The sequence below is a fragment of the Paenibacillus kribbensis genome (assembly GCF_001705305.1).
GTDB lineage: Bacteria > Bacillota > Bacilli > Paenibacillales > Paenibacillaceae > Paenibacillus > Paenibacillus kribbensis_B.
Map to the genome: position 1 here is coordinate 459,720 of NZ_MCBP01000004.1, position 42,009 is coordinate 501,728.

At 46.0% G+C, this 42,009-nt stretch carries 38 protein-coding genes and 2 riboswitches (1 of these 40 cut by a window edge); of the genes, 35 read left to right on the plus strand and 3 right to left on the minus strand.

Annotated elements, in window-relative coordinates:
* The 24 genes from BAZ21_RS10765 to BAZ21_RS10880 form a co-directional block, all read left to right on the plus strand.
* A protein-coding gene (locus tag BAZ21_RS10765; protein WP_084011576.1) for a TIGR01457 family HAD-type hydrolase crosses the window boundary here: on the plus strand, positions 1-752 show its 3' portion. It extends 55 nt beyond the left edge of the window; only the last 752 of its 807 coding nucleotides appear in the window; its start codon lies beyond the left edge, outside the window; its stop codon occupies positions 750-752.
* Between the two features lie 68 nt (positions 753-820).
* Positions 821-1,639 (plus strand): Fpg/Nei family DNA glycosylase, encoded by an 819-nt coding sequence (locus tag BAZ21_RS10770; protein WP_068499822.1) that lies wholly within the window; start codon positions 821-823, stop codon positions 1,637-1,639.
* Positions 1,629-2,477: a deoxyribonuclease IV gene (locus BAZ21_RS10775; protein WP_176718141.1), complete on the plus strand. Its 849-nt coding sequence runs from the start codon at positions 1,629-1,631 to the stop codon at positions 2,475-2,477. Before BAZ21_RS10770 ends, BAZ21_RS10775 begins: the two co-directional genes overlap by 11 nt.
* A 69-nt stretch (positions 2,478-2,546) precedes the next feature.
* The gene (locus BAZ21_RS10780; protein ID WP_068499825.1) at positions 2,547-2,885 is read left to right on the plus strand and encodes a cyclic-phosphate processing receiver domain-containing protein; all 339 of its coding nucleotides are present in this window, start codon (positions 2,547-2,549) and stop codon (positions 2,883-2,885) included.
* Positions 2,882-3,196, plus strand: coding sequence for a thioredoxin family protein (locus BAZ21_RS10785; RefSeq protein WP_068499828.1), 315 nt, complete (start codon positions 2,882-2,884; stop codon positions 3,194-3,196). The genes BAZ21_RS10780 and BAZ21_RS10785 overlap by 4 nt, the downstream gene beginning before the upstream one ends.
* Complete coding sequence (locus tag BAZ21_RS10790) at positions 3,193-3,966, plus strand: ABC transporter ATP-binding protein (RefSeq protein WP_068499830.1); 774 nt, start codon at positions 3,193-3,195, stop codon at positions 3,964-3,966. The genes BAZ21_RS10785 and BAZ21_RS10790 overlap by 4 nt, the downstream gene beginning before the upstream one ends.
* 22 nt (positions 3,967-3,988) lie before the next feature.
* The gene (locus tag BAZ21_RS10795; RefSeq protein ID WP_068499833.1) at positions 3,989-5,047 is read left to right on the plus strand and encodes an SAM-dependent methyltransferase; all 1,059 of its coding nucleotides are present in this window, start codon (positions 3,989-3,991) and stop codon (positions 5,045-5,047) included.
* Between the two features lie 180 nt (positions 5,048-5,227).
* Complete coding sequence (locus BAZ21_RS10800) at positions 5,228-6,730, plus strand: serine/threonine protein kinase (RefSeq protein ID WP_068499835.1); 1,503 nt, start codon at positions 5,228-5,230, stop codon at positions 6,728-6,730.
* A gap of 39 nt (positions 6,731-6,769) precedes the next feature.
* A complete protein-coding gene (locus tag BAZ21_RS10805) occupies positions 6,770-7,756 on the plus strand; it encodes an SAF domain-containing protein (RefSeq protein WP_068499839.1) in 987 nt (328 codons plus the stop codon).
* A gap of 22 nt (positions 7,757-7,778) precedes the next feature.
* Positions 7,779-8,492 carry a hypothetical protein gene (locus BAZ21_RS10810; protein WP_068499842.1) on the plus strand — a complete coding sequence of 238 codons (714 nt, stop codon included), beginning with the start codon at positions 7,779-7,781 and terminating at the stop codon, positions 8,490-8,492.
* Positions 8,489-9,346, plus strand: coding sequence for a hypothetical protein (locus tag BAZ21_RS10815; RefSeq protein ID WP_068499846.1), 858 nt, complete (start codon positions 8,489-8,491; stop codon positions 9,344-9,346). The genes BAZ21_RS10810 and BAZ21_RS10815 overlap by 4 nt, the downstream gene beginning before the upstream one ends.
* Positions 9,346-11,181, plus strand: coding sequence for an ATPase, T2SS/T4P/T4SS family (locus BAZ21_RS10820; protein WP_068499850.1), 1,836 nt, complete (start codon positions 9,346-9,348; stop codon positions 11,179-11,181). The genes BAZ21_RS10815 and BAZ21_RS10820 overlap by 1 nt, the downstream gene beginning before the upstream one ends.
* Entirely contained in the window at positions 11,171-13,255 is a 2,085-nt protein-coding gene (locus BAZ21_RS10825) for a hypothetical protein (protein WP_068499854.1), read from the plus strand. Before BAZ21_RS10820 ends, BAZ21_RS10825 begins: the two co-directional genes overlap by 11 nt.
* A 51-nt stretch (positions 13,256-13,306) precedes the next feature.
* A complete protein-coding gene (locus BAZ21_RS10830) occupies positions 13,307-13,786 on the plus strand; it encodes a hypothetical protein (RefSeq protein WP_010345943.1) in 480 nt (159 codons plus the stop codon).
* 39 nt (positions 13,787-13,825) lie between these two features.
* A complete protein-coding gene (locus BAZ21_RS10835; protein ID WP_068499857.1) occupies positions 13,826-14,221 on the plus strand; it encodes a hypothetical protein in 396 nt (131 codons plus the stop codon).
* 1 nt (position 14,222) lies between these two features.
* Positions 14,223-14,777, plus strand: coding sequence for a hypothetical protein (locus tag BAZ21_RS10840; protein ID WP_068499860.1), 555 nt, complete (start codon positions 14,223-14,225; stop codon positions 14,775-14,777).
* Positions 14,764-15,753 carry a hypothetical protein gene (locus BAZ21_RS10845; protein ID WP_068499862.1) on the plus strand — a complete coding sequence of 330 codons (990 nt, stop codon included), beginning with the start codon at positions 14,764-14,766 and terminating at the stop codon, positions 15,751-15,753. The genes BAZ21_RS10840 and BAZ21_RS10845 overlap by 14 nt, the downstream gene beginning before the upstream one ends.
* 186 nt (positions 15,754-15,939) lie before the next feature.
* Positions 15,940-17,493 carry an ABC-F family ATP-binding cassette domain-containing protein gene (locus BAZ21_RS10850; protein WP_068499865.1) on the plus strand — a complete coding sequence of 518 codons (1,554 nt, stop codon included), beginning with the start codon at positions 15,940-15,942 and terminating at the stop codon, positions 17,491-17,493.
* 93 nt (positions 17,494-17,586) lie between these two features.
* A riboswitch (TPP riboswitch) is annotated at positions 17,587-17,695 on the plus strand.
* Positions 17,696-18,027: 332 nt separating this feature from the next.
* Positions 18,028-18,621: a thiamine phosphate synthase gene (locus BAZ21_RS10855; protein ID WP_068499869.1), complete on the plus strand. Its 594-nt coding sequence runs from the start codon at positions 18,028-18,030 to the stop codon at positions 18,619-18,621.
* A gap of 61 nt (positions 18,622-18,682) precedes the next feature.
* Positions 18,683-19,831, plus strand: a complete 1,149-nt coding sequence (gene thiO, locus BAZ21_RS10860; RefSeq protein WP_068499872.1) for a glycine oxidase ThiO — start codon at positions 18,683-18,685, stop codon at positions 19,829-19,831.
* Complete coding sequence (gene thiS, locus BAZ21_RS10865) at positions 19,828-20,031, plus strand: sulfur carrier protein ThiS (RefSeq protein WP_068499874.1); 204 nt, start codon at positions 19,828-19,830, stop codon at positions 20,029-20,031. Before thiO ends, thiS begins: the two co-directional genes overlap by 4 nt.
* Before the next feature lie 2 nt (positions 20,032-20,033).
* Entirely contained in the window at positions 20,034-20,801 is a 768-nt protein-coding gene (locus tag BAZ21_RS10870; protein WP_068499877.1) for a thiazole synthase, read from the plus strand.
* Positions 20,798-21,856 carry a thiazole biosynthesis adenylyltransferase ThiF gene (locus BAZ21_RS10875; RefSeq protein ID WP_068499879.1) on the plus strand — a complete coding sequence of 353 codons (1,059 nt, stop codon included), beginning with the start codon at positions 20,798-20,800 and terminating at the stop codon, positions 21,854-21,856. Before BAZ21_RS10870 ends, BAZ21_RS10875 begins: the two co-directional genes overlap by 4 nt.
* A 141-nt stretch (positions 21,857-21,997) precedes the next feature.
* Complete coding sequence (locus BAZ21_RS10880) at positions 21,998-22,690, plus strand: response regulator transcription factor (RefSeq protein ID WP_068499882.1); 693 nt, start codon at positions 21,998-22,000, stop codon at positions 22,688-22,690.
* Positions 22,691-22,756: 66 nt separating this feature from the next.
* Here BAZ21_RS10880 and BAZ21_RS10885 read toward each other — a convergent pair whose 3' ends face one another.
* Positions 22,757-23,257, minus strand: coding sequence for a C40 family peptidase (locus tag BAZ21_RS10885; RefSeq protein ID WP_068499884.1), 501 nt, complete (start codon positions 23,255-23,257; stop codon positions 22,757-22,759).
* Positions 23,258-23,538: 281 nt separating this feature from the next.
* Positions 23,539-24,180: a thiamine diphosphokinase gene (locus tag BAZ21_RS10890; protein ID WP_068499886.1), complete on the minus strand. Its 642-nt coding sequence runs from the start codon at positions 24,178-24,180 to the stop codon at positions 23,539-23,541.
* 148 nt (positions 24,181-24,328) lie between these two features.
* Between BAZ21_RS10890 and BAZ21_RS10895 the strand changes: the two genes are divergently transcribed.
* Positions 24,329-24,793, plus strand: a complete 465-nt coding sequence (locus BAZ21_RS10895) for a low molecular weight protein-tyrosine-phosphatase (RefSeq protein ID WP_068499890.1) — start codon at positions 24,329-24,331, stop codon at positions 24,791-24,793.
* Between the two features lie 153 nt (positions 24,794-24,946).
* On the opposite strand, the gene BAZ21_RS10900 is transcribed toward BAZ21_RS10895, so the two are convergent.
* A complete protein-coding gene (locus BAZ21_RS10900; RefSeq protein ID WP_068499894.1) occupies positions 24,947-25,681 on the minus strand; it encodes an alpha/beta hydrolase in 735 nt (244 codons plus the stop codon).
* A gap of 278 nt (positions 25,682-25,959) precedes the next feature.
* Between BAZ21_RS10900 and pdhA the strand changes: the two genes are divergently transcribed.
* The 10 genes from pdhA to BAZ21_RS10950 form a co-directional block, all read left to right on the plus strand.
* Positions 25,960-27,027, plus strand: coding sequence for a pyruvate dehydrogenase (acetyl-transferring) E1 component subunit alpha (pdhA, locus tag BAZ21_RS10905; protein ID WP_068499896.1), 1,068 nt, complete (start codon positions 25,960-25,962; stop codon positions 27,025-27,027).
* Positions 27,028-27,128: 101 nt separating this feature from the next.
* Entirely contained in the window at positions 27,129-28,109 is a 981-nt protein-coding gene (locus BAZ21_RS10910; protein WP_068499900.1) for an alpha-ketoacid dehydrogenase subunit beta, read from the plus strand.
* A gap of 34 nt (positions 28,110-28,143) precedes the next feature.
* Positions 28,144-29,760, plus strand: a complete 1,617-nt coding sequence (locus BAZ21_RS10915) for a 2-oxo acid dehydrogenase subunit E2 (RefSeq protein WP_068499902.1) — start codon at positions 28,144-28,146, stop codon at positions 29,758-29,760.
* A gap of 3 nt (positions 29,761-29,763) precedes the next feature.
* The gene (gene lpdA, locus BAZ21_RS10920) at positions 29,764-31,185 is read left to right on the plus strand and encodes a dihydrolipoyl dehydrogenase (protein ID WP_068499905.1); all 1,422 of its coding nucleotides are present in this window, start codon (positions 29,764-29,766) and stop codon (positions 31,183-31,185) included.
* A 251-nt stretch (positions 31,186-31,436) separates the two neighbouring features.
* A complete protein-coding gene (gene thyA, locus BAZ21_RS10925; RefSeq protein WP_068499908.1) occupies positions 31,437-32,231 on the plus strand; it encodes a thymidylate synthase in 795 nt (264 codons plus the stop codon).
* 34 nt (positions 32,232-32,265) lie between these two features.
* Positions 32,266-32,754 (plus strand): dihydrofolate reductase, encoded by a 489-nt coding sequence (locus BAZ21_RS10930; protein ID WP_068499980.1) that lies wholly within the window; start codon positions 32,266-32,268, stop codon positions 32,752-32,754.
* A 238-nt stretch (positions 32,755-32,992) separates the two neighbouring features.
* On the plus strand, positions 32,993-34,480 hold the full coding sequence (locus BAZ21_RS10935) for a glutamate synthase subunit beta (protein ID WP_068499911.1): 1,488 nt from the start codon (positions 32,993-32,995) through the stop codon (positions 34,478-34,480).
* Between the two features lie 653 nt (positions 34,481-35,133).
* Positions 35,134-37,476: a type IA DNA topoisomerase gene (locus BAZ21_RS10940; protein ID WP_068499915.1), complete on the plus strand. Its 2,343-nt coding sequence runs from the start codon at positions 35,134-35,136 to the stop codon at positions 37,474-37,476.
* Positions 37,477-37,870: 394 nt separating this feature from the next.
* Positions 37,871-38,881 carry an aldo/keto reductase gene (locus BAZ21_RS10945; RefSeq protein WP_084011578.1) on the plus strand — a complete coding sequence of 337 codons (1,011 nt, stop codon included), beginning with the start codon at positions 37,871-37,873 and terminating at the stop codon, positions 38,879-38,881.
* Positions 38,882-39,640: 759 nt separating this feature from the next.
* Positions 39,641-39,730, plus strand: a riboswitch (cyclic di-GMP riboswitch).
* 131 nt (positions 39,731-39,861) lie between these two features.
* Positions 39,862-42,009, plus strand: a 2,148-nt coding sequence (locus BAZ21_RS10950; RefSeq protein ID WP_176718138.1) for a non-ribosomal peptide synthetase, incomplete at its 3' end; no start/stop codon positions are given.

The window sequence follows — 42,009 nt, forward strand, 5'->3', positions numbered from 1 at the left end:
ATCATGGAAACCGGATGATCAAGGGTGCGGACCTGTTCATATCCCAATTACGTACAGATCAGATACCTTATGCGTATGTCACAAACAATGCTTCACGCACACCCGAATTGGTGGCAGAGCATTTGGTTGGTATGGGAATTGAAGCAGTCAGCCATGAAGTATATACTTCGGCGTTGGCAGCTGCACAATATGTTGCACAGCAGAGTCCAGGAGCACGTGTATATTGTATTGGCGAAACCGGATTACGCCAGGCGCTCACAGAGGCCGGGCTGCAGCTTGTTCAGGAGCAGCCCGATTATGTGGTGCAGGGGATAGATCGTCAATTTACATATGAAACACTGGCCGCTGCCATGCGCTGGATTCGGGAGGGAGCCACGTTTATTTTGACAAACCCGGATCTGCAATTACCCTCTCATGACGGGCTAACGCCAGGAGCAGGAACGATTGGCGCTGCGATTGAAGCGGCTTCACAGGTAAAGCCAGTGGTTATCGGCAAGCCTTCGAGCGTGTTGATGAACTATGCGCTGGATCGCTTGAATATTAGAGCGGATGAAGCTCTGGTTGTGGGCGATAATATGCTTACTGATATTGCAGCAGGCGCAGCGGCAGGTTGTAAAACAGCTCTGATTCTGTCGGGTGTGACGACACACGCGAATATGGAAGAACATATGCGCGCCGTTGGCGTAAAGCCTGACCTGATATTTGAAAATCTGGATGAACTGCAGTACTGGATCAAGGAAGAGTTGAAATGATAACCAACATATATTTAATAAATGGTGAGAATTAAAAGCTATGTAGCTACGAAAGGAAAGATGTTGATATGCCGGAACTTCCTGAAATGGAAAATTACAGAACGCTATTATCAAAACAAATTTTGGACATTCCGATTACTGGAGTGACGGTTAACCGTGAAAAATCCATTAACACTGACGTGAACACGTTTGAAAAGCATTTGCTGGGAGCGACCGTTGTATATTTAGAGCGTCGAGGCAAGCATTTGATCTTTCATTTAAACACGGGCGGGCGGCTTGTGCTGCACTTGATGCTGGGAGGACTGCTCTATCTGGGAACAGAGGAGCAGCGCCCGAACCGTACGGTTCAGATCGAATTGGATTTTAGCGGTGTGAAGCTTTATTTTATTGGGCTGCGCTTAGGCTACCTGCACTTGCTGACAGCTAAAGAAACAGAGGAGGCATTGTCAGACCTCGGACCCGATCCGTTGGACCATCGCATGACGTTGGAAAAGTTCACAGCGCGTCTCAAGGGACGGCGGGGGATTTTGAAAACAACGCTGGTGAATCAGCAGATTTTTTCGGGTATTGGCAACTGTTATTCGGATGAAATTGCTTATATCGCCGGGTTTACACCGGGTTCCAAAGTACAAAACATCGTACAGTCACCGGAAAAAGTGGAAAAGCTGTATCATGCTACTCAATCCGTGCTGCGAGAAGCTACTGTGGAAGGCGGTTATATGGAAATGCCGCTGATGGAGGGAGATACGTTAACGGGTGGCTTCGATCATCAGTGCCGAGTATATGACCGTGAAGGTGAGGAATCCCCAAGTGGCGGGAAAATTGTAAGGGTTGAGCTGGCGGGGAAAAAAGCATTTTATTGCCCGGTACAGCAGCATGATGCCTAAATTGCTCATCGGAGCCCACGTGAGTACGCGTGGTGGCTTTTCCAAAGCCGCTATGCGTACACAAGAGCAGGGGGGACGTTCTTTTCAATATTTCCCGAAGAATCCTCGTAGTCTTAGATTGAAGGAATGGAGTACTACGGATGCTGCTGCTTGTAAAGCTTATTGTTCAAAGCATCAGCTTCAATCCATTGCGCATTCGCCGTATCCTGTGAATCCGGCTCTTGGGCGCGAGCGCGGTCAGGAGCTGTATGAGCTGACGGTTGTCTCTTTGCGGAACGATCTGGATATTGCAGAAGCTTGCGGCTCGAAAGGGATTGTCGTCCACTTCGGGCATATGCATTCGGCTGATCCACTGAAAGGCTACCGAAATATCATTGGCTGTCTGGACGATGTGCTGGAAGGCTGGCAGGGAAATGCCAAAATACTGATTGAAAATCAGGCAGGGGATCATGGACCGATGGGAACCACGCTGGAGGAAATGGTGCAAATCCGCCAGTTGTGCCAAAATTCCAACAGTATTGGCTTTTGCCTGGACACCTGTCATGCCTATGCAGCAGGTTTGTGGAATGGTGAAAAGGACGAGGCTTTGATTGAAAAAGGGGAGCGTCTCGGTTATTGGTCAGCCCTGTGCGGAGTTCATTTGAACGATTCCAAATATCCGTATGGATCTAAAAAAGACAGACATGCGCGTGTCGGGCAAGGCTATATCGGTTTGGAGGGCATACGGTGGATGACAGAACAGGAGCTTGTAAGAGGTATTCCTGTCGTCCTGGAAAGTGAAACGGGAGCTGATGGGACACATCGGGAAGATATTCAATTGATTCAAAGTTGGCAGTAAATCAGTCTAACGGATATTGTTTATCTTAGAGGCTTATGAGCTTACTTTAAGGGAAAAGGAGGAGAGTTGATGTATTTGTTTATGGACGATTATCGGCCTTGTCCTCCGGGCTTTAAGCTGGCAAGGGACGCGGAAGAGTGTCTGTTGCTGCTTCAAGAGTATCCGATTTCAGTGCTATCGCTGGATTATGATTTGGGTCCGGGTCAGCTCACGGGAAAAGATGTGGCTGCTTACATTGCAGGCAAACAGTTATATCCGCCCGAAATTTACCTGCATTCCTCCAGTCCGGAGGGTCGGCGTGCCATGTATGAGCTGCTCTATGCCAACAAGCCAGAAGGAGTCATCGTGCATAATGGTCCGATACCCGAGGAACGTATGCGTGAGATCAGAAAAGAGTCGGAACGATGAGGGAAATAGGACAAAAAGAGGCACGTCGTGCCATATGGGAGGGATGCAAGCTGGCTTTGTTTGTGTACACTCCCATGTGCGGAACCTGCGCGGCTGCCCGCCGAATGCTGGAGGTGGCGGAGCATTTGCTTCCCGGAGGAGCAGTGTTGCAAAGCAACATAAACTATATTCCTGAACTGGTGCAGGAGAATCGAATTTCCAGTGTACCCGCGCTTCTTATATACAACGGCGAAAATGAAATTCCTGAAATCATCTACAAAATGGGATCTGTGGAACACTTGCTGAACAGGATAAGGAGTGTGATGGAATGATATCCATAAAGAATATCACATTGCAGCGGGAAGAAAATAAGATTTTGGACGATGTAAGTCTTGATATACGGGAAGGCGAGCATTGGGCGATTCTGGGGCGCAACGGTTCTGGTAAAACAACATTGCTGGAAATGATGACAGGATATATGTTTCCCAGTCGTGGCACGGTCGAGGTGCTTGGACAAACCTATGGTCAATGTGACGTGCGGGAAGTTCGCAAGCAGATCGGCTATATTAGCCAGACATTGCTGGAAAAGCTAGCGTTAAAAGATCCGGTATGGGAAGTAGTCGCTACTGGTGCATATGCTTTTTTGCGTTTTTATCAAGAGATTCCGACAGAGGCAAAGGAAAAAGCCGTATCTTTGTTGGAGGGGATGAATTTAGGCGGTCTGATGCATCATCCGCTGGGGACATTATCTCAAGGAGAGCGCAAAAAGGTCATGCTGGCACGCTCACTGATGGCGGAGCCTCGTTTGTTGATTATGGACGAGCCTTGTGCCGGGCTGGATTTATTTGAACGGGAAAAAATGCTGGTTGAGATTGATCGGCTCCGTCAACGGGATTTGTCAGTGGTCTACGTAACGCATCACATTGAGGAGATTGTTCCTCTCTTTACGCATGTGGCGTTGATCCGTGATGGCAAGGTTGCAGCAGCGGGACCCAAAAAAGAAGTTTTAACGAAAGAATTGATTATGCACACGTATGAAGTTCCAGTTGAGCTGGATTGGGATGGAGAACGTCCCTGGATTCGGGTGTGCACTGGAGGGTAATGTTACTTTGGAGGAACAATACATGCGTACAGATGAACAGGGTGGGGCCGCTTTGTCATCGTCAAGATTTGTGTGCACAGCCAATCATGGCTTTGCACCCTACGCTCAAGAGGAGCTTAGAAGATTATTTGGCTCAGTGAAAAGCACAGTACTTGTACCCGGTGAAATTTTTCTGGCTACATTACCTGCGGGAGCCAGTGAGGCTGTAGGGACGATTACAGGTCAGCCGCCAATGTTTTTGCGTCACTTGTTTCCTGTGCATTTTCAGGAGGAAGGAACGAACTTGGACCAGGTGCTGGAGCATCTGGTTGCATTTATCCGTAACCGCCGGGAGCTGTTGGATCAACGTGTTTCTTTGCAAGTGCGCAAAGGAGCTAACAGCAGCTGGACCGAAAGCGCAGGGGCGCTCAAGCAGGCTTTAAGTGAACAATTAAGTGATCTACCTATGGAGCAAACGGTACAAGGGGCCGACGTTATTGTATCCGTTTTTGCGGATACGGATACGTGGTATGCAGGCGTATCGCACCCTCAGGACAATCTTTCAGATTGGAGCGGAGGGGCGGTTCGTTTTCAGAAGGAGGAGGGACAAATCTCTCGTGCCAAATTCAAGCTTTTAGAAGCAGAGGCGACATTTGGCATTGATTTTGGTGCATTCCATCAAGGACTGGATATCGGGGCAGCACCGGGTGGGTGGACTTCCTTCTTACTGGAGCGAGGGCTTAAGGTAACAGCGGTTGATCCGGCTAAGATGGAGCCGTCGCTGATGAAGTATGCCAATCTGACTTTTTTGCGCAAAAATGCGAGTGAAGTCAAATTTAAAGAGAATACATTCGATCTGCTGGTTTGTGATATGAGTTGGAGTCCGAAGCAGATGGCAAGGCTCGTTACTGATTTGCTGTATAGTTTGCGGAGTGGGGGTACTGCTATCGTAACGGTCAAGCTAATGCATAAAAAGCCTTTGGCGCTCATTCATGATGTGATGGCTTCATTCGAGCAGTCTGGCATGCAGATTCAGCGGGCTAAGCAGCTATTCCATAACCGAGATGAGATTACCCTGTACATGATCAAGTATGGAAAATAATACTTTACAATGAGTACAGGTCTGCTATATAATAAACCCAAATTGTTCCTTAAAAAATAATAATCACGTTTTAATAAAGGGAAAGCATCCCGCAGATCATTTTCATGGTGACATGGAGATTTTGTTTTGCGGCGGCTTTCCCTTTTTTGCGTTGTTTGCTTATAGAAGGGAGGTGGAAGGATGATGCAGAAGCCATCACGATTGGAATACGGGTCTATTGTCGGTGAACGTTACCGAATTGTTCGCACGTTGGGTACAGGAGGAATGAGCCATGTGTTCATGGCAGAAGATTTGAAGCTCCCAGGCAAGCAATGGGCGGTGAAGGAGTCGGTTGCCGAGCCGCAAATGATGAAGCTTATACGGACGGAAGCGGAAATGCTGATTTCATTAAGCCATCCACGCTTGCCGAGAATTGTTGATTTCTTCGAGCATCCGCCATCCGGCGCGGTATATCTGGTTATGGATTACATTGAAGGTATGACGCTGGAAGCCTATATGAAGGGCTACCAAGGTCATATTCCACAGGAGCAAATCGTTCCATTCGCTTTGCAGGTGCTGGATGTGCTGGATTATTTGCATACCCGTCAGACACCAGTCATTTACCGTGATCTGAAACCGACGAATATTATGCTGACTCCGGAAATGGAATTTAAGCTGATTGATTTTGGGATTGCACGGAGCTATAAGGCAGAACTGAATCAGGATACGGTAAAGCTGGGAACCGTGGGTTTTGCAGCCCCGGAGCAATATGGAGCAGGCCAGACGGATGCTCGCTCAGACTTATACAGTTTGGGAGCGTTGCTGTTGTATCTCTGTACGGGTGGCAAATATAGCGAGTGGACTGCGGGAGTAGAAAGGTATATTCGCGGGGAATTACCCCGCCATTTGATTCCAGTGATTCGAAAGCTGCTGCGGCAGCACCCTGAGGAACGATTTCAATCTGCCGGAGAGGTCGTTGAAGAACTGCGACGAAGTGCAGAGTTTCAGCCTGCTCAACATGGAGTATCTGTTGGTGAACCTTCAAATACTTCATTGGAATACGCAGGTACAAGGGTAGTAGCTGTGCTCGGTGTGTCTTCCGGTTCCGGTGCTACACACACGGCAATTGCGGTGAGCCATTACCTGGCCCGAAGATGTCGCTCCGTAGCTTTGGTTGAACTGCATAGCACAGCCAAAGCGTTTGCCCGGCTTCAAGCAGTGCTGGAGGGCGCACCTGCTGGACGAACGAGTTCGAGTCGGCGTTTTGAGGTGGACGGAGTACATTATTGGCGGCAGACATCTCGTGCGGACGTCATTTCTTTGCTGGGCGGTTCCTATAGATTTATCGTTCTGGATTTGGGGAGTGGGCAGGATAATGAGCGGCTGGAGGAATTTCTGAGAGCCGATTACCCGCTTGTCGTTGGTTCAGGAGCGGAATGGAGAGCTCAAGAGATCGTCGGGCTGGCCCGATCGCTTCAGCGTTATCCGCAGCATAAATGGAATTACTGCTTGCCGTTGGCACCCTCGGAGGTGGTTCGCAGGCTGCGTAAGGAACTGGATCATGATAAAGTATTTGCGCTACCGCTCCATTCTGATCCATTCGAGATAGATGGTGAGATGGATCAGGTGCTGGACGAGCTGTTTCGCGGAGCTATTCCGGATACCCGGAAAAAACGCTTCGGATTTCTTAAACGCCAGCGCTAAATCAAAGATATATATCCAAAAAGGCAGGGGAGAAGCTGTGTGTCCAAGCTAAGAAAGAGCAGTAAGCAAAAACTATACGCCGGTTGTATTGGCGCGGGTATAGTTAGCATTATTTTTGTGGGTTACTTTATCGTTAACACCCATCAAATGAATGAGGTCAGGAAACAGGCCGAAGTAGACGCAGAACTAAAATGGAAAGTGTACGAACAAGAGCAACGTACCGCGAAAAAAGGCTGGGCTGTTATTCGTGACATATCTCCGGGTGAACAGATTACATCTAATGATTTGAAGGGAGTTGCGGTCCCTGGATCTCAGGCTCCGGCAAATTTGGTGGTAGATAAAAATGAAGCTTCCGGCACTATATCCAAGATTGAATTGAAAAAAGGGTCTGTGCTTACGTCTGCAATGGTAACTGTTGATGAGCCCGCACCTAAAGATTTACGCAACCGTGAGCTAAAGGTGGTAGTACTGCCCAGCAGCCTGAAGCAGGGGGACGAAGTGGATATCCGCATTCAATTTCCAACGGGCCAGGATTATATTCTATTGTCCAAAAAGAAAATTTCCAGGTTGGAAGGCCCCGTCGTCTGGGTCACCATGAATGAGCAGGAAATATTATCGTTTTCAAGCGCAATGGTTGATGCCTATCTGCATAAAGCATCCATCTATGCGCTGACATATGTCGATCCCCAATTTCAGTCGAAAGCGATCCCAACTTATCCGCCTAATGCCCAGGTGTTAGCACTCATGAATAGTGATCCGAATTTGATACGCGTGGCTGAACAAAAGCTGTCCAAGCAGCTGCGGGATTCTCTTGAAAATGCAATTAATTCATCAAACAATGACATTTCAACACCAATAGAAAGAAGCCTGAGTGAGGAAATTACAGCTCAGCATACGGATACGACTGTAGGAGATGCATCTGCCGGGAGTAAGGGTATGGGGAATGAATATGGAATCGGTCAGGATCACAAAGAACAGACGGAAATTTTGACGCAGGGTGGAAGCTCTGATCCGTATGCCAAATAAATAAAAGAAAAGGAACGGAAGTATGAAAATTTGGATATTTGCCGGACTTTGCGACAAAAGTGATACCTTGCTATACATCAGCAACATATTAGCTGCTTCCGGCCAACAGGTGCTGCTTGTGGATGCTACGCTGCGGAAACAGTATCGATATAGCATTGGGATGCTCGATAAACCACTTCCCATTACACAGTTTAATGGTTTTGATGTGGCGACTGGTTTTACAGAATGGGAAGATCTTAACATCGGTATGATGGACGATCTAGAGGCAGAGCAGGCTTATGACATTGTAATTTTGGACGTGGAGTCAGCGGATTTTTGCCCAATATCGGTTTGGAAAAGGGCGGAACAGCGAATTTGGGTCAGTGATTATAGCCGAATGCAGATGGACAACGGACGGATGTGGCTAGAGCGTCTGTTCGGTCAACCTGGATTTCCCAAAGATCTTGCATTTGACAAATTATTTTTACAAGCCGTGGATTGTGGTGTAGAGGAGCCCTACTTGTGGGAATACATGAACGGTTTTCCTGCCTTCTGGCAGCAAGAGCCGTATGTACTGCCATGGGATGAGGGGCATCTTGCCCTGAAGCTGGAAAATGAGCATAAACAGCAGCTTCAACTAAAACCGCTATCCAGAATGTATAAGAAAGAATTGTGCCGTTGCATTGGAGAATGGATGGGCTGGGAATTTAAAGAGAGCCGACGTGCGCTAAAGCGTGCGGAAAGGAGGAGAGCATGAGCACTGTTTTATTTTGGAGTCCCATTAAGGGAGCGAGTGGAAGTAGCTCATTGGCGGCAGCAATAGCAGTTACCATAGGCAATCTATATAGAGGAAGATTACTATTGACCCATCTGGGACGTAGGCATACGGGAATTGAATCAGGGTTCCCTATACAGGAGCATCGTATGGATGATCCAAGTTTGCGGCTTCAGGAAGGTGGTTGGGATGCTGTCGCACGGTTAGTACTGCGCGGAACATTGTCTAGAGAAAATATTTGCAATTATACGGCACCTGTACTGGAACAGACTCTGGATGTGCTTGAGGGAACCTCCAGCTTTGGAGCTGTTCCACCACTGTTATCCCCTGGACTTGTACGGGCAGTCATGGACACGGCGGATCAATATTATGATTTGACGCTGGTTGATGCAGGAAGTGGAGCAGGGTGGGGATCTGTACAACATGAAGCATGTGCGGGAGCCAAGCTGGCTGTTCTGTCGCTGACTCAGAATATGCGAGAGCTGGATGCTTTTTTTGAATCTGTATCTCCGCTATCCACTTACTCGGCATTGCCGTTATTAATGGTGCTCGGGAAATATGATGTGCATTCTCAAGCAAATGTAGCGAATATCCGCAGGAGATATGACTACAAGGGAGCTTTACATACGGTTCCTTACAGTACTGAATTTATGGACGCGTGGAACCGCAGGGATGTGGTAGGCCATGTACAGCGTGGTGTACGCAGTGGGAAAGAGCCGCATCGCCGGCTTTTTACACCTATCGGATGGGGGCAGAGCATACGGCAGATCAGTAAAGCTATTCTGGAGGCGGTAGAATCCGATCTTCGGCTCAAGGCTTTGGAAAGGGGCGCTTGATGCTGTCCGCTCAATTGATCAATGGATTGATACTTGCTTGCATTGTTCTGCTGGGCATCGTATTGATTATTGTTAAATATCGAGGAAATATTCACTCGCGTCATTCAACCTCACGGGTCGGCAAAGAGAATGAAGAGGCTACATTGGAGACTCTGATGGAGTATATCAAAAATGCGCTTCATGAACTAAGTCATAGCCAAATGGCGGATGTCGGGTTGCATGAAGAGGAATATAGAAGGCGTATCCATCAAAGAGCGGAGCTGCGCAGAGCACTAAAGGACTGTGCCAATGGCAGTAGTGGTGATAAACGTTTTGTTAAAAATCTGATGGTTGAGCTGCTGATTAACGGCTATGGCTTGAACGAGAAGATCGTAGATTCCGTTTTGCCATTTTCCAGACCTGAGTCATTAAGCATACAGGATCAATTCGAAATTGTATTTTACCAATACCAGCAAAAGTATGGCGCTGATGCCCTGTCACGTTTACTGGATACTTATGACTTGGCCGAAATGAGATATTCACAGCCACATGAAGAGGATGGAAGCTATCTCGTCACGGGAGAGGATATCCGTTATATCTATGACTGTGAGCACCGCCCCCTTTCCTTTTTGGAGAAGGTGGACATTATTGTGCAGCGGATTTACCAGCATTATAAAGGCTTTTCCGTCATTGATGATATACGTGATCAGCGGATTGACGGTGTAAGTGGGGGCGTTAGTGGCATGCCGAAATGTGGGGCTCCTCCATCGGCGGACTGGCCTTCGGATCGGTATACATTAGAACAAGCATCTGAACCAGCTGCAAATGGTCATGAGAGCGTGTGGATTTTTTATAAAGGAAAAACGATTCATCTTTCGTTTCTTTCCTTTGGTTCAGAGCGTGAGCTTAAACGGGTGTGCCAAAATATTTATAAATATAATTATCCGGGACAGCTTTCCGAAGCCAATGGTTATAAGGTAAACGAAATGAAGGATGGGTCACGGGTTGTGGTAGTCAGACCTCCGTTCTCCGAATCGTGGGCTTTCTTTGTCCGTAAATTTGATATTCAAAGCGCATCGCTGGAGCAGTTAATTAAGGGTGAAAATGCTGATTTTCCGATCCAGCTTCTTTCTTACTTAATGAAAGGCAGCCGGATTACTGCTATTACAGGCGCACAGGGTTCAGGTAAGACGACGCTATTGATGGCGATGGTTAAGCATATCTATGCTTCGTATACGCTTCGTGTACAGGAAATGGCCTTTGAGTTGCATTTGCGTAGCATCTACAGTCGCCGTAACATTCTTACCTTTCGGGAAACGGACCATATTTCAGGGCAACAAGGGCTTGATTTACAGAAAAAGACGGATGGAACCGTCAATATCCTTGGCGAAGTAGCGAGTGATGAAGTGGCCGCTTGGATGATCCAGATGTCTCAGGTTGCAAGTCTGTTCACCATTTTTACTCATCATGCCAAAACATTTCGTGATCTTGTATTCTCGCTTCGTAATTCATTGCTCAAAACTGGAGTATTTCAACATGAAGGCATCGCTGAGGAGCAGGTAGTTCATGTCATTAACTTTGATGTGCATCTCAAGCGTGATGCGGAAGGGCGCCGTTATATTGAACGAATTACAGAATGTGTACCGCATGACCCGGATCATATAGATACCGGCTCCAATGCTTCGGCGAATTATAGCTACCGGCATGTTATGGAATACCGGAATGGCCGCTATATACCGATGGAACCGCTAACCGCCAAAAGCGCAAAGGAAATGTGTGAGCAGATGAATGCTAGGGATGCCAGTGGTTTCCGCCGTTTTTTGACCCGTTATTGGGAGGAAGAATATGAGTCTTAAAGAGATGTTATTGTGGATTTTACTCATTTCAGGTGGGGGCTTTGTGCTTCTATATACAGCTTTGTGGTGGCTGCACAAACGTAATAATCATGCAGTCCGTATTGGAAGAATTCATTCTGTGCGGGAAGGGCGTAAGGGAAAAGCGGTACTGCAACGGGAGATACAAGCCTTATTGCACAAGCTATACACGCTGGGCATGGGAGTGCCTATCCTATCCGAGTACATCAAGAGCGTACGCAAGCGGCTTTCCGGTTTGCATGCCTACGATGAGTACAAGCTACGCCTACAGACTATGAAGATGACACTGTTCATCTGGGGAGCATTTATTTGCAGCGGCATCGTGCTGTTAATGATGAAACCCGGATTAGAGTTTGCTGTATTGGCCCTTTTATGCGGCGTGGTAATCAACAGCCTCATTTTGGATGTGGCCATTAGCCGGATGGAAAAAAGACTGCTTGCACAGATGATCGAACTGTTTGCCAATGTGCGCCATCATTATCACCAGCATGGCATGGTAGAGGAAGCCATTTCAGAAGCGGCCGATTTGGCCGGGGCCGAGGCTGGAAGACACGCACGACTCATTCATGAAGCGCTGACAGATGTTGATCCGCATGAAGCATTGGAAAGATACTACGAATCTGCTCCAAACCGATTTTTAAAAGCCTTTGCTGGTATCTCATATATGGTGATGGAGTTTGGTGACCGGAATGAGGAGGGCGGCTCTATCTATTTGAAGGGACTTGGCAGTCTTGCGCGCGAAATCCAGCTGGAGATGCTGCGGAGAAATAAACTCGACTATCTGCTCAAAAGTTTGAACGTGATTGCACTGGCCCCCGTTTTTTTTACGATACCGATTGAAAAATGGGCGAGATCCAGTTTTCCGTCCATGGATGATTTTTATCAGGGGAAATTAGGATATATTACAAAATTGACCGTCTATATTGTAATTATCTTATCTTACTTTCTGTTACAAAAGCTGCAACAGACCAACGAAACAGGTTATCGTGCGGGTCGGGGCCGTTATGTCTGGGAGCAAAGGCTATACCGTTTTCCCATCATTCATAATGTAGTAGATGCTTTAATTCCGCGGCAGCAGGCATCCTCTTATTTCCAGATAACCCGCCTGCTAAAGGAGAGCGGCGCGGAGATTAAACTGGAATGGCTGTACATACGGAGGATTACTCTTTTCATTACAGGATTGGTGCTGAGCATCAGTGCGGTATTTGTTTTACATGAAGCTGAGAAAACACATATTCTTTACGCTCCTGTCCAATCAGGTCAAATGTTTGGACGTTTAAATCCAACAGAGGAAAAAGAAGCTTTGAAGCAGAGTGAGGTTGACCGCAAAATCATGTACCTGCTTAACATGAGAGCGGAAAGCACATATGAGCAGACGTATGCAGCTCTGGAGCGTAATGCAGGTGGCACAGCAAATACGGATCAGCTATCTAAAAATACACGCCGCATCCTCCAAAAGCTGGCAGCGTGGAACGAGGAATACATCAAGTGGTGGGAAGTGCTGATCGGTTTGGTTGTTGGATATGCAGCCTACCAAATGCCTATGCTTCTGTTATATTTGCAGCGAAAAATGCGACGGTTGGATATGAGGCATGAGGTATACCAGTTTCAAACGGTCATTTCTATTTTGCGGGCCATGGAACGAATGTCTGTCGAGGAAATATTGGAGTGGTTGAATCGTTTTTCGGTTATTTTCAAGAGACCATTGCAAAAATGCTTGCTTCATTATGAACACGGACCCGAGGCAGCTCTCGATTTGTTAAAAGAAGAAGCGCCTTTGCCGGAATTTCAACGTCTGGTGGACAAGCTCCATTTGTCTTTGGGTAAAATTACCATTCGTGAGGCCTTTGATGATTTGGATTCTCATATGTCCTACTATTTTGAACAAAGAAAACAGGAGTATGAAAAAATGATAGACAGCAAGGCCATCTGGGGTAGGATGATTGGTTTTGCTCCAATGTACGGTCTTATCTTTTTATATTTGGTGATTCCATTGATCGGCATGAGCTTTGTTCAAATGGATAGCTATTATGAGCAGATACAAAAAATTCAGTGAGTAAGCTCTATGATGACTAATACGATATAACAGACTAAGGAGAGAAAAATAATGAATAACGCATCAACTGCCTTAAAGGTAGCCGCCGGTATATTTTTGACCATCGCCCTCATTACAATTGTAGTCATTCTGTTTATTTCAGCTCAGGAGGCGACCAAAACGGCACAAAATAATTTTGCTGATATTCAGACCGAATTGTCTCAAGCCTCTTTTACAGTATATGACGGTACAACTATTAGCGGATCTCAGGTAACCAATGCGCTACGCAAGTTTCAGGGCAAGGACCAATTCGGTATTCAGATTAAAACCGGCAAAAATATGGCAGGGCAGTGGTACGGTAATGCTTTGAACATTAGCACGGACAGTGAACAGTATGGTGCAGTGAACGGTGGAAGTGATAAGACGGGAAAAATAGCGAATACGCTGAATGAGAAAGAAAACGAATACGTCAATCCAAGTGGTAAATTCAAGGCTGAAATCGTCAAAGATAAATCGAATGTTGTACGCGGCTTGCTATTTACCCAATCCTAAACACTACAGTGGAGATCATAATGAATAGGGAGATGGCGCATGTCTGATCACGCTTCGAGCATGCTGCGGCTTGGATTGTCACTTATTTTGTTCATAACCGCATGTACGGCAGCAGCAGACTTGTCCAGTCAGATGAGTATGGCACTGGAATTAAGATCGCAGCAGGAGGAGCACTCCGAGGGGCGGATGTCCCGTATTGCAGAGGTAGGAATACCGGAACGGATTAAAGGGACTCAGGTTATTCAGGCAATCCGCATGAATCTACAGGATGGAATTCCGGTTCAAGTTGACGGAACGGAGTACAATGAGTATTCCGTTCCGTTTGAGCCTGATGTATCGGCCTTGAGTGCTTCCTCTTTGTATTCCATGTATCCACAACGTAATCAGCATGGAGAGATCATATCTGTACGCTTTGAGAAATTGGAGGAGGACTGAAGTGGTTCAATCAATATCCAAGCTGTTGGGGGCCCTGCTCGCTGTATTGCTTTTGTATATCGTACCCGCAGCTCAAGCTGCTGAACGGCAGGATGATATATCGGGGTTGCATGTGTATCATTCAACGGTACGTTTTGTAGATATGGTGAGAACCAAGGGCTACATTACACCGACGATGTATAACGATTTTATGCGTGAACTGGAGCTTACAGGCAATACGTATGAAGTTGATCTAAAGCATATGCACAAAAAATATGTACCGGAATATGCAGATGCCTCGAAGCCGGACAGTTTTCTGGGCAATTATGAAACGGTATATGATGGGTACTACAGCGCACAAATCTTGCCTGTCCTTTTTCCTGACAATCAGCAGCCAAACTCAGACCAGACACGTCGATATACCTTGATGGCAGGGGATTATTTTACAGTGCGGTTACGTAACACAAATCGGACTCCTGCGGATTTATACGAATCATGGCTTCTCGGCGGGACCAATAGTGGTAGGTCTGCAGTTACAGCTTCATACGGAGGCATGGTTCTGAATGAAGATTACTGATTTTGCAGTTATATTTATCCTGCTGTTTTTGCCCTTTGGTGTAATTAATGATTTGCGGGTACAAAATCAGCGTGAAGTGCAGCAGTTGGAAATGAAATATACCTCGGCTCTCCATACCGCAGTTCAGGATGCAGGTTTCGTACTCTCCCAGAATGAGCGTCAGGAACGGGAGGCCGGATACGGATCGGACAAGTTTTTTCGTGTTGATAAAGAAGAAGCGCTAAAGACGTTCCTGCATACCCTTTTTCTTAATGTAGGTATTGATGGGGATACAGTAGCACAACGCGCATTATTGGATTACATACCTGCCATTGTGATTCTGGATTATGATGGTTATTATACGTTTGCCTCGGAAACCTATACAGGTGAGGATGGACAAGCTGCGATAGGTCCCAAATGGAGTGAAAAAAAGCCTTTTGCCTATGCTGATTCAGCGGGGAATAGTGTGGGATTCACTTTGGATAATTATGTACACGCGTATGATGCGCAGAATCACAGGTGGGTGGAGGGCTTTCAAAAGGAACTTCATGGTCAAACCAGCATTTCATTGCTAAATAATCCCGAAACGTTTGAGCAAGTACGACGTTCCACCATCGTTCATAGTGTTCAGGAAGACCTGGCCCGCCTGATTAATCTCCATAATCAAAAGGCAACACGCAACGGCGTAGCCTATACGTTTACACTGCCGACTATTCCGCAAGAAGAGTGGTATAACACGGTAGATGATGTAGGGTTGATGGCGTTTATTCAAGGCATTCCGGTCGGTGACAGGTTTTATAATAACTATGGATTTGGTGGTGGAAGAGTCGTTAGAAAGCAAGCTATTATCGGTGGCTTAGAGCCAGATACCGGAATGAAATATTTCTATAGAGACTCCTGTCCAGCACCCTTTCAGGCTAGAGAACGTTTTTCAGATGAAAAATCTGCGGCTGCTGCGGGGTACTTCGAGTTTAAATGTAATAACGGCTTACAATAATCACTCTGACGAGTGGTTTTTCTTTTTTTATAGGCAAGTCCGTATTAAAAACCTTAAAATTCGTTGTTTTCAATATTCCGATAAGGCTGCTGAATGTGCTACAATAAGGCTTTGAAAGAAAACAAATGATATATGAAATAATGACAGTCGGCATCGCCGATGACAATAAGGAGCCAAAAACAGCGTATGAGTTTATTGACTGTAGAAAATGTATCCCACAACTTTGGGGACCGCACATTATTTAAAAATGTTTCCTTTCGGTTGCTTGCGGGGGAACGTGTAGGTTTGGTAGGAGCTAACGGTGTCGGTAAATCGACACTCATGAACATTTTGACCGGGAAATTGCTTAAGGACGAGGGTAAAGTGGAATGGACTCCACGTGTACGTTACGGTTATCTGGATCAGCACACCAAGCTGACACCGGGTAAAACAGTACGTGATGTATTGAAGGATGCATTTCTTCCTTTGTTGGAATTGGAAAAGGAATTGATGCAGATTACGGATAAAATGGGGGATGCTTCTCCCGAAGAGCTGGAAGTGTTGCTGGAACAGATGGGTGAAATTCAGGAGCAGCTGGATATGGGGGATTTTTACCTCATTGATGTGAAGGTTGAAGAAATGGCGAATGGGCTGGGTCTCTCGGCTATCGGACTGGATCGGGATGTATCCGCGCTTAGCGGCGGACAACGGACTAAGGTGCTTCTGGCCAAGCTGCTGTTGGAAAAGCCAAACGTCCTCCTGCTGGATGAGCCTACCAACTATTTGGACGTAGAGCATATTGAATGGCTTACACGTTATTTGAAGGATTATCCATATGCATTTATTCTTATTTCCCATGATACCGAGTTCATGAACCAGGTCGTTAATGTTATTTATCACCTTGAATTTGCCAAGATGACCCGCTATTCAGCTAATTATGAAAAGTTCCTTGAGATGGCGGATCTGAACAAAGCGCAACATATTGATGCTTATGAGAAGCAACAGGAATATATTAAGAAACAGGAAGACTTTATTCAGCGCAACAAGGCGCGTGCATCCACATCAGGCCGGGCGAAGAGCCGTGAAAAGCAGCTTGATCGGATCGAACGTATTGATAAGCCCGAAGAAGCTGCCAAGCCAACCTTTCAATTTAAAGAAGCACGTGCGAGCGGGAAAACAGTATTTGAGGGAATTGATTTTGAAATTGGCTATACTCATGCCCTTTTACCTAAAATGTCCATGACGATTGAACGTGGCGAAAAAATTGCAATTGTAGGCTGCAACGGTGTCGGTAAATCAACATTGCTCAAAACCATTCTGGGGAAAATACCGCCAATCAGCGGAAAAACCTATCAAGGCGATTTCTTGCAGCCGGCTTATTTTGAGCAGGAAGTAAAGGCGGGCAAAATCACACCGATTGACGATGTGTGGAATGAGTTTCCGCATTTGAACCAGCATGAAGTAAGAGCGCATTTGGCACGTTGCGGTTTGAAAAATGAGCATATCACACGTCCTCTGTCTGCGCTTAGTGGTGGTGAGCAGGCTAAAGTACGTCTGTGCAAATTGTTAATGCGGGAAAGCAATTGGGTTCTGTTTGACGAGCCTACCAATCACTTGGATGTTAAAGCAAAGGACGAGCTCAAACGTGCCTTGAAGGAATATAAAGGGACTGTATTGCTTGTATCTCACGAACCGGATTTTTACGAGGATTGGGTAACCAAAACGTGGAATGTGGAAGAGTGGTCAAGCAAAGTCAACTAAAATCAAAAAATTCAGTTCTGTTATGCTTCACAAAAAGTGGGGGTTGCAGAATTAGAAAAATATGCTAAGCTATCTGTAGCTGATACAATATAATAGTCACACTAGGGGAGCCGCCCATGCGGCTGAGACGGAATAAATGGATTTCGGACCCTTTGCACCTGATCTGGGTTATGCCAGCGTAGGGAAGTGAGCGCCGTACAAGCAAGGTAACCGCATTATTACTTTTGTTTGTGCGTGGGACGATATACGAATACGGATATGATTGTCCGTTCGATTATTGGACGTTCGTGAAACCACTTCCTCTGGGAAGTGGTTTTTTTGCGTTTCGTTCGGCTTTATCTGTCGAACTTCCGTATACGGATTCACATATGATCTCCTTTCATTATTGCTGGTACATGTGGCTGGCTCCGTATGTTATTTCGCGATATGGAGCTGCAACGATATGGGTTCAGCTTATACGATTATTTTATAACATTAGTTCATATTCTTAGTTCAATGTGAGGTGAAAATGAGATCGAACTACACGTAATTACGATGGAAGGTGGCTCTCATGCAGATGTACCCCAAGTGGCTGCTGCTATTTATCCGTATGTTCATTATGTGCACGTACGCCTGAAGCAGAAGGGTGCCTCAGAATTGCTTGCCTTGATCCGCAGCATGGTGGAACAGGGAGTTCCTTTGCAGCAAATTGCAGTCAATGACCGTGTGGATGTAGCTTTGCTTACCTTGGCTGGAGCTGTCCAGCTACCGGCTAGTGGTTTACCTGTCAGGGATGTGAAAAGCCTGCTTCCAAAGGGAACACGCTGTGGAGTGTCTGTTCATTCCTTGGAAGAGGCGCAAATGGCCGAACGGGCTGGAGCTGACTATGTACTCTATGGGCATGTATATGAGACCCACTGCAAGCCCGGTGTTGTGCCGCGGGGGATAGCTCAGCTTGAGCGTATATGCAGGTTATCTAACATTCCAGTGATTGCACTTGGCGGCATACAACCGCATCATATTCCGGAGCTTTATCATGCTGGAGCAAGCGGAATTGCAGTGATGTCCGGCATATGGGAAGCTGAGTCGCCAATCGCGGCTGCGATGGAATATAGACAAATGGTAGATCAGGTAGTCCACAATCTGTAGCAGGGAACGAGAGTAGAAGAAATTCGAAAGCAGTATGGTCAGTGGAGAGGAGATATAACACATGTTAAAGATACACACAGAGGCTACAGTTATAGGACATGCTGAATGCTTGGTCATAGGTGGAGGTGTGATCGGCAGTTCCATTGCTTATCATGTGGCCAGGGAAGGGTGCAGTACAATTATGCTGGAGCGAATGATGCCGGGTGAGGGAGCCTCGGGAGCAGCGGCCGGAATGATTGCAGCGGAGAGTGAAGAGTTTGCCGACCCTGAACTTGAACAATTTGCCTACACAAGTCGGGATGCATTCCCTGAGCTTGTTCGTGTGCTGGAGCGGTTGTCCGGTGTTTCAGTAGAATTTCGTACAGAAGGTTTTGTAACTCCTTTCCGTTCGCAAGCTGAGGGTGAAAGACGCTGGAAAGCTGCTAATACGCGCGAGGACACTCAGTCTGAGTGGTGGGATGCGGAGGAATTGGCCAGGCGGATTCCGGGTATAGATCGTCAAGCGATTGGAGCTATATATCGACCCAAGGAGACACAGCTCATTCCAGTACAGCTTTGTCGTGCTTATACGGGAGCAGCTACAGTGTTGGGTGCAACAATATGGTCCGGTACTCATGCAGAGCAGTTGGTCGTAAAGGATGGCCGGGTTTGCGGTGTAGTGACAGATAGGGGCTTTGTTTCCTGCAATCAGGTCATTATTGCCGGAGGCTTGGAGAGCATGAATTTGCTAGAGCAAGTAGGCTTTCATTACCCGCTCTATCCAGTCAAGGGTGAAGTAGTTGCCGTTTCTTTGAAGGATCACCCTTTGGAATATACCATTTATGCCGATGATGTTTATCTTGTGCCTAAGCAGAAGAACGAGCTTTGGATAGGCGCGACGAATCTTCCGCATCACGATGACACAGAAGTGACTGTTGCAGGTTTGGAGGGGCTGCTGGCACGTGCTTCTGCATGGCTGCCGCGTGTACGTGAAGCTTCTTTTGTTCGCACTTGGGCAGGCTTGCGTCCGCAGGCGGCAGCGGGGCGTCCTTTCATAGGGGCTGTTCCCGGTGTGGAAGGGGTATATGCTGCGGTCGGGCATTATCGCAACGGTGTCCTGTTGAGTGATGCTACGGGACGTGCGATGGCTGCTTTGCTTAAAGGGGCTAATGCGGCTGAGCTTGGAATAAGCAAATTTTCTTCTGCATGTATCAAGGAGGAAAGCTTATGAAGCTGACGGTTAACGGCCAGAGCATGCACTTTTCTAACCGGATCACCCATGTGGAACAATTGCTGCATGAGCTTGATTTAAAGGTGAAAACCGTTGTGGTGGAGCTGAATCGTCACATATTGACCCGTGAGGAACATGAGGAAGCGGTACTGAAGGACGGAGACAACCTGGAAATTGTACATTTTGTGGGAGGTGGTTGATTATGTTAACTATTGGAAAAGCATCTTTTACATCAAGGCTGTTGCTGGGAACAGGAAAATTCTCCGATCTGGAAATCCAGTCCCAAGCTGTAGAGGCTGCTGAAAGCGAAATATTGACCTTTGCCGTGCGAAGATTAAATTTGGAGGAACGGGATAAGCAACATTTTCTGGATACGCTTGATTTGAGCAAGTATACACTTCTTCCCAATACGGCAGGGGCGACGACAGCGGAGGAGGCTGTTCGTATTGCAAAATTGGCAAGAGCCTCAGGTCTGTGCGATATGATTAAGGTTGAGGTCATTGGCGATGGCAAGACATTGTTGCCTGATCCCTTTGAAACGCTGAAAGCAAGCGAAAAGCTGCTGGACGAAGGCTTTATCGTGCTGCCCTACATATCGGATGATGTCATTCTGGCCAAGAGGCTGCAAGAGCTTGGAGTGCATGCCATTATGCCTGGAGCTTCACCGATTGGTACAGGACGCGGTCTGCTCAATCCGTTTGCATTGGAGTTAATTATTGAACAAGCAGAGATCCCGGTCATTGTCGATGCAGGTATTCGCTCACCCGGTGACGCGGCAATGGCAATGCAGTTGGGAGCAGATGCTGTTCTGTTAAACACAGCCGTTTCGGGAGCGAAGGACCCTGTGAAAATGGCAGAGGCCATGAAGCTGGCTGTTCGCGCGGGCAGATATGGTTTTGAGGCGGGGCTGATTCCCGTACAACGTTATGCTTCAGCTAGTAGTCCAACAGAAGGTATGGTTCAGGCATGATGGAAACTGAAAAATCCGGTTCAGGAGTACTGCGAAGTGACCGCTATTCCAGACAGGAAAGATTTGCTCCTTTTGGACCAGAAGGGCAACGTCGGCTCGCTTCCTCACATGTACTCATCATAGGCGTTGGAGCGCTCGGTACAGGTATTGCGGAAACGCTAGTCCGTGCAGGGGTAGGTAAAGTAAGCATCGTGGACCGGGATTATGTGGAATGGAGCAACTTGCAGCGCCAGCAGCTTTTTCAGGAAAGCGACGCCGCGGAGAGATGCCCCAAAGCAGTGGCTGCCCAGCGACGATTAAAAGCCATTAACTCGGAAACGGTCATCCACGCACATGTACTGGACGTCGGGGTAGAGGAGCTGGAAGAGCTGATCCAGGAAGTTGACCTGATGATGGATGCAACCGATAATTTTGACACCCGTCTGCTCATGAACGACATGGCACTTAAGCATCGCATACCGTGGATTTACGGGGGATGTGTAGGCAGCTACGGTGTGACATATACCATTTTACCTGGACAAACGCCTTGTCTTCACTGTCTGCTGGGGACTGTTCCGTTTGGAGGCGAGACCTGTGATACCGCCGGGATTATACCACAGGCAGTACAAATGGTGACGGCCAACCAGACTGCAGAAGCCTTTAAGCTTCTTGGCGGATATCCGAAAGAACTGCGAGGGAAGCTGCTTTCGTTTGATCTATGGCGAAACGAGTATACAGCGATAGTCGTAGACAGTTTGAAAAAAGCGGATTGTCCTTCCTGCGGCAATCAACCTACGTACCCCTATTTGTCAGCCTCACATCGGCAGAAAACAGATGTGTTGTGTGGTCGGGATACCGTTCAGATTAGACCTGCCAAACCGGTACAGCTGAATCTTAAGGAAACAGCAGATAGACTTGCTTCTGTGGGAGGGGGGAAAGTAGAGCGGAATCCATTTCTGGTTTCCTTTAGCACCGGCGTGTATCGCTTGGTCGTTTTTGCAGATGGACGAGCGTTGATTCACGGGACAAAGGACGTGGCAAAAGCCAAAAGTCTATATCACCGTTATTTGGGTTAGCTATAAAAAGCAGAAAACCATTCTTTTAGGAATGATTTTCTGCTTTTTTGTTACAATAAATATAAATATGTTTTAATGACTTACAAATAAATTGTTTATTTCCATATTGTAATGCGATATCCAAACCAGGTGGGTGAAAAGATGAGCCCGTTCATTTTACTTGTGGATGGAAATGAAGCGTTCCCTGTATATGTACATCTGTTGGAGCAGGCAGGCTATCAGGTGGTTCATGTCCAAAATATGTCGGAGGGAAGCTCCTATGCAGCCGATCATCCTGTGAATATGCTGCTTCTGAACATCGATGACAAGCAAGCGGATGCACAAGGCATGATTCGTATTGCGAAACAAAACCATCCTTATGTACCATTATTCGTATTGACCTCATCAGACGATGAGAACCATATTGTTTCCTGTTTTGAGCAGGGAGCACACGATGTGACGGTACACCCCTTTTCTCATAGAGTGTTTCTTGCAAGAGTGGCTAATCTATTGCGAATTTTTGATGCCGCACAGGATGTAGCAAGGGCAATCGAGGCAGGTGATTTACATATAGACCATGCAAGCAGGATGGTGAGTAGAGGGGGACAGAAGCTGGAATTGACTCCGAAGGAATTCGATCTTTTGCTTCATCTGGCTATACATCTCAATCAGGTTTGCAGCAGGCAGCAAATTCTGAAGGACGTTTGGAAACATGATTATATCGTAGATACGAACGTAGTAGACGTGTATATCAGACATTTGAGAGTGAAGGTAGATAAGGGGCAAAAATTCAAAATGATTCGCACGGTTCGGGGCATTGGCTATTCTCTCAGAACACCCGCTGAAGCAGAATAGCATTGCGGCATATAAAAAAGCCGGGAACTTTTCGTCCCGGCTTACATATTTTAAACGAGTTTCATACTACAGCACGCGACGTGCTTTGATGTATGTTCTTTTCCAGTTGCCAGAGTTCAGATCGGAGATGGTAACACCAGGTCCGCCGTAAGTGTGCAGAATCTTACCGCCGCCCATATAGACTGCTACGTGGGTAATGTTGCTACCTGTAGCACGACTTCCGCTTGAGAAGAAGACCAAGTCCCCTTTTTTCAAATTGGATTTGGATACAGCACGTCCGACTTTAGATTGCTGCACAGAAGTGCGCGGCAAATCCACTCCGTACTTTTTGAAAATATGTTTCATAAAAGATGAACAGTCAAAATAGTTAGTGGTGCTTGTAGAAGCTCCAAACTTATAAGGAGTTCCCATATATTTTTCGCCATAGCTAATTATTTTTTGGCCTGTCGAAGTTGTAGTAGTGGCAGCTCGTGCCGTATTTGTTCCCTCAATTGCAAAAGTTCCAAAACCAATAGTTGCTGCGACTCCCGCGATAATTACCTTTTTTATGATTTTATGCATGTTCATGATGTAAGTACCTCCAAAAAATGATTTCTGCAATATTTTGCTGAGTTGCTAACTTACTGACAGCGTTGAGTATAACAGCTTTGAAGCCGCCTAATAGTTGGAAAATCACGCCCGAATGCTTGAGGGACAAGGCTTACATGGCAATTATTAAAAAACGATTAAAAATTACAATTTGTAAAAAATAATAGCGTTTTACGAATCTTAAAAAGCGAAAAAATGCTTGTGAATCAAGGGTTTTGAGCATTAAAACAACTTTTATAAAAGTTACAATAATGTCACAACTAATCTTTGCTTTGAATAACAAGCAGCAGCCCGCTTTCGATGGAAATCGTACCTTTTGAAGCGGTTAGCTTATTGCTGACAGCACGTGATTGTCCCATCTTGAGCGTGGCATTATGCAATGGGTACATAAATCCTTCCAGATTTATCCCTGTTACTTCAGCAGTCATAGGAAGCAACGATGTATATGTATAGCCCATAGGCTTGATTTCCAGCGTAGACCCAGTGAGCTCGATATAATTATGTGCGTCCATAATTGCGCAGCTGATATGATGCTGCATCGCACGTACCAATATTTGAACATTAGCCAGTGTGTGGTCCATTCTGGTGCCGGTCACGCCGAGCATTAGTACATGATCTGCCTGTTCGTCTATAGCGATCTCCAAGGCAAGCTCCGTATCTGTCAGGTCCTTTAGCACTGGATCACACGCAAGCATGCGTTTGCTTGCTGATTCAACCCGTTCTTTTTCCTGCGGTGTTATCGAATCAAAATCACCTACGGAGATATGTGGTGTAATGCCATGCTCAATCAGAAAAAGAGCACCCTTATCCGCACCTATAATAAAATCTTCAGGTTGTATTTGTTGTAAACTTTCTTCGCTTAGACGACCGCCGGAAAATACAATGGCGCGCTTCTTCGTCATATCCAACATCCTTTCTTTCTGTCATACGGGCTATATGTACCATCAGCTTTTAAGTATAACGCGTTAAATATGGCTTGCACAATTTTGGAGGGCACAGCTACAATGAAACAGAAAAAAGTAGTGTAGCGTGCATAGGAAGGAGAACAACATGATTAACGTATTATTTGTGTGTCTGGGCAATATCTGCCGTTCCCCTATGGGAGAAGCGGTACTAAGACATAAGGTGCAGGAACGGGGACTAGGCGCGCAAATTCAGGTAGATTCGGCTGGAACAGGCGACTGGCATATCGGGAATCCCCCGCATAAGGGAACGCTTAAGCAGCTTAAGCTGCACGGAATTAGCGAGCAGGGCTTAAAGGCGCGGCAAATAGAGGACCGTGATTTTGACGCGTTTGATTATATTGTGTGCATGGATGATTCCAATGAACGAAACATGCGTAAGCTGGCAGGTGGGGCGGACGCTGACATTCTAAAATTCATGGATCTGCTCCCCCAAGAACAGCTAAGAGAAGTGCCTGACCCGTATTTCACCGGAAATTTCGAAGAAACCTATCGATTAATGGATGCGGGATGCGATGCCTTGCTGGACAAAATCATAGAAGAAAAGCTATAATGTGAACGACAGAAGACGGCAATGTTTGCCGTTTTTCATTATATAATTTTGAAAGCGTAATCATTTTATAAAAAAAGAGGAAAGAGCATGACGATCTGATCTGGTCGATCAATGCCCAATCCCCGACAGTTGTTCAGTTTGGAAAAATGATGCTCAGGCGCGATCCAAAAAATACATGAGCGCGTCAGGCAGCTCGTTTTGCCAAAAGCCCCACAAATGCTTACCATCCTTTTCACGGTAGGAAACCTCGGCGTTCCGTTCACGCAGCAAATCTGCGCATTGACGGTTAAGCTCTACAAAGTTATAAATGCCGGTATCGCTCTCAAATGCATCCTCCTGTAGGCCGACCGTCATCCACACCCGCAGACGAGACAGATCTTTCTCACGGGCGATGATCTCCTGCGAAGCCTCATAGTAAGCACCGGACAGGCTGATAATACGGTTGAACAGCTGCGGATATAACAAGGCCAAATGCAGAGACACACTGCCTCCCAGCGAATCACCAGCTAAAATGCGGGACGATGCATCACTTCTTATAGGATACTTTTGTTCTACATAGGGAATAATCTCTTCTGCAAAACAGGTGGTATACGCCTTAAAACGATCGCCAAAGGGAGCATATTCCTGGGTTCTGATTTTGGTGTTCACTTCGACGCCGACAATAATGAAGGGCTCGACGCCTTCATCCAGGATGAGGCGGTTGGCATGAGTTGCAATGCGGCCAAAGTTGAAAAATTCCTCTCCATCCTGACAGTATACGACCGGGTAGCTCAATATTTCATTATAGCCGGGCGGCAAGTAAATACGGAGTGTTCTGGTTTCGCCAAGAAAGCGGCTTTCTACTTCGTCTTTAAGGATGGTTCGTTTTAAATACCGGGAATCCGTCATTTTTCGTCACCTTTCTCGGTGTATTATTTTGCATTCGGGATCACAATAAGTTAAGATTACCCTGATTGCAATAGATGCTTAAAAAATGCTTTAAAGATGCTTAAAATTTCAAACATGTACTATGCTGTTATATTAATTTTGGATACCTGTTACATACACAAAAATGTGGTGAACTCAAAAAAAATAACTAAATCTTTGACGCCAGCAATATAACAGGTGTATAATAATCCTATAACAGCGGAACTTGATATTCAAATTTTTTTGTTGAGGTGAAGAAAATGAGCAAGGTTCCTTATGAAGTGTACACAGAGGAAGTTGAGGCTCTGTCCGTGCTTTCTCCGGATGGTGAAATTATCAATAAAGATAAATTGCCTAAACTTACAGATGATCAATTGAAAGAAATTATGTATCGTATGGTATTTACACGTACTTGGGATGACCGTGCTGTTAACTTGGGCCGTCAAGGACGTCTCGGCTTCTACGCTCCGGTATCCGGACAAGAAGCAACCATGGTTGGTAGTGAATTTGCACTCCAAAAAGAAGATTTTATTGCACCAGGCTACCGCGATATTCCGCAACTCGTTTGGCATGGCCTGCCTTTATACCAAGCTTTCTTGTATTCCCGTGGTCATCAACACGGCGGTCAAGTACCGGACGGCGTTAACGTATTGATGCCGCAAATCATCATTGGCGCGCAAATTCTGCATGCTATGGGTATTGCAATGGGCTACAAACTGAAAAAACAAAAACAAGTCGTCATTACATATACAGGTGACGGCGGTTCTTCCGAAGGAGACTTCTACGAAGGTCTGAACTATGCTGGTGTTTACAAGCTGCCAGTTATTTTCTTTGTGCAAAATAATGGCTACGCTATTACGACTCCATTTGCGAAGCAAACCGCTGCACTTTCGATCGCTCACAAAGCGGTTGCTGCTGGTATTAAAGGCGTGAAAATTGACGGTATGGACGTGCTTGCAGTTATCCAGGCTGTTCAGGAAGCCGCAGAGCGTGGACGCAATGGCGAAGGTGCTACACTGATTGAAGCGGTAACATACCGTTTCCGTCCGCATTCTCTTTCTGACGATGCGACGAAATATCGTAGCAAAGAAGAAGAAGGCGAATGGAATGCGAAAGATCCAATTGCCCGCTTTGCGAAATATCTTGAGAAAAAAGGTCTGTGGACTGAAGAAGATACAGCTCGCGTAAAAGAAGAAGCTAAAGCGAAAGTGAACGAAGAGATCAAAAAAGCCGAGAAGACAGAAAAAATGACCATTCCTGGCCTGATCGACAGCATGTTCGAAAAAACGCCTAAGCATCTGGAAGAACAAAAAGCTGATTTTAAATAATTGAGCTAAAAAGAGACCGGGCGGTATCCCGATCCGGTCTGCTTTTGAATTGGACCTGAACTGAAACTGATCTGTCAATGTTTAAGGAGGAAATGAAGCAAATGGCACAAATGAACATGAAAGAAGCTATTCGTGACGCACTGCGCGTAGAGTTGAAACGCGACCCTAACGTCTTGCTTTTCGGTGAAGACGTTGGTCATGTAGGTGGCGTATTCCGTGCAACAGAAGGTTTGCAAAAAGAGTTTGGCGAAGAGCGTGTATTCGATACTCCGCTGGCGGAATCCGCAATCGGGGGTCTTGCTGTCGGTCTGGGTATCCAAGGTTTCCGCCCTGTAGCTGAAATCCAGTTCGTAGGCTTTATCTTTGAAGCACTCGACCAAATGGCAATCCAAGCATCCCGTATGCGTTACCGTTCCGGTGGACGTTACAATTCTCCAATCGTATTCCGTACACCATTTGGTGGCGGTGTTAAGGCAGCCGAGCTGCATACTGATTCCCTGGAAGGTCTTTTAGCTCAAACACCTGGTATCAAGGTTGTTGTTCCTTCCAACCCTTATGATGCAAAAGGTCTTATGATCGCGTCTATCCGCGATAACGATCCAGTATTTTTCATGGAGCATTTGAACTTGTACCATGCGTTCCGCGCTGAAGTTCCTGAGAATGATTACGTTGTTGAGCTGGGCAAAGCCAACGTGGTTCGTGAAGGCTCCGATGTGACGATCATTACTTACGGTATGATGGTACACACTTCGGTTAAGGCTGCTGATGAACTGGAAAAAACAAAAGGCATTAAAGTGGAAATCATTGACTTGCGTACGATTAGTCCGATTGACATTGATACCATCGTTGCTTCCATCCAAAAAACCAATCGTGCTATCGTTGTTCAGGAAGCACAAAAGAGCTCCGGCGTAGCTGCTGAAGTGATTGCACAAATTAACGAAAAAGCAATTCTGCATCTGGAAGCACCAGTTCTGCGTGTAGCTGGTCCAGATACCGTTTATCCTTTTGCTCAAATTGAAGATACTTGGTTGCCAACGCCAACACGTATCATTGATGCGGTTAATAAAGTATTGGAATTTTAATTAAAGCACACCGTAAATTTGGGAGGTTTTAAACGTGGCAAAATTTGAATATAAATTCCCGGAGCTGGGTGAAGGTCTTCATGAAGGCGAAATCATCAAGATGCACATCAAGCCCGGCGACAAAGTAACAGATGAAGATATCATCATGGAAGTACAAAACGACAAGGCAGTTGTTGAAGTTCCATGTCCGGTCAACGGTACGGTTCAAGAAGTATTTGCCAAAGACGGTGACATCTTCAACGTAGGTCAAGTCGTAGCTGTCATTGATGCAGAAGGTGAACTTCCTGAACAAGAAGATGCACCGGAAGCACCAGCTGCTGCTAGCCCTGAGCCAAGTGCTGCTGCACAAGGCGGAGCTGCAGGTGCAGCTAGATTTGAATATAAATTTCCAGAGCTGGGCGAAGGTCTTCACGAAGGCGAAATCATCAAGATGCACATCAAGCCCGGCGACAAAGTAACGGATGAAGATATTATCATGGAAGTACAAAATGACAAGGCTGTAGTTGAAGTTCCTTGCCCAGTCAATGGTACAGTACAAGAAGTATTTGCTAAAGACGGTGACATCTTCAACGTAGGTCAAGTCGTAGCAGTCATTGCTGCAGTGGGTGAGCTTCCTGAACAAGAAGATGCACCAGCTGCCACTAAGCAAGAACAGGATGCTGCGCAAGGTGGAGCTAACACAAAATCGGCTGCAACTCCTGCTGCATCGAACAAAGACGTGCTGGCTACTCCTAGCGTTCGCAAATTTGCACGTGAGCAAGGTGTAAACATCGCTCAAGTGAGTGGTTCCGGCAAAAATGGTAAAATCACTAAAGAAGATGTAGAAGCCTTCAAAAATGGTGGAGGCCAAGCGGCTGCACCAGCAGCAAAAGAAGCTGCAAAAGCACAAGAGCCAGCTAAAAAAGAAGCGAAAGCTGCAGCACCATCCGCACCTGCAGCAGATCCGCGTGCTGAGGAAGAGCGCGTACCATTTAAAGGTATCCGCAAAGCTATTTCCAATGCCATGGTTAAATCGGCTTACACGGCTCCACACGTTACGATTATGGACGAAGTGGATGTAACCGAGCTGGTTGCTTTCCGTACTCGTATGAAACCAATTGCTGAGAAGAAAGGCACAAAAGTAACATACCTGCCATTCATCGTCAAAGCTCTGGTTGCTGCTTCCCGTCAATTCCCGGCTCTGAATGCCTCGATCGACGAAGAAGCGAACGAAATCGTCTACAAAAAATACTACAACATCGGTATCGCTACAGATACAGACAACGGCTTGATCGTTCCTGTCATCAAAGATGCTGATCGTAAGAGTATCTGGATGATTGCTGATTCCATTCGTGATCTGGCTGTACGCGGTCGTGATGGAAAATTGGCTGCCAACGAAATGAGAGGAAGCACGATTTCCATCACTAACATCGGTTCCGCAGGCGGTATGTTCTTTACGCCAATCATCAACTTCCCTGAAGTTGCGATTTTGGGAACTGGTCGTATCAGTGAAAAAGCAGTTGTGAAAAACGGTGAAATTGTTGCTGCTCCAGTAATGGCTCTTTCTCTCAGCTTTGACCACCGTATTATTGACGGTGCAACTGCTCAAAACTTCATGAACTATATCAAACAGCTGCTCGCTAACCCTGAGTTGCTTGTTATGGAGGTGTAATCAATGGTAGTAGGAGACGCTTCTCTGGATATTGACACATTGGTTATCGGTGCGGGTCCTGGCGGCTATGTAGCTGCCATCCGTGCCGCACAATTGGGACAAAGCGTATTGATCGTTGACAAATCCGAGCTGGGCGGTGTCTGTCTGAACCGTGGATGTATTCCATCCAAAGCTTTGATTTCTGCAGCTCACCAATATGAAGCAGCTAAACATGGCGAGTCTTTCGGTATTACGGCTGAGAATGTAAAAGTAGACTTCGCTAAAACACAAGAATTCAAAAACGGTGTTGTTAAAAAAATGACAGGCGGCGTAAGCGGCTTGCTCAAAGGCAACAAAGTTGAAGTTTTCAATGGTGAGTGCATGTTTATCAACGAAAACGAAGCACGTGTATTCAATGAACATGAATCACCACGCTACCGTTTTAAAAATGCTATTATCGCGACAGGTTCCCGTCCGATCGAACTGAAGCCATTCCCATTTGGCGGACGCATTCTGTCTTCTACTGAAGCATTGAACCTGCCTGAAATTCCGAAAAGCCTGATCGTTATCGGCGGTGGATACATTGGTGCAGAGCTTGGACAAATGTATTCCAAATTCGGTTCCAAAGTTACCATCATTGAAGGTATGGATACTGTTCTTCCTGGCTTTGACAAAGATATGACTTCCATCGTTGCGAAAAGCATGAAGAAAACAGGCATTGAAATCTTCACTGGTGCTAAAGCAGAAAGTGCAGAACAAACAGATAAAGACGTAACCGTGAAGTTCTCCGTTAACGGCGAAAGCAAAGAAGTAACTGCTGATTACCTGCTTGTAACCGTTGGACGTCGTCCAAACACAGACGGCGAACTGGGTCTGGATCTGATCGGTGTAGAACTGGATGAGCGCGGAATGGTGAAAGTTGACCATCAAGGACGCACTAGCATTCCTCATATCTTTGCCATCGGCGATATCGTTGCTGGTCTTGCTCTGGCTCACAAAGCTTCTTATGAAGGTAAAGTGGCTGCTGAAGCAATCGCAGGCGAGCCGTCCGTAGTAGACTACAAATGTATGCCGGCTGTCGTTTTCACAGATCCAGAATGCTCCAGCGTAGGCTACACAGAGGCACAAGCCAAAGAAAAAGGCCACAATGTCAAAGTTGGCAAGTTCTCTTATGGAGCAAACGGTCGTGCTGTTTCCCTGAACGCTGCTGAAGGCTTTGTGAAAATCGTAGCTGACGCAGATACCGGTCTGGTACTGGGTACGCAAATCGTAGGTCTGGAAGCTTCCAACCTGATTGCTGAGCTGGGTCTGGCGATTGAAATGGGTGCTACACTCGAAGACATCTCCCTGACTATTCATGCTCACCCTACATTGGGCGAAATCGTTATGGAAGCAGCGGAAGTCGTGCTGGGTCATCCGATCCACGCATTGGCACCACGTCGCTAATTCCATTTCATCATCTCGTTTTTGGTTTTCATACATCTTCAAGAGAGGCAAGGAGCGCAATATCTGCGCTTTTTGTCTCTTTTTTTCATGTTTTAGGATTTTCAGGACTACCATGAAAATTCAAACAGTACATGGTCATCGAAGTGCCGTACATGATAAACTAAATATAGCTGTGGTGTAGAGCGAATTTTTTCAAGATTAGATTCTAGCGCTGCTAGATCTTTAAATCATGCTTAAAGGAGAGAAAAGAAGTGCGCAACTATTTGGAATTGCTGGAGGATATATTAGAGAATGGCGTAAAAAAAGAGGACCGCACAGGGACAGGAACGCTTTCTGTCTTCGGAAAACAGCTCCGCTTTGACCTGGCCAAGGGCTTTCCCTTGGTAACCACCAAAAGGGTACATTTAAAATCGGTCATCCACGAGCTGCTATGGTTTTTACGGGGAGATACCAATATTTCTTACCTCAAGGAGAACGGAGTTACCATTTGGGATGAATGGGCGGACGAGCAGGGGAATCTGGGTCCCGTATACGGATCACAATGGCGCTCGTGGGAGACGACGGACGGGCAGCATATTGACCAGATTGCCAACGTCATTGAAGCGATTAAAAATAATCCGGATTCACGCCGACACATCGTCAGTGCCTGGAATGTGGCTCAAATCGAATCGATGAAGCTTCCGCCTTGTCATTTTGTATTTCAGTTCTATGTAGCTGGAGGAAAGCTTTCCTGCATGCTAACTATGCGGTCGGTAGATACCTTTCTTGGGCTGCCATTCAACATCGCAAGTTATGCATTGTTAACGCATATGGTTGCACAGCAATGCAACTTGGAGCCGGGGGAATTTATTTGGTCAGGCGGTGATGTGCATATTTATTCAAATCATATGCAACAAGTGCACACGCAGCTGGAGCGCGAGCCTTATCCACTGCCTCAGCTGAAAATTCTGCGTAAGCCGGATTCCATTTTTGATTACACTTACGAGGATTTTGTTTTTGAGAATTACGAGTATCACCCGGGGATCAAGGCGCCTGTCGCCATCTGATTAGAGGGGGTGAAAAGCAAAGGAGGTGGACAGCATAAGTATTTCGATGATATGGGCTATGGCACAAAATGGTGTGATCGGCCGTGATAATCAGCTCCCTTGGCGTCTCCCAAGAGACATGGCCTTTTTCAAAGAGCAAACGATGGGCAAGACTGTACTCATGGGGCGCAAGACGTGGGAGTCCTTTGGAGGAAGAAGCCTGCCTAACCGACGTAACGTGGTTTTGACCCGAGATCAGAGCTATCAGGCAGAAGGGGCGGAAGTGGTTCATTCACTCGAAGAGGGACTCCAATTGGCTACAGAAAAGGAACTGATGGTCATCGGGGGAGCGGAGATTTATTCACTGTTTTGGCCAAATGCCGATCGGCTGATCGTGACCCGAATTGAGGAGATTTTTGAAGGGGATACCACTTTCCCTGAGCTGGATTGGAATGGCTGGCATGTAGTTAGTGAGATTCCAGGTATTAAGGATGAAAGAAACCCGTACAACTACCGTTTTGTCGTTTATGAGAGAACAAAATAAGAATGGGAACCATTTGACCTCACCGATTTGAAAAATTAATGAACCATATAAAAAATCCTTTTGGCTGTTGATGCAGAAAGTTGCATAAGTTTTCATTACTTTTACGCTGTATTGTGATACAATAAATCAAATTCAACGAGAACAGACCCTTTCATGATACAAACAGACAAATTCGAATTTGACTCAAATTCTGAATGGATGGACGGGGTTCATAAGCGAAGAGATGGGGGAACGTAACATGTCTACACCAACTGGATTTATGGAATACACACGACAGCTTCCTACAGACCGGGACCCGGCAGAGCGTATTAAGGATTGGGAAGAATTCCATAAGCATATGTCTGAAGAAGAGCTGCGTACCCAAGGGGCACGTTGTATGGACTGCGGAACTCCTTATTGTCATACAGGGATGGATATGATGGGAGCAACTTTAGGCTGCCCGGTTCATAATCTTATTCCGGAATGGAACAATCTCGTATATCGTGGTTTATGGAAGGAAGCGCTAGATCGGCTGCACAAAACGAATAACTTCCCGGAATTTACAGGCCGTGTCTGTCCTGCGCCATGCGAAGGTTCCTGTACAGTCGGCCTGATCGGACAGTCTGTTACCATTAAGACGATTGAGGAAGCTATAATCGAAAAAGGTTTTGAGGAAGGCTGGGTTGTCCCTAATCCGCCAGAAAAGCGTACAGGCAAACGAGTGGCTATTGTCGGCTCGGGTCCAGCAGGATTAGCTGCTGCTGCTCAGCTTAATAAAGCAGGGCACAGCGTGACTGTGTATGAGCGTGCGGATCGTGTGGGTGGATTGCTGATGTACGGAATCCCTTCCATGAAGCTGGATAAGAAGGTTGTACAGCGTCGTGTGGATTTGCTGGAGGCTGAAGGTATCCGATTCATCACTAATACGGAAATCGGCAAAGATATCTCTACTGAGCAGCTAATAGCTGAGTATGATGCAGTTGTACTATGCGGTGGATCTACGAAGCCGAGAGAATTCAATATTGAAGGCAGCGATTTGAATGGTGTTCATTATGCGATGGATTATTTGAATGGCACCATCAAGAGCTATTTGGATTCCAACCTTGAAGATGGAAACTATTTGTCCTCCAAAGATAAGGATGTTATTGTAATCGGCGGCGGTGATACGGGTTCGGACTGTGTAGCTACTTCTCTGCGCCATGGATGTCGGAGCGTCACTCAATTTGGTACACATGCTAAAGCTCCTTTGGAACGTGACCCGATTGCCAACCCTTGGCCACAATTTCCAAATGTGTACTCTCTTGATTATGCACAGGAGGAGGCAAAGGCGTTGTTCGGGGAAGATCCGCGTGAGTTCTCCATCATGACGACTAAATTTGTAGGTGACGAGAACGGGAATTTGAAAGAGCTGCATACCATCCAAATTCAACGTATTGTCGATGAAACAGGACGTAAAATCTATCAACCAATTCCGGGTACAGAGCGCGTATTCCCGGCACAGATTGCGCTTATTGCGATTGGATTTGATGGACCTGAGCAAACGATCGTGGAGGAAATCGGTTTGGAAACGGACCGTCGCTCCAACGTTAAAGCACGCTATGGCAAATATGTTACGAATGTCGAAAAGGTTTTTGCAGCGGGTGATATGCGCCGTGGACAAAGTCTTGTCGTGTGGGCTATCAATGAAGGTCGGGAAGCCGCGCGTGAGGTTGATAAATACCTCATGGGTGCTACCGTTTTGGTGTAAATCCAAGCTTTATCATTACGGATCATGTCAAAGCTCCATCTTCGGATGGGGCTTTGTTGTGTTTACAAGTTAGTGGATAGCAGGACACAAAAGAGAACGATATATGATTTAAGTTTACGAAATATTTCTGAATCGAATGTGATTTTATGGTATGTAAGGAGTTGTTACTATACTGTTACTATGCTGTTATTATAATGTGATTAAAGTTCACAAATAAATTAAAAGATCTGAATGTTTATTTATTATCTACAGTGATCATAACATAAAATCCGAAGAGAAGTGTAGCCTTTTTTATTGAATTATGAAATTTTTTTGCGATAAAAAGAAAACATTCAATTTATATGTAAGATAAATTGACTTAAATATGACTCAAGGTGTTTTGTTGTAGGTGTTTTGTTGTGCAACTATTAGGAGATTTTATACATATCCTTTCCAGTCTTCGCAAAATCATAGCCTGAGAGAACAATGATATCTATGGTATAATACACGTATATTGTTGAAGCGTTAGACTAAATGAATTTACAAAGGAGCTTTCGCCCGGGAGAAAGCTCCTTTTGCATGAGGCCATGCTACCTGTGTTTCCTGTACATTTCATGTATATGTATGATTCGTAGAAGGAAAACAGAAGGCCGTCAGGAAGGAATGGAATATGAATGAAGACGTTGATTATTGCTGAAAAACCGGATATGGGGCGGACGATTGCTGCTGTTATGGAGCCGCGTGCTAAAAATAACCGCACTTATTTGGAAGGTGAAAAATACATTGTAACCTGGGCAATCGGTCATTTGCTGGGTCTGGCTGAGCCGGATGCATACGATGCCAAGTACAAACGATGGAATATTCAGGATCTGCCCATTATCCCTGAGCAGTTCAAAATTGTACCGAATCCCAAAACAAAGGATCAACTGAAAATGATTGGTGAGCTGGCCAAACGCTGCAATGCCATCGTCAATGCTTGTGATGCCGGGCGGGAAGGGCAGTATATTTTTGCGTTGATTCAACAGCAGCTGAAGTTGCGCCAGCCAGTCAAGCGGCTATGGATCTCAGATTTGACAGCAGAAAGTATTGCGACAGGTTTTGAACGGTTGCGAGATGCTTCAGAGTTTGAATTTTTGACTCAGGCAGCGCGGGCGCGAAGTGAAGCGGACTGGCTGATCGGAATGAACGCCTCCAGAGCCTTCACAACACGGCATAACACGCTGCTGTCGGTAGGGCGGGTGCAAACTCCTGTGCTGGCATTAATCCATGATCGGGAGAAGGAAATTGAAGCATTTCAGTCTCAAACCTTTTATGATGTATGGGCCGAGTTTAAGCAAGATCAAATCAAGTACAAAGGTACATGGCAGGGGGACCGACTGACTAAACCCGAAGAAGCTGAGGAGATCGCTGCAGCGGTTCGCGGCAAAACAGGCCATATTACCAAATATGATACAAAGCAGACGAAGGAGTATCCTTTTAAACTGTATGATTTGACGCTGCTTCAACGCGAGGCGAATGCCAAGTACGGTTATTCGGCCAAAAAAACATTGGATGTGGCACAGGCTCTTTATGAGCGGCATAAGGTCATTTCTTATCCACGTACCAACTCCAATTATGTGACAGAACAAAATATAGACGGGATGCACAAGGCGCTGCGTATGTTGGGCACAGGGCCTTATGCTGAGCTGGCACAACAAGCAAACCCTAATTTGGTCCATAAACAGAATAAATCGGTCTGCAATCCGTCTCGTGTTGAGGATCACCATGCTATTTTGCCAACGTTAAAAAGACCGGGAACGCTTAGCAAGGAGGAGCAAAATATATATGACCTGATTATTCGCAGGTTTTTATCCCATTTTTTTCCTCCTGCTGAATATAAAATGCATACAGTGATGACACAGGTGGACAAGCATCTGTTTAAAACAAGTATCAAGGAGCTTCTTTCCTTGGGATGGAAAGTGGTTTTGAGCAAGGCTGACCAGGATAAAGGTAAAAAGAGCAAAGCAGCCAAGAAAGAGGAAGAAGAGGAGACGGACGAGTGGACGGACAAGAAGTTTGAAATCGACGCAGGTCGTCAGGTGGACTGTATTCGCGCCGAAATGAAAGAAAAGGCGACTCAGCCGCCTAAAAGCTACACAGAGGGTACGCTGCTCAAAGCGATGGAAAGCGCGGGCAAGCAGATGGAGAATGAGGAATTACGCGAGGTCATGAAGGATGCCGGATTAGGTACGCCTGCGACACGTGCCGCCACCATTGAACGATTGAAGAAGGTCGGCTACATTGAAATGAAGGGTAAAAAGATTCTCATTACGGATAAGGGGAAAATGGCCATTGAGCTGATCCGTCATGCGGGGGTTGATCTGTTAGCCTCACCAGAGATGACGGGTCAATGGGAACGCCGTCTGCATCAAATTTCCAAGGGGGAGGCAGCTCAGGAGAAGTTTATGGACAATGTTAAAAGATTTACGTTGTCCATCATTGACAAGGTGAAGCAGCAGCCACCGGCTCCGGCCAATGCTTTTGGCGAGGAAACGAGGGGCAAGCGTGCGGGCGGCAAGGGAAGCACCCGCAGTGCAGATGCGAGTGGACAGACTGCCGCCAAAGGGACGCGCGTTCCAGCAGGACGCGGTAGCAGCGCTGGAAGCGCAACGCTGGAGCGTGCCTCGGATGCGGCAGCTTCAGCCGCAGGAGCAGCACGTGGCTCCTCCAGCGGGTCGTCAGGCGCTTCACCGAGCCGACGGGAAGCTCTGGGCAGCTGCCCACGCTCCAGTTGCGGCGGAAGCATTATTGAAGGCCGCAAGGGGTACGGGTGCAGCCACTACAAGCAGGGCTGCGGCTTTGTTGTCTGGAAGGAATATGCGGGCAAGCAGATTACGGAAACCATGCTCAAGTCTCTGTTGACGAAGGGACAGACGCAGTTGTTGTCTTTTAAGCGTAAAGATGGATCGACTGTCAAAGCGCGAATTGTGCTGAATGAACCAGGTACAGGCCAACTTAGTGTTCGTGAGGAAATTTGATACATTCATAGCTATAATTTATATAAAATTATAATAATAACTTTTTTTAGTCGTCGTCAGATGACTTCTGAATTTCATCAGGAGTCGTCTTTTTTTATGCCCACTGATGCCCAATTAAGTTCTAGAAAGATTACACATCCTAAAAATCCCCACTAAAATCGAATAATTAACATTAGATTAAACATTTGTAAGCTTCCGACCGATAAAATAAATAGAAGTTTATGCAAAACAAATTTTTCCAGTTAGTTTATAAACACTCTATGCGTTGCGTTCAGGAGAGCTTCCCTTAACAAATTGTACAACTCAGGAAGTAAAAAAGTTGTGTAATGTGTTTTAAAACGAGAACGCGATCCTTTGACATGAAAATTTTTTTACAGGAGATGGTGGAAGAATCGTGGAAACGAAAATGGTAAATGTGACAGACTCAACGCAATTACGCAAACTGGGCAACTCGGATTTAAAGCTGTCACCTCTTGGGCTTGGCTGCTGGCAGTTCAGCAACGGAAAAGGGATGGTCGGGAAATTCTGGCCGGCGCTGCGTCGGGAGGATATACGGCAAATTGTTCAGACTAGTTTAGAAGGTGGAATTAATTGGTTCGATACGGCTGAAGCATACGGTGGCGGACAGTCTGAACAGCTACTGGCTGGCACGCTGAATGAGATCGGAGGACCGCTCGCAGAACAGGCGAGTATCGCTACAAAATGGTGGCCGGCCTTTCGTACCGCAGGTAGCATCACAGCAACGATTGATGAACGTATTCGCCATTTGGATCAACGGACGATTCACCTTTATCAGGTGCATTCGCCTTACTCCTTTTCTTCGGTCGGCGCGACGATGAATGCGATGGCTAAACTGGTCGAGCAAGGTAAGATTAAATATGTGGGTGTAAGCAACTTTTCCGCGCAACAAATACGCGAAGCCGATCGTGTGCTGCGAGAGCACGGCCTTCGCCTGGTTTCGAATCAAGTGAAATACAGCCTTCTTGACCGGAGAATCGAACAGAACGGAATTCTGGACACGGCCAAAGAACTCGGTGTGGCGATCATCGCATATTCCCCGTTAATGCAGGGGATCTTAAGTGGAAAATTCCATAAAAATCCTAATTTGGTCAAGTCAATCAAGGGTCCGCGCAAGTGGACGGCGGCATTCCGGGATTCGGGGCTGCAGAGATCGAAGCCGCTGATTGAAACGCTGGAACAGTTGGCCCAACAATATAATGTGACGCCAACGCAGATTGCCTTGAATTGGCTGATTAACGCCCATGGAGAGAACGTATTTGCGATACCTGGGGCTTCGAAAATACATCATGCCCAGGAAAATGTGAGGGCGATGCAGTTTACCTTGACAGCAGGAGAGATTGAGATGATCAGCCACGTTTCCAACCAAGTGCTGAGATCGAAGTAATCGTGGTTAAAACATTGCTCTTCCGAAGATACCTACCCATTGCTCCACTCCCTATACACCTCACGTCGCCAATTTTGACAAAACATCGAATGCGAGAGAAGCTTTGGAACGTCATTTTTGTCATAACCTGATAAAAGATTAAAGGATATCACATCAATGATAATGTGTAAAAGAAAATATATAATCTTTTAAAATAAAGTAATTATTATGAGTGAATATACAATTTATTAGTCATTGTGAAATGACACCATAGATTGTTGTTTGTCAAAGATTTTGACTATATCTTGTGGTTATCTAATCGATATTGCTCCTTTACACACATTTTAAAAACTTAGAACTAATTGACAAAATGAGATATTTTCATTATTGTACAATTAATTAAATTTATTTCATATATATTCCATTTTTAAATAACATACTAAATGGTTCACAATTCATCATTCAAAAGCTAACCGCTAAAGTTGTCCAGGTTGGCATCTTGGAATGTTGGGGGTGGGGATGAGAGATTGAGTAAAATGAACCGGGGTTGCCGGACGACAGGAAATTAGTGGCTCACTGACGTATTTCGCGCAGCGACTAACAACGTATTGTAAATATAATTCCAGGTAAAAGGTTTCGAAAAAAAACGAACTGGTAACAAAGCTTACCGCATTGTGGCGCCGGAGGGGGACCTGAAGGCGTGGATACAGTGGTAGATTATACTTGCTGTTTTCGGTACAACCTGATGTTCAAAAGATGTAAAAAATATACTTACTTATTTCCCGTTAATCGTAAACACCTCGAAAGTGGTGGACACAAAGCCATGGGTCTAAAGCTGGATTAAACAGCCATGATTGCCAGGTTGCCGAAGGAAACCGGGCGAAGTCTGCTGCCTGTTCCTGTACTTTTATAGGGGAACAGGCTTTTTTTATTTGTAGTGGGAAATCGTTTGGTCATATGGGCTAGAACACATGAAATGCTTAACAACAGGAGGGAATTTTATGGAAACGAGCATGATAACTATTAAGGAGTATCCGTTAAGCTCCTATCAGAAAGACATATGGTTCGAACAGTGCATGTACCCTGAAAAACCTATTTATAATATTGGTGGGTATGTTGAGGTCAAAGGGAACCTGGATACGGCTATCATGAAGGAGTGCTTGCAGTTACTAATCAGCCAGAATGATTCTCTTAGTGCCCGTTTTATCGATAAAAAGGGAGAACCTTATTTAACATTCCTGCCGGAAGTTGAATATGAAGTTCCGTTTCATAATTTTTCAATGAAGGAAGATCCAAATTCTTTTTGCATCAACTGGATGAAAAAGGAATTTTTAAAGCCTTTTCAATCTGATAACTATTATTTTCAATTTGATTTATTGCAAGGCACCCTGAATACCTATTTTATTTTACTTAAAGTTCATCATTTGGTGATCGATGGATGGGGATTTGCTCTCTTAATCAATCAACTCTTTGACAATTACAATAAACTCACGCAAGGAATTGGCGAAATGAATAGAACTGTCTATTCCTATGCTGATTTTATCTCTGATAATCAGGATTATCTGAATTCTCCGGCCTTTTTAAAAGACAGGGAGTTCTGGAAGAACAAATACCAAACTATTCCCGAGCCTCTATTAAGCAGAGGAGTGAACTTCGATGATGGTGATTCCGCTTGGAGTGATCGGCAAACCTTAACGATAAACAAGACCTTATACAATCAAATGATTGAATTTTGCAAAGAGGAAGGGTGTTCGTCGTTCCATTACTTTTTAGGCATACTGTTCCTTTATTTCAGCAGGGTTTGTAATCGGAACGAGATGGTGATCGGCGTCCCGGTTTTCAACCGGGGCAAAGCGAGATATAAGCAGACGATGGGACATTTCGCCAACGTGCTGCCGCTGCGGATCAGCCCTGAAGAAGATATAAGCTTTAAAGAGCTGATAAAGCGCATCAAACGTGAGCTTATGCAATGCTATCGGCATCAGAAAATGTCCTTTGGCGAAATTTACCGGGCAGTTTACGAGAATAGCAATGAGAAAGGAAAACTGTTTGATATATCGCTTTCTTTCGAAGAACAGGAAAACAGAGAATCATTGATCGGCGCAGCAACCCGGATTGAGAGCATGCCGCATCATCATGAAAGGAATGCACTTAATCTCTTTATATGGGGGCAAGAAGGTAAAACGGATGTAGCCGTTAATTTTGACTATCAGATACAGGCTTTTGAAAGATTCATCCCCATTGAGAATGTCGTTTCCCACTTTGAATATTTGTTTGCTCAAGTCATGGAGCACAGTGAAACTCCTATTTCACAAATCGAAATCGTACCTGAGGAAGAAAAGGATGTGCTGCTTCGCGATTTCAATCGCACGGAGGCGGAGTATCCGAAGGATCAAACGATCCATGGGCTGTTTGAGGAACGAGCAGGGCAAAGAGCAGATCATCCGGCTTTAGTCTGGGGAGAGCAAACACTGACCTACCGGGAACTGAACGAGCAGGCGAATCGGGTGGCGATGGTCTTGAGAGCGCGCGGAGTGAAGGCGAACGATATCGTCGCCATCATGATGGAGCGTTCCATGGAAATGGTCATAGGCATCCTGGGAACGCTCAAAGCGGGTGGAGCCTACCTGCCGATAGATCCGAACTATCCGGAGGAACGGATTCACTACATGCTGGAGGACAGCGGCGCGTCCATGCTGCTGACGCAAAAGCATCTCCGGGACAAGCTCACTTATCACGGCCCGATCATGGATGTGGATGGCGAAGACTTGAAGCATGTAGAACTGGATGGCAATGCCAATCTGCAACCTGTTAACAAGCCGGAGGATTTGGCCTATATCATCTATACCTCAGGTTCCACCGGGAAGCCCAAAGGGGTCATGGTAGAACATCGGGGAATCCTCAACCTCTGGCATTTCTTCCAGGAACAATGGGGCGTGAACGGATCGGATCGGATGCTGCAGTTTGCCAGCAGCTCGTTTGACGCTTCGGTGTGGGAAATGTTCACGATTTTGCTGGGAGGCGGAACGCTTTATCTGGTTTCGCGAGATATTATTAATAACCTGAATGAGTTTGCGAGCTTCGTAAACGAAAACCAAATTACGATCGCGCTGCTACCACCTACCTATCTGGCGGGGATGGAACCGGAC

What these genes read in the sequence shown, in the direction of transcription:
- BAZ21_RS10770 (WP_068499822.1), top strand. Translation starts at nt 821, where the DNA reads ATGCCGGAACTTCCTGAAATGGAAAATTACAGAACGCTATTATCAAAA.
- BAZ21_RS10775 (WP_176718141.1), top strand. Translation starts at nt 1,629, where the DNA reads ATGATGCCTAAATTGCTCATCGGAGCCCACGTGAGTACGCGTGGTGGC.
- BAZ21_RS10780 (WP_068499825.1), top strand. Translation starts at nt 2,547, where the DNA reads ATGTATTTGTTTATGGACGATTATCGGCCTTGTCCTCCGGGCTTTAAG.
- BAZ21_RS10785 (WP_068499828.1), top strand. Translation starts at nt 2,882, where the DNA reads ATGAGGGAAATAGGACAAAAAGAGGCACGTCGTGCCATATGGGAGGGA.
- BAZ21_RS10790 (WP_068499830.1), top strand. Translation starts at nt 3,193, where the DNA reads ATGATATCCATAAAGAATATCACATTGCAGCGGGAAGAAAATAAGATT.
- BAZ21_RS10795 (WP_068499833.1), top strand. Translation starts at nt 3,989, where the DNA reads ATGCGTACAGATGAACAGGGTGGGGCCGCTTTGTCATCGTCAAGATTT.
- BAZ21_RS10800 (WP_068499835.1), top strand. Translation starts at nt 5,228, where the DNA reads ATGATGCAGAAGCCATCACGATTGGAATACGGGTCTATTGTCGGTGAA.
- BAZ21_RS10810 (WP_068499842.1), top strand. Translation starts at nt 7,779, where the DNA reads ATGAAAATTTGGATATTTGCCGGACTTTGCGACAAAAGTGATACCTTG.
- BAZ21_RS10815 (WP_068499846.1), top strand. Translation starts at nt 8,489, where the DNA reads ATGAGCACTGTTTTATTTTGGAGTCCCATTAAGGGAGCGAGTGGAAGT.
- BAZ21_RS10820 (WP_068499850.1), top strand. Translation starts at nt 9,346, where the DNA reads ATGCTGTCCGCTCAATTGATCAATGGATTGATACTTGCTTGCATTGTT.
- BAZ21_RS10825 (WP_068499854.1), top strand. Translation starts at nt 11,171, where the DNA reads ATGAGTCTTAAAGAGATGTTATTGTGGATTTTACTCATTTCAGGTGGG.
- BAZ21_RS10830 (WP_010345943.1), top strand. Translation starts at nt 13,307, where the DNA reads ATGAATAACGCATCAACTGCCTTAAAGGTAGCCGCCGGTATATTTTTG.
- BAZ21_RS10835 (WP_068499857.1), top strand. Translation starts at nt 13,826, where the DNA reads ATGTCTGATCACGCTTCGAGCATGCTGCGGCTTGGATTGTCACTTATT.
- BAZ21_RS10845 (WP_068499862.1), top strand. Translation starts at nt 14,764, where the DNA reads ATGAAGATTACTGATTTTGCAGTTATATTTATCCTGCTGTTTTTGCCC.
- BAZ21_RS10850 (WP_068499865.1), top strand. Translation starts at nt 15,940, where the DNA reads ATGAGTTTATTGACTGTAGAAAATGTATCCCACAACTTTGGGGACCGC.
- BAZ21_RS10855 (WP_068499869.1), top strand. Translation starts at nt 18,028, where the DNA reads ATGGAAGGTGGCTCTCATGCAGATGTACCCCAAGTGGCTGCTGCTATT.
- thiO (WP_068499872.1), top strand. Translation starts at nt 18,683, where the DNA reads ATGTTAAAGATACACACAGAGGCTACAGTTATAGGACATGCTGAATGC.
- thiS (WP_068499874.1), top strand. Translation starts at nt 19,828, where the DNA reads ATGAAGCTGACGGTTAACGGCCAGAGCATGCACTTTTCTAACCGGATC.
- BAZ21_RS10870 (WP_068499877.1), top strand. Translation starts at nt 20,034, where the DNA reads ATGTTAACTATTGGAAAAGCATCTTTTACATCAAGGCTGTTGCTGGGA.
- BAZ21_RS10875 (WP_068499879.1), top strand. Translation starts at nt 20,798, where the DNA reads ATGATGGAAACTGAAAAATCCGGTTCAGGAGTACTGCGAAGTGACCGC.
- BAZ21_RS10880 (WP_068499882.1), top strand. Translation starts at nt 21,998, where the DNA reads ATGAGCCCGTTCATTTTACTTGTGGATGGAAATGAAGCGTTCCCTGTA.
- BAZ21_RS10885 (WP_068499884.1), bottom strand. Translation starts at nt 23,257, where the DNA reads ATGAACATGCATAAAATCATAAAAAAGGTAATTATCGCGGGAGTCGCA.
- BAZ21_RS10890 (WP_068499886.1), bottom strand. Translation starts at nt 24,180, where the DNA reads ATGACGAAGAAGCGCGCCATTGTATTTTCCGGCGGTCGTCTAAGCGAA.
- BAZ21_RS10895 (WP_068499890.1), top strand. Translation starts at nt 24,329, where the DNA reads ATGATTAACGTATTATTTGTGTGTCTGGGCAATATCTGCCGTTCCCCT.
- BAZ21_RS10900 (WP_068499894.1), bottom strand. Translation starts at nt 25,681, where the DNA reads ATGACGGATTCCCGGTATTTAAAACGAACCATCCTTAAAGACGAAGTA.
- pdhA (WP_068499896.1), top strand. Translation starts at nt 25,960, where the DNA reads ATGAGCAAGGTTCCTTATGAAGTGTACACAGAGGAAGTTGAGGCTCTG.
- BAZ21_RS10910 (WP_068499900.1), top strand. Translation starts at nt 27,129, where the DNA reads ATGGCACAAATGAACATGAAAGAAGCTATTCGTGACGCACTGCGCGTA.
- lpdA (WP_068499905.1), top strand. Translation starts at nt 29,764, where the DNA reads ATGGTAGTAGGAGACGCTTCTCTGGATATTGACACATTGGTTATCGGT.
- BAZ21_RS10935 (WP_068499911.1), top strand. Translation starts at nt 32,993, where the DNA reads ATGTCTACACCAACTGGATTTATGGAATACACACGACAGCTTCCTACA.
- BAZ21_RS10940 (WP_068499915.1), top strand. Translation starts at nt 35,134, where the DNA reads ATGAAGACGTTGATTATTGCTGAAAAACCGGATATGGGGCGGACGATT.